This is a genomic window from Actinomadura rugatobispora (genome assembly GCF_055379765.1).
The window spans coordinates 7,099,451-7,156,284 of the sequence record NZ_AP029191.1 but is presented as its reverse complement, the minus strand read 5'-3'; the positions used below and the strand labels follow the sequence as shown (position 1 = coordinate 7,156,284).

The following is a 56,834-nucleotide window of genomic DNA, read 5'->3' as shown; positions in this document are numbered from 1 at the left end:
GATCGACGAGGACGTGCCGTTCGAGTACGCGGCGCTGCTGGGCTGCGGCATCCCCACCGGGGTGGGCGCCGCCATCAACACCGCCCAGGTGCGGCCCGGGTCGAAGGTGGCCGTCGTCGGCGCGGGCGGGGTGGGCCTGTCGGTCATCCAGGGCGCCCGCATCGCCGGCGCCTCCGCCATCCTGGCCGTCGACCCCAACGAGGCCAAGCACCCGATCGCCAAGCGGTTCGGCGCCACCCACACCGCCACCCTGGACGGCCTGGAGGAGGCCAAGGGCCTGCTCACCGGCGGCCTGGGCTTCGACTACGCCTTCGAGGTGGTCGGCAAGTCCGCCGCCATCGCCACCGCCTGGGGCGCCACCCGGCGCGGCGGCGACGTCATCGTGGTCGGCGCGGGCGCGGCCGACGACGACTTCGCGCAGAGCGCGTTCGCGCTGCTGTTCGACGGCAAGAACCTCAAGGCGTCGCTGTACGGCGGCTGCGACCTCAAACGGGACGTGCCGCGCTTCGTCGACCTGTGGCGGGCCGGCCGGCTCGACATCGACGGCCTCATCTCGCGGCGCATCCGCTTCGAGGACCTCAACGACGCGGTGCGGGCGCTGCGGAAGGGCGACGTGATCAGGCAGGTCGTGCTCTTCGACTGAACCGCCCGGTCCCTCCCGGTCCGCCGCTTCACCGTCCGGGTCGGCGGCGGGCCGGCGGTATGTCATCCTTCTTCCTGAGTTCCTGAGCCGTACGCGAGTCGATCATGGAGCAGGGTTGGCGTACCCGTACCTAGGCGAGCCGGGACCGTCCAGGAGTACCCGGCCGGTCCGCGCGCTCGCCGCCGGAGCCCTACTGGCCGTCCCGGCGCTGTGCGCGCCGCTGCTGGCCCCGCTGCCCGCCCACGCGGCGGCGCCGCCGGCGGCCGTGGCCGAGCGCCGCATCCGCGACGTCCAGGGCGGCGGGCACGTGTCGCCGCTCAACGGCACGGTCGTCACCCGGGTCCCCGGCGTGGTGACGGCGGTGTCGGGCAACGGGTTCTGGATGCAGGACCCGCGCCCCGACCGCGACGATGCCACCTCCGAGGGCGTCTTCGTCTTCACCCGCACCCGGCCCCCGGCGGCGCCGGGCGACGCCGTCCGCGTGGACGGACGGGTCAGCGAGTTCCGGCCCGGCGGTTCCCGGTCGCCCTTCCTGGGCCGCACGGAGATCGACGCGACCCGTACCGTGACCGAGGCGCGCGGCGTCCCGCTGCCCGCCCCGGCCGTGCTCGGGCCCAAGGGGCGCAGGCCGCCGTCCACCGTCGTGGACGGCGAGCCCGGCGCCGCCCCCGGCCGCGACGTCGAGTCGGGCGGGCGCTTCGACCCGGCGCGGGACGCGCTGGACTTCTACGAGTCGCTCGAAGGCATGCGCGCCGCGGTCGAGGACGCCGTCGCCGCCGGCCCGTCCCGGCACGGCGAGATCCCGGTGCTGCCGGCGGGCGGCGCGGGCGCCGGTCCGCGCACGGCGCGCGGCGGGGTGCTGGAGACCGCCGCCGACGCCAACCCGGAGCGGATCGTCCTCGACGACGCGCTCGCCGCCCTCCCCGGGATGAACGTGGGCGACCGGCTCCCCGGCCCCACCACCGGCGTCGTCGACTACGGCCACGGCTCGTTCAGGCTGCTGCCCACCGCCACCCCGCAGCGCCGGGACGGCGGCCTGACCCGGGAGACCACCCGTCCCGCCCGCGCCGGCGAACTGGCCGTCGCCACCGCCGACCTCGGCGGGCTGAGCCCGGACGCGCCCTCCGAGCGCTTCGCCGCGCTGGCCGCCGACGTGGTGGAGGGGCTGCGCTCCCCCGACCTGGTGGCGATCACCGGGCTGCGCGACAACAGCGGGGCGGCCGACGACGGCACCGTCGCCGCCGACCAGACCGTCGCCGAGCTGATCACCGCGATCAGCGCGGCGGGCGGACCCGGCTACGACTGGCGCTCCATCCCGCCGCGCGACAACGCCGACGGCGGCGACGCGGGCGCCAACGACCACATCGGCTTCCTGTTCCGGACCGACCGGGGGCTGGGCTTCGTCGACCGTCCCGGCACCGCGGCGGCGGGCGGCGCGGGAAGCGCGCAGGACGGCGAGGCGCCCCGTCCCGCCGACCTGTCCGGCACCCCGGTCAAGGCCCTGCCCGACGGCTCGGGCGGCGTGCGGCTGAGCCTGAGCCCGGGACGGATCGCCCCCGGCGACGCCGCCTGGAGCCGTACCCGCAAGCCGGTCGCGGGCGAGCTGACCTGGCAGGGCCGGCGGATCATCGTCGTGGCCAACCAGTGGTTCCCGCGCACCGGCGACGACCAGCCGCTGTTCGGCCGCCACCAGCCGCCGCTGCGTCCCACCGAGTGGCGGCGGGACGCGCAGGCCCGCGTGGTGGCGGGCTTCGTCCGGTCGGTGCGGGCGGTGGACGGGGACGCCGCCGTCATCGTCGCCGGCGACCTCAACGAGCAGGAGTTCGCCACCCCCGTCAGAACGCTGGCCCAGCAGGCCCGGCTGCGCGACCTCCCGGCGGCCCTGCCGGCCCGGGAGCGCTACACCACGGTCACGGGCGGCAACGCGCGGGCCCTCGACCACATCATGCTCAGCCCGTCGCTCGCCGCGCGCGGCCACGAGTACGACATCGTGCACCGCAACGCCGAGTTCGCGGAGCGGGCCGGCGACCGCGACCCGTCCGTGGTCCGCATCGACATGTCCGGGAAGTAGCCGCCGCGCGTGAAGCTGCGGTGGCCGGCGCGCGCTGCCCTAAAGTGCCGCCGGCCACCGAAGCGACACTTCGATTATCGCCTTGCGTGCCGCCTCCGCTACATCCACCGACAGGCACTTGTCACCCATCCGATCCCTTCGGGAACGGCCCGAAGGTCCGAAGAAGTTTCATCTCCGCACGCCGGGGCACCCACGGGAGGTCACGAGCCCCCCACGTGAGGAGACGACCCCCATGGCGGTCAGGTACAGATCCGGCGTCAGCGTCATCGGGCTGATCTACATCATCGTCGGCGTGTTCATCGCCTGGGACCGCGGATACATCGACTCGGAACTGGTGCGGCAGGTCGCCAGCGCACTGCTCGCGATCTTCCTGTGGTTCCTCGTCCTGCTCGGCGTCGATCTCAACATCCGTACCTGAGCACCCGTACATGACACCTGCAACGCGGACAAAGTGGCCAGGGCGTGAGCGCTACCTCGCGCCGCGGCCACAGCCCCGCGCCCGGCCATGGACCCGCCCCCGATCCGGCGCTACCTTCCGGGCATGGCCAAAGACGGATGCAGTTGTGGACACGGCGGCAGTTGCTCGTGCCCCAAGGGGTGCGGCTGCGGCTGCAACGGCTGAACGACACGAACGGGCCGCCCGGGATCGTCCCCGGGCGGCCCGCTCACACCTTCGGGTCAGGGCGCGGGCGTGCGCCAGAACATCGGCGTCTCGCCCCTGTGGTCGGCGCTGATCCCCGTCCCCACGACCTCCCCGCCCAGCACGGCCAGCGAGGTCAGCCGCTGGTCGCCGCGCCCGTCCAGACCGGCGCCGAACGCCGGCACGCGCCGCCAGTCCCCGGCGCCGCCGGGCGAGCTCCACAGCACGACGTCCTGGCGCCCCGGCAGGCCCGACGAGCCCGCCAGCAGGAAACCCTTGGACGTCGCCGCCACGGCCGTCAGCGTCGTCGTCTCCCCGGCCCCCTGCGGCACGCTCGTCCGCCACGTGCGGCCGCCGTCGGGCGAGTGCGCCACGAACGCGGCCGCGCGCCCGGGAGCGCCCGCGGCCCCCGCGGTACGGCCCCAGCCGAGCGCCACCAGCGCGTCCCCGCGCGCGACCACCTGGAAGAAGGCACCCGAGGCGATCCCCGCCGGAAGCGCGGGCGAGGCCACCGCGGCCCACTTCCGGCCGTCCGCCGAGGTCCAGATCGCGGGCAGGTCGCCGGTCGGCGCGGGCCCCGCCCCGCCCCGCCCCGCCGGGGCGGCGGCCCGGCGCCCGCCGACCGCCGCGAACCCCGTGGACGTCGCCGCCACGTCCCGCATCCAGGTCGGGCCGTCGAGATCGCCCCTGCCCGCGTTGCCGCCGCGCGTCCAGGCTCGCAGATCCCCCGAACGCCAGGCCGCGGCCGAGCCGCCGACCATGCCCACCACGACGTAGCCGCCCTGGCCGGACGCCACGCCCGAAACCGTCTTCCCGCCCGGGAAGCCGACCTTGCGCCAGGTCGCGCCGTCCCGCGAGGCCACCACCAGCGGGGTCGAGGCACCCCCGCGCGGGGCGTCGGTGCGGCCGACCGCGAGCCAGCCGTGCGCGCCGTTCGCGACATCGGTCAGCCGCTGCCGCGCCTGCCCCGGACCGCCCGCGCGCCCGGCCCCGAAGTCCGGGCCCTGCGCACGGGACCACGCGGCCCCGTCCGTGCTGCTCCAGGCCGCCGCGTCACCGCCGGTGCTGCCCACGACCACCAGCTTGCCCGACTGATCGGGCGCGCAGGCGGCCAGCGTGCGCTCCGGCCGCACCGCGCCCGGCACCCCGGCCAGGTTGACCGCGGTCGCGGGGCCGGGCGCGGCGGCCAGCGCCATGAAGCCGTCCTCGCCGCGGCGGCCCGTGACGACGGCGCCGCCGCCGTCGGCGACCGCCAGCCCGCTGATCGCCGAACCGGGCCCGGGCGCGCCCACCTCGCCGCCGGGCCGCCAGGCCCGCCCATCGGCGCTGCGCAGCACCGTCCCGGTGTTGCCCCTGCCCCGCACAAGCGCGGCGAGCCCCGCGGACGTGCCCGACAGCCGCTCCACGTTCCTGTACTCGGGGACGGTGAGCTGCGCGGCGGGCACCCACGTCGCCCCGTCCGCCGAACCGAAGACCACGCCGTACCGGCTCGTCTTGCGCTTCTTCTTCGACCCCGTCGTGCTCTTCCCCTCGCGGGCCAGGTAGAAGCCGCCCGGACCCGCCGTCAGGCCCTTGGCGGGCCCGTACGCCCCCTGCCCCTGGGGCAGGTTCACCGCCGTCCAGGTGCGGCCGCCGTCGGCGGACCGCCACATGGCCTCGCCCCGCACGGTCTGCGTGACCTTCTGGGTGCCCTTCTTCTTGCCCTTGCGCTCGACCGTCCTGGTCACCTTCCGGCTGAACGAGCCGTGCGCCACCACCGTGTCACCGGACGCCGCCAGCCCGCCGATCCCGGCCATGTCGGGCAGGTTGAGCCGGTCCGCGCGCTGCCAGGCCCGGCCGTCGGCCGAGGTCCACACCACGGCCCGCACGTCCGCCCCGCCGGGCGAGGTCACCCCGGCCGCCACGAACCCGCCGGAGGTGCGGACCACCGCGTTCACCCGGTCGTTGGGGCCGAACGCGGAGGCCGCGGCGCCCTCCTGCGTCCAGGAGCGCCCGTCGACGCTCGTCCACACCGCGACCCGGCCGTCCGCCGACTGCCCGATCGCCGTCCAGGCCCCGGCACCCCCGGCCAGCATCCGGGGCCGCACCCCGGGCGCGGGCACCGCGCCGTCGGGCGTGCGCACCTCGGCCAGCCGCCAGGTCTTCCCGGCGTCCTGGGAGAGGAGGAACTCGGCGCGCTCCCGCTGCGGCGTGCCGTCCCCGGCCGTCTCCGTCCCGGCGGCGACGACCGTGCCGCCGAACGCGGCCACGGTCACCAGGTCCTGCACGAGCCCGTCGGCCTTGGCGGCCGGGTCGGCCACGAACCAGCCCTCGGCGGACGTCGACGCGGCGACCGCCGACCGCGGGCCGCTCACACCGGAGTCGCCCGACAGGGCGTACGCGGCGACACCGACGACCACGACCGCACCGACCCCGATCGCCACGGCCGCGTGCGAGGGCCGCCGCAACCCGACCTCGCGCCGGGGGGACGGCACGGCAGCGGCCTTACCCGTGCCGCTCGTCCCGGCACCCTTGGACGCCCCGGAGCCGCCGGAAACCTCGGCCTTCTCCTCGGCCGCAGCGGCGCTGACCACACCGGCCGCACGCGCCGTCTTAGAGGCCGACCGCTTCTGCCGCTTGGCGGCAGCCTTCTCAGCCTTTCCGGCAGACCGCTCACCCTTAGCCGACGTCTCCGCGCCACCGGACTTCTCTACCTTGGCGGCCTTCCCCACGCCCGCAGCCTTAGCCACACCGGTGGCCTTCCCCGCGCCGGTGGCCTTCCCCGCGCCGGTGGGCTTTCCCGCGCCGGTGGCCTTCCCCGCGCTGGTGGGCTTGCCCGCGCCCGTGGGCTTGCCCGCGTTGGCGCCCTTCCCCGCGTCGGCGCCCTTCCCCGCGTTGGCGCCCTTGCCCGCGTTGGTGGGCTCATCCGCGCCGGTGGGCTTGCCCCCGCTAGCGGCCTTGCCCGCGCCGGTGGCCTTCCCCACGCCCGTGGGCTTGCCCGCGCCCGTGGGCATGCCCGCGTTGGCGCCCTTGCCCGCGTTGGTGGGCTCATCCGCGCCGGTGGGCTTGCCCCCGCTAGCGGCCTTGCCCGCGCCGGTGGCCTTCCCCACGCCCGTGGGCTTGCCCGCGCCCGTGGGCTTGCCCGCGTTGGCGCCCTTCCCCGCGTCGGCGGCCTTGCCCGCGTTGGTGGGCTCATCCGCGCCGGTGGGCTTGCCCCCGCTGGCGGCCTTGCCCGCGCCGGTGGCCTTCCCCGCGTTGGCGGCCTTGCCCACGCTGGTGGGCCCTTCCGCGCCGGTGGGCTTGGCCGCGTTGGTGGGCTTCTCCGCCTTGGCGGCCCTTCCCGCCCGCGTGGCCTTCCCTGGACGCGCGGGCTTCTCGGCCTTGGCCGGCCTCTGCGGCCTGCTCGGCTTCTCGGGCTTGGTGGGGGCGGGGGTCTGTGCGGCCTCCGCCTGCTCCGGTCGCGGCCGCTGCGGGGCCTTGGGGGACGGGCCGGTACCGTTCCACGGGACGTCCGCGTTCCGCCACGCGTCCTGGGCGCGCTGCCAGGGGGACGGTCCCTTCTCCCCCTTCTTGCGCTGTGCGCGGCCTTCCCGGGGCTCGGCGGGCTCGCCGAGGGCCTCGGCCGCCCGGAACGCCAGCCGCCGCCGGATCTGCCGGGAACCGCGCGGGCCGGAGAGTTCGTCCCCGGTGGGCGGTTCCGTCCCCGCCAAGAGCCGGGCACCGTCCTGCTCCGGGGTCCTTGCCGTCACGCCCGCTCCTTCGCACCGTGGCCATCGCCGCACCGGCCATCACGCACCATCGCCGTGCGCGATGGCACACCATCAAACCGCGCCGAAACCGCCTCTGTGCGGACATCCGCGGGATCAGCACCGAAAGGGGTGCGGGAGCGTTTATATCGCCTCAGGGACGGCGAAGATGATCTATTGCCTCGATCGCGCCCTTATAGGCCAGACCCTGCACGTGCACGACCGGTGCCGCCGGGTCCGGCTCGTCCCGGACCTCGGTGGAGACGCCCAGGCCACCGGCCTCGACCCGGACCCCGGGCGGGACGATGATGCGCACGTCGGACTTGTACGCCAGCACCCGCAGCGTGATGACCGGACCGGCCGGCTCGGCCTCGCTCAGGTCGAGCAGGCACTCGCCCTTGTAGGCGGCGACGGTGTAGCGCTCGGGCAGCCGCCACCGCCCGGTGCGGCTGATCCGGCTCTTGTAGGCCATCTGGAACCGGCCGCGGGAACGGCGCCGGGTGTCCGCCTCCGGCCGCCATTCCGGGACGCTCCGCGCCGCGGGCAGGTCGGCGGCCAGCCGGTCGAGCTCGTCGTGGGTGCGGGAGGCCAGCACCAGGTCGATGCGCTCGTCCAGCTCCCGTTCGTCCAGCCGCCCCTCGGCGTAGGCGGTGTGCAGGCGGACGAGCACCTCGTCCCGGTCCTGGTCGGAGGCACGCGGGGCGGGCTCGGTCCGCTCGGCGTTCGTCACGGCGGCTCCTCCTTGGAGGCGGGGGTCGTCCCCCGAGCCTGGAGTCTCCGGGAGGTGGAGGGTCAAGCCCGAAGGTCGAGATGTATCTTAACTCGCCTTTGCTCTCATTTCGAGAGAGCGGGACGCACCTGCGCCGCTTCGCGCGGAGCGTTCCACTACATTCGGCTCAGGCGAAGATCATCGGGGGGAGGGACGCCATGGGCGCACCGGCCGGCCATGCCCACGGCCCGTACACGCTCTACGATCTCGACGCCCTGCCCGAGGACGGGCTGCGCCACGAGCTGGCCGACGGCTGGCTGACCGAGCTGCCCGGTGACCTGTGGCACGACCACGCCGCCGAGCGGCTGACCGAGATCCTGCGGACGGCCGCGCACGCAACGGGCGCGGACGTGCACGTCGCGGGATCGCCCCGGGAGGTCAGCACGCCCGCCGGGATCCGCAGGCCGGACGTGTTCGCGGTCGGGCGGGACGTGGCGCGCACCGCCCTGGAGCGGCAGTCCCGCACCTACTACGGCCCGGACCTGCTACTGGTCGCGGAGGTCGTGACGCCGCGCACCGGCAGCGAGCAGGTCGACCGGGTGCGCAAGGTCGCCGAGTACGCCGCCGCCGGCATCCCGCACTACTGGATCGTCGACCTGGAGCCGCGCCCGGCCGTGACGATGCTGGAACTCGCCTCGCCCGACCCGCGCTACCGCACGGCCGGCAGGACGCGGGCGGGCGAGGAGATCGCGGTCAGCGCGCCGTTCCCGATCCGGTTCGATCCGGCGCGGCTGTCGGAGATGGACTGAGCCCGCCGCGGCGCCGAGCGTAGTAGGCGAGAGTGACGGCGATCAGCAGCGGCCCCCAGGCCAGCATGGGCGCATAGGAGAGCGCCATGATCCATCCGGCGAGGCCCTGCGGGGATTCCGGGTTGCCCATGAAGTCGGGCCCGTCCCAGGCGCGCAGGACGTCCACGCACAACCACATGACCGTCACCGCCCCGAGGAGGGCGGCGGTCACCGCCCCGGCCACCGGGACGTTCCGGCCGCCGACGAGCGGCAGCCACCGCGGGAACACCTCCCCCCACGGCCGCACCAGGCCGAGGGTCAGCAGCGCGGCGCCTTCGGCGATCAGGCTCAGCACGATCACGTACGGGGTGAGCACCCAGTCGGGCCCCTCGTACACGCGGGCGAGCTCCCCGCTGAACCCCATCGGCACGCCCAGGCCCAGCAGGATGCGCCACAGCCCGGCCGGCAGCACCGCCAGGGGCACGGCGTGCGCCGCCCACAGGGCCCAGCGCGGGACGGGCCGCGCGGTCGTCGGGGTCTCGGGCGATTCTGGAAGACGCTCTATGACGTTCACGCGGCCATGCTCGCCAAGGCCGCCCCACCGGGGCTTCCCGCCCGCGGGCGACGTCCTCCCCCGCCAGGGGGAGAAGCTGCGCCGTGCGCGGCACCTGGGCGCGAACGCGGCGAGATCCGGACGGGCGGCCAGGCCGCCGTTCGATGATCTCGGCCCCCGAATCGTTCGTGACGCCCTCGTGCGCCGCGCTCCCGGCGCGGGCTCCCCATGTACGCCCTGTGCGTCGTGGCCGTCTCACCGGCCGGCGGGGACTGCCCGCGGGCCGCTTCGAGGCGGACCGCCCAGGCCGGCGGGTGGCCGCATCCCCCGATCCGGCCGACCCGCCGCACAAGACGGCACGGTCCGAACAGCGGCACCGGCACCGCGGAGAACCCCGCGAACCCCGCGGTCACCGCACCGCGCCCTACGGACCGTGCGCAAGACAGCATGCACGGTCCCGATCAACAGCCGATCAACGTTCGATCAACGCGACACCCCGCGCCGCCCCCGCCCCCGCGCGGCCCGGCCCACTAGGCTCCTGCCGTGCTGCTGCTGACGACACTGGACGCCTGGCGGGCCCAGGACGGACCCCGGTTCGCGCTGGACGAGGCGGGCGCGGTCTGGGCGCCCGACGCGCAGGCGGGCGAGGTGCCCGACGACACCGACGCGCTCGCCGTCGCCGACGACGCCTTCCCCGAAGGGCAGGTCATCGCGGTCGCGTTCGACCCCGCCCCCGTCCCCCCGCGCGGCGTCGTCGACCGCACGCACGCGGCCGGCGTCAGGTACGCGCGGCGCGGGCCGCAGGGCGGGCATGTGGCGTTCCTCTCCCGCCCGGCCACCGCCGAAACGCTCGACCTGCTGCCGCATCCGGAAGGCGGCTGGTTCCGCGAGACGTGGCGCTCCCCCGTCGCCTTCCGGCCCGGCGGCTACCCCGGCGAACGGGCCGCGGCCACCGGCATCTACTTCCTGCTGCCGCCCGGCGAGGAGTCGATGTGGCACGCGGTCCGCTCCGACGAGGTCTGGCTGTGGCATCGCGGCGGGCCGCTGGCCCTGCTGCTCGGCGGCGACGGAGAGCGTCCCGGCGGCGACCCGTCCACCATCATGCTCGGCGACGACCTCGCCGGGGGCCACGCGCCCCAGGCGCTCGTCCCGGCGGGCACCTGGCAGGCCGCACGTCCCGCCGCCGGGCAGGAGGTCCTGGTCAGCTGCGTCGTGTCCCCGGGCTTCGACTTCGCCGACTTCCGGGCGCTGTGAGGCGGCGCCCCCGCACCCCGGACGGGTGCGGGGGCGGCCGCCGTCAGCTGGAGAACGCCGCGTCGAAGGCGCTGTCCGGCGGCTCGATCTCGACGAGGGCCCGGACGAACTCCAGCGACTGGGGCGCGCCCTGGAGCCGGTTCATGCCCGCGTCCTCCCACTCGATCGAGATGGGGCCGTCGTAGCCGATGGCATTCAGCGCGCGGAAGCAGTCCTCCCACGGCACGTCGCCGCGCCCGGTGGAGATGAAGTCCCAGCCGCGCCGCAGGTCGGCCCAGGGCAGGTGGGACGACAGCCGGCCGCGGCGGCCGTCGCCGGTCCGCACCTTGGTGTCCTTGCAGTCCACGTGGTAGATGCGGTCGCGGAAGTCGAACAGGAAGCCGACCGGGTCCAGCTCCTGCCAGACGAAGTGCGAGGGGTCCCAGTTGAGGCCGAACGCCGGGCGGTGGCCGATCGCCTCCAGGGTCCGCACGGTCGTCCAGTAGTCGTAGGCGATCTCGCTGGGGTGCACCTCGTGCGCGAACCGCACGCCGACCTCGTCGAACACGTCCAGGATCGGGTTCCAGCGGTCGGCGAAGTCGGCGTAGCCGCGTTCGATCATCGCGGGCGGGACGGGCGGGAACATCGCCACGGTGTGCCAGATCGACGAGCCGGTGAAGCCCACCACGGTCTCCACGCCCAGCTCGGCGGCGGCCCGCGCGGTGTCCTTGATCTCCTCGGCGGCGCGGCGGCGCACCCCCTCGGGCTCCCCGTCGCCCCAGATGCGGGCGGGCAGGATCGCCTCGTGCCGCTCGTCGATCGGGTGGTCGCAGACCGCCTGCCCGACCAGGTGGTTGGAGATCGCCCACACCTGGAGGTCGTACTTGGCCAGGGTGTCGCGCTTGCGCTGGACGTAGCCGGGCTCCGACAGCGCCCTGTCGACCTCGAAGTGGTCGCCCCAGCAGGCGATCTCCAGCCCGTCGTAGCCCCAGTCCGCGGCGAGCCGGCACACCTCCTCGAAGGGCAGGTCCGCCCACTGGCCGGTGAACAGGGTGATCGGTCGTGCCATCACGCGCTCCCTTCCGGGTCGGTCTTCACGGGCGTCCAGCCGCCGTCGCCGCCCGCGCTGCCCTCGACGGCCTCCAGCACCCGCTGCACCTGCAGGCCGTCGGCGAACGAGGGGCTCGGGTCGGTGCCGTCGGCGATCGCCTTCAGCAGGTCGGCGAGCTGGTGGGTGAAGGTGTGCTCGTAGCCGAGGAGGTGGCCGGGCGGCCACCACGCCCCGGCGTAGGGGTGCTCGGGCTCGGTGACCAGGATCCGGCGGAACCCGGCCGTGCCGGCGTCCTCGGTGTGGTCGTGGAACCACAGCTCGTTGAGCGCCTCCAGGTCGAAGGCGAGGCTGCCGGCCGAGCCGTTCAGCTCCAGCCGCAGCGAGTTCTTGCGGCCGGCGGCGAACCGGGTCGCCTCGAACGAGGCCAGCGCCCCGCCCGAGGTGCGGCCGATGAACAGCGCGGCGTCGTCCACCGTGACCGGGCCGGTGCCGTCGCCGCCGACGACGGGCCGCTCCCGGACGAACGTCTCGGTCAGCGCCGACACCCCGGTGAGCGTCTGCCCGGCGACGAACTGGGCGGCGTCGATGATGTGCGCGCCGATGTCGCCGAGCGCCCCCGACCCCGCGCGGTCCTTCTGCAGCCGCCACACCAGCGGCGACCGCGGGTCGGTCAGCCAGTCCTGCAGGTACTGGGCCCGGACGTGCCGCAGCGTGCCGAGCCGGCCGTCGGCGACCATGCGGCGGGCCAGGGTGAGCGCGGGGACGCGCCGGTAGTTGAAGCCCACCATGGAGCGCACCCCGCGGGCCCGGGCGCGCTCGGCCGCCGCGACCATCGCCTCGGCCTCCTCCACCGTGTTGGCCAGCGGCTTCTCGCACAGCACGTGCTTGCCCGCGTCGAGGGCGGCGACCGCGATCTCGGCATGGCTGTCGCCCGGCGTGCAGATGTCGATCAGCTGGACGTCGTCGCGGCGCAGCAGTTCCTTCCAGTCGGTCTCGACCGACGCCCAGCCCAGCTCGCGCGCCGCCGCCCCGGCCCGGTCCTCCGAGCGACCGGCCAGCGCGGCCATGACCGGTGTCAGCGGCGGGTCGAAGAACGGCCCGACGCTCCGCCACGCCTGGGAGTGGGCGCGTCCCATGAAGGCGTGCCCCACCAGCCCGACGCCGACCGTCGCCCTCTCACTCGTCATGTGCATCCCCTTTCGTGCGCCGTCGCCGGCGCGTTCGAGCAGCGGTCCCCGCGCCCGGCGCGCGCCGGGCACCGCGGCCGGGCCGCCCCCGGAAGGCGGCGGCCCGGTCCCGCGGCCGTGCTCAGGACTCGAAGCCGAGCGGCATGTACTTGTCGACGTTCTGCCGGGTGATGGTCTCCGAGGCCAGCGTGATCGACTGCGGGACCTGCTGCTCCACGAGGTCGGCCATCCCCTTGCCCTGCGCGATCAACCGGGCCACCCGGATCGCCGAGCCGGCCATGGTGGGGCTGTAGGTGACGGTGGCCTCCAGCACCCCGCCGGTCTTGATCTCCCGCATCGCGTTGGCCGAGCCCGCGCCGCCGACCATGAAGAACTCCTTGCGGCCGGCCTGCTTGATCGCGGCCAGCACGCCCACGCCCTGGTCGTCGTCGTGGTTCCACAGCGCGTCGATCTTCTTGTGCGCCTGCAGGAGGTTGGCGGCGACCTGGTTGCCGGTCTCCACCGTGAACTTGGCGTCCTGCTTGGCGGTGACGTTGAACCCGAAGGTCTTCAGCGCGTCGGCGAAGCCCTTGCTGCGGTCCTGGGTGAGGGGCAGCGTCGCGATCCCCTGGATCTCGACGATCACCGGGTTGGTGACGCCCTTCTCCTTGAGCCTGCGGCCGGTGTAGTGCCCGGCGGCCACGCCCATGCCGTAGTTGTCGCCGCCGATCCACGTCCGGTACGACAGCTTGTCGGGGAACACCCGGTCCAGGTTGATGACCGGGATGCCGGCGTCCATCGCCTTGCGGGCCACCTGGTTGAGCTGCTCGCCGTCGTTGGGCAGCAGCACCAGCGCGTTCACCTTGGCGGAGATCAGCGACTCCACGGCGGAGATCTGCTGGTTGATGTCGTTGGTCGGCTCGACCGGCTTCCACGTGACGTCGGAGTAGCGCTTGGCCTGGGCCTCGGCGTTCTTGGTGATGGCCGCGATCCAGCCGTGGTCGGCGGCGGGCGCGGAGAAGCCGATGGTGACCTTCTGGCCGGGCTTGTCGTTGTCGCCGGCGTTGTTGCCGACCTGGGCGGCCGGCGCGGTCTCCTGCTCGGGGTCGTTGCTGGTGCAGGCGGCGGCCAGGCCGCCGGCCGCGACGGCGGCGCCGCCGAGCAGCAGGTTGCGGCGGCTGGGTCGGGCGTTGTCCATGGCGTGCTCCTGGTTGGGGGGTGGGGCGGGAGCCTGGCGGTCGGTGCGGACAGGGTGGGCGGGCGGCGGGGTCAGGTGGGGCCGCGCAGGCCCCGGCGCTGCAGCAGCACGGCGATCACGATGATCACGCCCTTGGCGATCAGCTGGTCGCTGGTCTGCAGGCCGTTGAGGATGAACAGGTTGGTGATGAGCGTGAACACCAGCACGCCCAGGATCGAGCCGACCAGCGTGCCGCGGCCGCCGGTGAGCAGCGTGCCGCCGATGATGACCGCGGCGATGGCGTCCAGCTCGTACAGGTCGCCGTGGGTGCTGGAGCCGGTCGTGGTGCGGGCCATGATGATGATCGCGGCGATGCCGCAGCACAGCCCGGACAGCGCGTACAGGGCCAGGGTCTGGCGCCGCACGTTGATGCCGGCCAGCCGGGCCGCCTCGGGGTTGCCGCCGACCGCGAACGTGCGCCGCCCGAACGTGGTCCGGTTGAGCAGCACCCAGCCCGCGGCGGCCACCGCGGCGAAGATGAACACCACCAGCGGCAGCCCCAGCAGCTTGGTCGTGGACAGCGCCTCGATCGCGTCGTTCTCGGGACGGATCAGCTGGGTCTTGCGGTCCGACATGCGCTGCGCCAGCCCCCGCGCGGCCACCAGCATCGCCAGCGTCGCGATGAACGGCACCAGCCGCCCGTAGGAGATGAGCAGCCCGTTCACCAGCCCGGCGCCGGTGCCGACCAGGATCGCGCACACCGCCATCACGACCGGCCCGTACGACTGGGTCGCCAGCGTCGTCGCCCACACCGAGGCCAGCGCCATCAGCGCGCCCACCGACAGGTCGATCCCGCCGCCGATGATCACGAAGGTCATGCCGACGGTGATGACGCCGATGGTGGACGCCAGCGCCAGGATCCCGACCAGGTTGCCCGACGTCGCGAAGTTGTCGGGCTGGGTGACCAGGCCGACCAGCCCCAGCAGCACCAGCGCGGCGACCAGGCCCAGATGGCGGATCTCGCCGGGCCCGCCCACCGCCCCGTTGCCGTTCCCGTCGCCGTTCGGCCGCTGCCACGGCAGCCGCCCCCAGGGCGGCCGCGACCCGGAGTCGCCGCCCTTGACGGCTCCCTCCCGCGCGGAGGGCCCGCCGTCCAGCCCCTCCTTGGGTCCCACTCCGGCTTCCGTCACAGGGCCTCCTTCGTCGGCCCCGTGACCAGGGTGCTGTGCCTATCGGTTCCCTCGCTCCGCTCGGTCACGTGGCCCTCCCCTCCATGATCATGTTGAGTACCCGGGATTCGTCGAGGTCGCGGCCGGGTGCCTGGTGGATGATCCGGCCCTCGCGGACGACCAGGACGCGGTCGGCCAGCCCGAGCACCTCGGGGACCTCGCTGGACACCAGCAGCACCGCCACGCCCCGGTCGGCCAGCTCGCGGATCACCGCGTACAGCTCCGCGCGGGCGCCCACGTCGACGCCGCGGGTGGGCTCGTCCAGGACGAGCAGGCGCAGGCCCCCCGAGGTCTCGCCGCCGGCGTCCAGCAGCCAGCGGGCCAGGACGACCTTCTGCTGGTTGCCGCCCGACAGCGTCGCCACCGGGCGGCGCGGGTCGGGCGGGCGGATGTCGAGCGCCTCGATCTGCCGCCGCACGTCCGCGTTCTCGCGGCGGCGGTCGAGCCAGCCCAGTTTCGAGTAGCGGCCCAGCCCGGCCAGCGAGACGTTCCCGGCGACCGACTCGTGCAGCAGCAGCGCCTGGCTCTTGCGCTCCTCCGGGGCCATGCCCATCCCGCGCCGCACCGCCGCGCCGGTGTCGCCCGGACGCACCGGGCGGCCGTCCAGCAGGACCCGCCCGGCGGTGGGCCTGCGGCTGCCGTAGACGGTCTCCAGGATCTCCGAGCGGCCCGAGCCGACCAGGCCCGCCAGCCCGACGATCTCCCCCGCCCGGACGGTGAAGGAGACGTCCTCGAACCAGCCCGCCAGTGACAGGCCCTCGACCTTGAGGACCTCGTCGCCGTCCTCGCGGGAGGACCGGCCGGGGAAGGCGTACTCCACGTCGCGGCCCGTCATCAGGGACACGATCCGGGACGTCGGGGTGGTGCGGGCCGGCAGGTTGGTGGCGACGGTGCGGCCGTCCTTGAGGACGGTGACGCGGTCGCCGATCTCCCGGATCTCCTCCAGCCGGTGCGAGATGTACACCACCGCCACCCCGGCCGCGGTCAGCTCCCGGATGATGCGGAACAGGTTGGAGACCTCGTCGTGCGCCAGCGCGGCGGACGGCTCGTCCATGACGATCAGCCGGGCCTCGTGCGACAGCGCCCGCGCCATGCTCACCACCTGGCGGCCCGCGGCGGGCAGCCGGCCGGTCTCGCGGCGCGGCGGGATCTCGCCGTGCCCGAGCCGGGCCAGCAGCGCGCGGGCCTCGCGCTCGCCGTCGGCGCGGCGGGTGAAGCCGAACCGGGCCCGCTCGTGGCCGAGGAAGATGTTGTCGGCCACCGACAGGCCGTCCACCAGGTCCAGCTCCTGGTAGATGGTGGCGATCCCGGCGCGCATGGCCGCGGTCGGGTCGGCCGGGGCGAACGGCTCGCCGCCCAGTGAGATCTCGCCGCCGTCGGGACGGTGCGCCCCGGCCAGCACCTTGATCAGGGTGGACTTGCCGGCGCCGTTCTGGCCGAGCAGGCAGTGCACCTCGCCGGCGCGGACGTCCAGGTCGACGCCGTCCAGGGCGCGGACGCCGGGGAACCGCTTGACGATGCCGCGCATCCGCAGCAGCGGGCCGGCGGCGTCCTCGGCGTCCTCCTCGGGGACGGTGTCGTGCGCGGCCGCGGCCGGGGGGGCCGTCGTCGCTGTCCTTCGCAGGGCCCACGGGGGTCTCCTCTGCCGGGGGGTGGGGTCAGGCTGTGGCGAAGACGTGGTCGCTGATGAGACGGGCGCCGCCGATCACGCCGGCGGCGCCGGCGAGCTCGGACAGCACGATCGGGAGGTTGCCGGTCGCCAGCGGCAGCGACCTGCGGTAGACGACGCTGCGGATCTCGGCCAGCAGGGTGTGCCCGAGCCCCGCCACGCCGCCCGCGATGATGACGAGCCCGGGGTTGAAGAAGCTGACCAGCCCGGCGAGCACCTGCCCGACGTGCCGCCCGCCCTCGCGGATCAGCCGGACCGCGACCGGGTCGCCGGCGGCCGCCGCGGCCGCCACGTCCAGCGCGGTGATCTCCCCGGTGGCGGCGAGGATCTCGGCGAGCCGCGCCGAGCGGCCCAGGCGGGCCTCGGCGGCGGCGTCCCGGGCCAGCGCGGCGCCGCCGAAGTAGGCCTCCAGGCAGCCGGTGTTGCCGCAGGCGCACACCGGGCCGTCGTCGGCGACCCGGATGTGGCCGATGTCGCCGGCGCTGCCGGAGACGCCGCGGTAGATGGCGCCGTCCACGACGATGCCGCAGCCGATACCGGTGCCGATCTTGACGAGCAGGAAGTCGTTCACCGAGCGGGCGGGGCCGGCGTGCAGCTCGCCCAGCGCCATGATGTTGACGTCGTTGTCGACCAGCACCGGGCAGCCGAGCTCCTGGCCGATCGCCTCGCGGACGGGGAAGCGGTCCCAGCCGGGCATGATCGGCGGCGCCACCGGCATGCCGTCGCGGAAGCTGACCGGGCCGGGCACCCCGATGCCGGTGCCGTGCACCTCCTGCGGGATCAGCCCCTCGTCGCGCAGCTTGCCGAGCAGGTCCAGGGCGCGGTCCAGGACGACGGTCGCGCCCGCCCGGACCTCGCACGGCTCGCTGACGTGCCCGAGCACCTCCAGCTCGCCGTTGGTCACGGCCACGTCGATCGAGGTGGCCCCGATGTCGAAGGCCACGAACCGCAGCGCGGGCGAGAGCCGCACGATGCCCGAGCGGCGCCCGCCGCGGGAGGCCGCCAGCCCGGCGGCCTCGACCAGGCCCAGCGCGACCAGCCGGTCGAGCTCCACGGCCAGCTTGGACCGGGAGAGGTGCACGACGTCCCCGAGCTCGGCGCGCGAACGCGGGCCCTCGTCGCGCAGCAGCCGCAGCAGTCGTGCCTGGTGCACGTTCTGCGGTCGAGCCGTCATGCGCATCACGCCGTCCCTTCGGATAGTCCCGGCGCCCCGCCGGGAGGTCGCCGAGCGCCGGGCCTGGCGAGAAGGTAACCGTCTTTCGTTCCGTTGAGAAGACCTTTTAATCAGATCGTTCCTAACTTTCTCCTGAGAGAGGACAAAGCCGGAGCGAAAGAGACCCCCGCCGGCCTGCGGCGGCCGGCGGGGGTCTCGGAGCTTCTCGGGGGCGGGGAGGTCGGGGGCTGCGGGGTCGGGGGCGCGGGGTCGGGGGCGCGGGGTCGTCGCGCGGATCGTCGCGCGGAGTCGGTCAGGCGGAGTCGGTCAGTAGGTGAGGGCGCCCGGGTCGCGGCGGCTGCTCATCGAGCGCATGATGTGCTCCACCAGCGCGATGAGCACCTGCTTGGCCGACTCGCGCTCCCGCACGTCACAGTTGATCACCGGGATGTCGGGGGACAGGTCCAGGGCGTCCCGGACCTGGTCGGGCGAGTGCACCGCCGAGTCCTCGAACCGGTTCACGCCGATGATGAACGGCACGCCGCGGCGCTCGAAGTAGTCCACCGAGGCGAAGCAGTCGGCCAGCCGGCGGGTGTCGACCAGCACCACCGCCCCCAGGGCGCCCTTGGCCAGCTCGTCCCACATGAACCAGAACCGGTCCTGGCCGGGGGTGCCGAACACGAACAGCACCAGGCCGTTGGGCAGCGTGATGCGGCCGAAGTCCATGGCCACCGTCGTGGTCGTCTTGTTGGCCACGGCGGAGGTGTCGTCGATCCCGATGCTCTTCTCGGTCAGCGCCTCCTCGGTGCGCAGCGGACGGATCTCGCTGACCGCGCTCACCAGGGTGGACTTGCCGACGCCGAAACCTCCGGCAACGAGGATCTTGACGGTCAGCGCGGATTCCCCGGCGGCCACGGCCGGGTCAGAGCGCACGGATTCCATCGATCACTTCCTTGAGTACGCGCTCGCTGGGGAACTGCGCCACCGGCGCCGGACGCCGGACGCGGACCAGCGAGTGGTCGAGCAGATCGCCCAGCAGCACGCGGACGACGCCCAGGGCGAGTTCCAGTTCCGACGCTATCTCGACCACCGACAGCGGGGTGCGGCAAAGCTCCAAGATCATCTCATGTTCGGGGTCGGGGGCCCAGCCGCCCGTCCCGTGCCCGGCGCCGTCCAGGCCGCCGGCCTCCGCCGTCCCCTCCTCGGTCACGATCAGCGCGACCAGGTCGAGGACCTCGGCGTCGTAGTCGGTGCGTCCGCCGGTGAGGGCGTACGGGCGCACCACCGGCCCGGCCGCGTCGTCGAACCAGGCCGCCCCTTCCCCGGCGTGCGGGACCCGGGACACCTCAGGCGCCGCCCAGGTCGGCCGCGACGATCCGCGGATTGGCCGACAGGTGCTGCCCCACCCGGGTCACCAGCATCGCCATCTCGTAGGCGATCACGCCGAGGTCGGCGTCGGCGTCGGCCAGCACCGCCAGGCAGGCGCCCTTGCCCGCCGCGGTGACGAACAGGAACGCCGACTCCATCTCCACGATGGTCTGCCGGACGGGGCCGCCGCCGAACGTCTCGCCGGCGCCGCGGGCCAGGCTCTGGAAGGTGGCCGCCACCGCCGAGAGGTGGTCGGACTGCTCCTTGCCCAGTCCCTTGGACGCGGCGATCCGCAGACCGTCGCTGGACAGCACGGCCGCGTTCTGCACCTGCGCCACCCGCTGGACCAGGCTGTCGAGCAGCCAGTTCAGCTCGCCGGCCGCCGCGCCGGGATCCGCGCCTGCCTGCTGGGCTTCGGTCATGGGGTGTCGTCCTCCTCGGCTCGGGACTGCCCGGCTTGCGCCGCCTGTCCTGAATCAATACGTCCGCGCTCCCAGCCGCGTTGCATGGAGGACATGATCGATCGCATCTCCTCCGGCGTGCGCGGCCGGTCGTCCCCCGGATCCGGCCCACCCGGATCCGGGACGCCCGGACCGTCCGGAACGTCGTCAACCTGATCATGCCGGGTCGCGCCGGCCGCCGTGGGCGGATCCGTCGCGATCGGCTCCGCCGGGGGTGGGGCGGCGGGGGGAACGGGAGCCGCGAGCGGCACGGGACGCTCCGGCGGGCCCGCGGGAACCGGCGGGACCGCCGGCCCCTGCGGAAGCGTCGGAATCCGCGGGATCTGCTTGGGAACGGGCGGGACGGCCTCGCCGCGCCGCTCGGCCGCCAGGTCGGCGTCCACGCGCTCCTTGAGCTGGGGCGCCAGGTGCGTCTGCCGCCTGCGCCGCGGGAGCTCTCCCTCGGCCAGGGGCGCCTGCTCCTGGGCCGGCTCGTCCCGGGACTGCCGCACCGGCTCCGCGGGCGGTGCGGGCGGTGCGGGCGGCGCCGCGGGAGCGGGCGGCGCGGGCGGAACGGGAGCCGGAGGCGCCACGGGCGGAACAGGCGGGACGGACGGCGCGGGCGGGAGCGGCGGCGCCGAGGCCAGCGGACGGCCCGCATCCGCCGGAGGCGGGTTGGACACCAGCCGCACCGGACCGGTGTCGCCGGACGGCCGCGCGCCCCCGCCGCCGCCCGCCGAGATCCCGGCGTGCTCGGGCATGGCCGCCATCGGGCCGGTGCCGCGCCGCCCGGCGGGCTCGGGCTCGGGGACGTCGGTGATGAGCGCGGCCGGGATGAGCGCGATCGCGGTCGTCCCCCCGTACGGGGACTGCCGCAGGCTGACGGTGATGCCGTGCCGGCGGGCCAGCCGGGCGACCACGAACAGGCCCAGCCGGGCGCTGTCGGACGGGTCGAACTCCGGCGGCTCGGCCAGCCGCTCGTTGGCGATCGTCAGGTCGTGCTCGGTCATCCCCAGGCCGCGGTCCTCGACCTCGACGACCAGGCCGTTGGCCACGCTGTGGCCGCTGACCCGCACCGGCGACTGGGGCGGCGAGTACGTGGTGGCGTTCTCCACGATCTCGGCGAGCATGTGGATGACGTCGGCGACCGCGGTGCCCTGCAGGGCGACCCGGGGCAGCGGCTGCACCCGGACCCGCGGGTAGTCCTCGACCTCGGCGACCGCGCCGCGGACCACGTCCACCACCGGCACCGGGCGGCGCCAGCCGCGCCCGGCGGACTTGCCCGCCAGGATGACCAGGCCCTCGGCGTGCCGGCGCATGCGGGTGGCCAGGTGGTCCAGCCGGAACAGGTCCGACAGCTCGGCCGGGTCCTCGGTGCGGCGCTCCATGGTGTCCAGCAGGCTGAGCTGGCGGTGCAGCAGGGCCTGGTTGCGGCGGGCCAGGTTGACGAACACCTCGCTGAGCCCGTTGCGGACCTCCAGCTCGCGGGCGGCGGCGACCAGCACCGCGTCCCGGGCGCGCTGGAACGACTCGGAGATCTCGCGGATCTCGTTGATCCGGTAGTCGATGTCGGGGACGTCGTCGTCGATCCCGTCGATCGGCTCCCCGTCGCGCGCCCGCTCGGCCAGCATCGGCAGGGTGCGGCGGGTGAAGTCGCCCACGCCCCTGGCCAGCGTCCGGGTCTCCCCCAGGAGCCGGCGCGAGACCCGGATCGCGATGACGATCGAGACCACGATGGCGACCAGGCCGGTCCCGCCCGCCAGCGCCAGCCGCCGCACCACGCCGAAGGCGATGTCCTCGGCCCGGTGGGTGATGTCCTCGAGGGAGGCGTTCTCGAACTCGAACAGGCGCCCGGCGACGGTGTCCACGGTGGCCCGCCAGGAGGCGGCGTCCACCGGCGCGAGGGCGGCCTCGTTCCCGGCCCCGCCGGCGTCGCCGCCCGCGGTGTCCCCGCCCGCGCCGTTCCCGGAGCCGCCGCGGCCCTGGCCGCCCTGGCCGGTGCCGTTGCGCCCGCCGGGCTGTCCCTGCCCGGCGCGGTGCTCGGCCGGCTCCGCGCCGCGCACGATCTGGTCCTCCAGCCGGCGCATGTGCGTGAACTCCGGCGTGGCGAGCAGGTTGCGCAGCCGGTCGCGCTGCGCGGCCCGCAGCCCGGCCGAGTTGTCGGCGTACAGGTGCCGCTGCGCGCCCACCAGCTGGGCGAACTGGGCGCGCTCGGCGACGGTGAGGTGCCCGGCGACCGCCGCGCCGGTCAGCAGCGCGTCCTCGCGGGCCAGGAACTCCCGCGCCCGGGCCATCGCGATCAGCGTCGTGCCCTGCGCGGCGATCCGCGCGTCGGCGGGCGCCACCGAGGCGTAGATGGCGAACGCCGCGTCCACCAGCCCGGAGTACTCCTCCAGCACCCGCGACCGGTCCGTGGTGCGGCCGTCCACCCCGCCGCGCATCTGCTCCAGCCCGTTCAGCCGGGTCACGAACACGTCGATCCGCTCCACCACGGGCCGGTCGATCGCGTTGCGCAGCCGGCGGTCGGCGGCGTGCCGCCGCACCTCGGCCCGGACCCGGTCGGTGGCGCGGCGCTGGTCCGCCAGCGCGGACGGCGTCGCCGCGCGGGACCCGGCGAGGCGGCCCAGGGACAGCCTGCGCTCCTTCTGCAGGGCGTCGATCAGCCGCTGTGTGGGCAGCAGCGACTTCTCCTGGAACTGGTTGCTCTGCTGGAGCTGCCGGGCGTCGCCGTAGGTGGTGCCGATGGCGAACGCCCACAGGGCGGCCAGGGAGATCAGCGGGACCAGGATCAGCAGGACGATCCAGGTCCGGATCGAGGAGAAGCGCCGGGCCATCACCGCTGATGACCCCTGCGCCCGTCGGGAGCGGAGAGCTGCCAGAGGCGCGACATGCGGGGGAAAACCTCTCGATATGTAGGTTTAAGGGGGGACTGCCGGAGCCTACTACGCCGGGCGGCGCCGGCCCATGTCAACCGGCGGGGGCGGCGGCGCCCTCCTCGGCGTCCGACCAGCTCAGCACGTGCTCGACCAGCCGGATCAGCACGTCCTGGCCGAGTCGCGGCTGCGCACGTCGCACAGCACGACCGGGACGCCGGGATCGAGGTCCAGCGCGATCGCGATGTCCTCGGGACGGTGCGACTCGACGCCGTCGAAGCAGTTGACCGCCACCACGAACGGCGTGCCGCGCTGCTCGAAGTAGTCGATGGACGGGAAGCAGTCGCGCAGCCGCCGGGTGTCGGCCAGCACCACCGCGCCGAGCGCGCCGTAGGCGAGCTCGTCCCACATGAACCAGAACCGCTCCTGCCCGGGCGTGCCGAACAGGTAGAGCACCAGCCGCTCGGTCAGCGTGACGCGGCCGAAGTCCATGGCCACGGTGGTGGTGCCCTTGCGCTCCACGCCCGCGACGTCGTCCACGCCGGCGCCGCGGCCGGTCAGCGGCTCCTCGGTGTGCAGCGGGCGGATCTCGCTGATGGAGCCCACCATCGTGGTCTTCCCGACGCCGAAGCCGCCGGCCACGAGGATCTTGGTGGTGACCAGCGGCCCGGGCGTCACCGGCGCACCGCCCGCGGCGGGCCGGCGGCCGGGCCGGCGCCCGCCCGCCGCTGGTGCGCCGCCGCGCCGTCCATGCCGGGTCAGGCCCCGTCGAAGCCCGTACCGGCGAAGCGCGGGCTGGCCTGCAGGTGCTGACCCACCCGCTTGACCAGGACGGCCATCTCGTAGGCGATCAGGCCGGCGTCGGCGTCGGCGGCCGCCAGCACCGCCAGGCAGGTGCCGTTGCCCGCCGCGGTCACGAACAGCAGCATGGAGTCCATCTCGATGATGGTCTGCCGGACGTTGCCGCCGCCGAAGTGCCGGCCGGCGCCGCGGGCCAGGCTCTGCACCCCGGCCGCCAGCGCCGACAGGTGCTCGGCGTCCTCACGTCCCAGTTCCTGGGAGGCCGCGACGGCCAGGCCGTCACGAGAGAGGATCACCGCCTGGCGGACCGTCGGGACGCGCCCGGCGAAGTCGTTGAGCAGCCAGTTCAGTTCACCGGTCGCGGTGTTGTGCATCATCGCGCTTCCTCATCCCCCTGATCCGACGCTCGGGCGCGTCGCCATCCTCGCTGTATCGACGCCATCATCGAACGGGCCTCCTCGGGCGACCGGACGATGACGCCGGCCGGACCCTGTTCCGCCGCCGGTGGTGGCGGCGTTCCGTGCTTCCTTCGCAGTTGCGGGGCCAGGCTCTCCTGGCGTCGCCGCCGGGGCAAGCCGGCGTGGGTGTCCGCCGGCTCGGACGGCTGCCCGCCGCCGTTCGCCGCGCCCGCACCGCCGGTGGCGGTGCGCGCGCCGGCTCCCGGCACGGGAGGGCGTCCGCCCTCCCGGGGCTCGACGCCGCCTTCCGCGGCCGCGGGGGCGGCCGGGTCGGCGACGTCGTCGAACCAAGGATTGCCCGCCGACGCGGAGTTCGCAGCAGAAACGCCGGTTTCGGGGGCATCTTGGTCGTTCTGGGGCATCGTCCGGCCCGCGATGCGGAGCAGCGGAACGGGTTCCGGAGCGGGCTCGACGTCCGGGAAGGACTCGGACTCCGGCACGGGCACGGACGACGCTGGTTCCTCAAGTTCTTCGGGTCCTTCAGGTTCTTCGGGTTCTTCGGGCACCCGGGGCGCCTCGGACGGGGCGGGGCGCGCGGCCAGGAGCGCGCGTCCGGGACGGGTCACGCGCTCGGCGGGGACCATGAGCTCGTGCGGCAGCACCACGATCGCGGTGGTGCCGCCGTACGGGGAGGGCCGCAGCGAGACCCGGGCCCCGTGCCGGGCGGCGAGCCGCGCGACCACCAGGAGTCCCAGGCGGTCGGTGTCGGCCAGGTCGAACTCCGGCGGGGCGGCGAGCCGGGCGTTGAGCTCGTCCAGCTCGGCGGGCCGCATGCCCAGCCCGCGGTCCTCGACCTCGATCGCGAACCCGCTGCCCACCCGCTCGGCCAGCAGCCGGATGGCGGTGCTGGGCGGGGAGAACGTGGCCGCGTTCTCCAGCAGCTCGGCCAGCAGGTGGACCACGTCGGGCACCGCGCCGCCCACCAGCCCCTCCCGGGACTGCGTGAGGACCGACACCCGGTCGCGCTCCTCGATCTCGGCGACGGCCTCGGCGAGCACGTCCGCCATCGGGACGGCCTCGCGGCGTCCCCGGCCGGGGCTGGCGCCGGACAGGATGATCAGGCTCTCGGCGTGCCGCCGCATCCGGGTGGCCAGATGCCCGAGGCGGTCGACCCGGCCGGGCTCGGCCGCGTCCCCGCCCTGCGGGCGGCCCTGGTCCCGCATCTCCTCCAGCATGGCCAGCTGGCGGTGCAGCAGCGACTGGTTGCGGCGGGCGATGTTGAGGAAGACGCGGTTCACGACCTCGTGCAGCTCGGCGCGGCCTTCCGCGGCCTCCCCGGCGGTCCGCCGGAGCCCGGTGAGCGCGTCCGCGACCTGGCGGATCTCGGTGGTACGGCTCGCCGGCGGAGACGCCGTGGACGCAGGCTCCTGCGCGTCCTCCGGCGGCTCGCCCGGTCCGGCGGCGGCGGCGCGGAGCGCGGCCAGCTCGCCGACCAGGCCGCGGCCGGACCGGAAGGCCACGACGATCGACGCCAGCACCGCGACCAGCCCGAGCCCGCCCGCCAGCGACAGCCGCAGCGTCAGCTCCCGGCCGCGGGCGTCCTGCTCGGCGGCCAGCATGCGGGACGCCTGCTGGTTCGCGGCGCCGAGCGTGCCGAGCAGCGGCGGGACGGTGGCGCTCCACTGGCGGGCGTCCACCTCCGCCTCCTCGGCCGCGGCCCCGGCGACGGCCTCCTCCAGGGCGCGGAAGCCGGTGTAGGCGGGCGAGGAGAACAGCGGGGCCAGCACGCGGCCGTGCACCCCGGCGGGCAGGTGCGCCCGCTGGTCGGCCCACAGCAGCCGCTGCGCGGCGACCGTCTCGACGAAGCGGCGGTGCTCGGCGGCGGTCAGCCGGCCGTCCCCGGCGGCGGCGCCGGCGACCAGCGCGCTCTCCCGCATCACCAGGTCCATGGCGCGGGTGCCGGCGACCAGGCCCGCGCTCCAGTGGTAGAGGGCGCCGTCGGCGGTGGGGGCGCGCCGTTCGGTGAAGGCGTGCATCGCCTCGACGGGGGCGCTGTAGGTGTCGATCGCGGCGACCGGCTCCATGCCGCGGCCGTCGGCGGTGCGCCGGGAGGCGGGCAGCCGGTCCAGTTCGCGCAGCGCCTCGCGCAGCGCGCCCGCCGCGCGGTCGTCCGGGCCGCCCGCCGCGTCCAGCTCCTCACGGGCCCGGACGCGGAACGCGCGGGCCGCGGTGTCGGTACGGCCGCGGGCGGCGTCCAGCTCGGTCCGCGGGGCGTCGCCGGGGCCGCCGAGGAAGGCGGCGGTGGCCTGCCGTTCGGTGCCGAGGGCGAGGACGACATCCTGGACGGCGGTGCGCATCCGGGTCGTGGAACGCTCCGCCGCGCGGTGGTCGAGGGACTCGCCGAGGGTGAGCACCGCGGTGAACGACCACAGCGCGACCAGGGACAGCACGGGCACCAGGAGCAGCAGGACGATCCTTGATCGGATCGAACGCGTTCGAGGATTCATGTCCCACTCGTGGCTCGCCTGGGTTGCCCCCGGACTGTCAGACCGTTCCCCCGGACTGCGGATGCCGACCGATCATAGAGGCTGCTGCTCCCGTACCCGCAAGTTCTCTATATTTCGGTACAAATAACCCCCTGTTGGGTGTCGGTCACCCCCGCGGCAGAGGCGAACAAAGGGCGGCGGAATCACCCATGTGCCCGTTACGGCGTTACGATTCCCGCCGTGAGTCCCGAAAGCCAGGCATCCGAGGCACTGCCGTCACGGCGCCGCCGAACCCCGCGCGGCGGCCGGCACCGCGGCGACGAATCCTTCAAGCTGCCACCCGGCTCCCCCACCCTCGTCCTCGCCGTCCCCGGATCCGTCCGGAGCGCCGGCGGGGTCCCCGAGGAGCTCGCCAGGCTCATCGAGATCGAGCACACCGGCCAGCCCACCCTGGTCGGTTACCTGGACGGGGACGACCGGCACCTGGGCGCCGTGCTGGCGGCGCTCGACCAGCAGCGACCCGACGAACCCGGCGCGGTGGTCGTGCCCCTGGTCACGGGGCCCGACCCCGCGGCCGAGGGCGCGATGCGCAAGATCGTGGCGGACGCCCCGCTGCACGCCGTCCCGGCCGAGCCGCTGGGCCCGCACCCGCTGATCGCCGAGGCGCTGCACGACCGGCTGGCCGACGCCGGGCTGGCCCGCGCCGACCGGATCCGGATGATGACCATGGTCACCGCCGCGGGCGGGGTCATCGTCGTCGTCCCGGGCGACGCGCTCGCGGTGCGGCAGGCCGAGGTCACCAGCGTGCTGCTGGCCTCCCGGCTGGCCTCGCCGGTGTTCACCGCGCGGATCGACGACGGCGCGGGCATCCAGGCGGCCGCCGCGCAGCTGCGCGCGTCGGGCGTGGCACGGCTGGCGGTGGCGCCGCACGTCATCGGGCTGGAGCCGGGCGGCGAGCACATCGCCGCGGCCGCCGCGGCGGCGCAGGCCGAGCACTCCGCCCCGCTGGGCGCGCACCCGGCGCTGGCCAGGGTGGCCGCGCTGCGGTACGTCGAGGCGCTCTCCAGCGCCCTGTCGGGCTGACTCCGGAGCCCCCGCCGGGCCGGCTCCGGGGCCCCGCCGGGCGGGCCCCGCGCCTTCGGGCCGCTCACGGCGCCGGAGCGCCGACACCAGGGCGCCGGGCACCTTGGCCTCCGCGACGCATGCCCGCGATCCCGTGCGGGCGCCCTGAGGGCCCTGAGCGCCGTGCCGCGCGCCGCGGCCGGGCGCGCCCCCGGGCGGCCGGGCCCGTTCCCCTGGGCGGGACGGCCCGTTCCGGGCGGCGACACGCCCGGACGAACATCGATGTCGCGACCGGTACGGGATCGCAACCGGACCGCTACAAGATCGATATGGGCCGGATCCGACCGCCGCGGCCGGCCGGCCCGCGCGGACCGGCCGGCCGTTCCGGAGAACCGGTCAGCGGTTCTTGAACTCGGGGGGACGCTTCTCCAGCGTCGCGGCCATCCCCTCGGCGAGATCCTCGGTGAAGAACGCCATGGTCTGGATCCCGGTCTCCAGCGCCAGCTGCCGGCGCAGGCCCGGGGCGTCCAGGGTGAGGTTGAGCAGCTCCTTGGTGCGCCGCAGCCCGTAGGGCGACTTGGCGAGCAGCTCGCCGGCCAGCGCCAGCGCGCCGTCCAGGTCGCCGCCCTCCGCCGCGACCTCGGTGACCAGGCCGAGCTCGCGGGCCCGTTCCACGTCCAGCCGCTGCGCCCGGTAGAAGATCTCCGCCGCGCGGGCGGTGCCGACCAGCCGCGGCAGCAGCCACGACAGCCCGCAGTCGCCCGCCGACAGCCCCAGGTTCGTGAACGGCACCACGAACCGGGTCGTCGGGTCGGCCACCCGCAGATCGCACGCCAGCGCCCAGGAGACGCCCATCCCGGCGACGGGGCCGTGCAGCGCGGCGATGACCGGCTGCGGGATCTCCCGCAGCCGGGCGGTGACCTCGCCGCCCCGCGTGATGCCGTGGTGGATCCGCTGGAGCCGGCCCTCGCCGCCGGCCGTGTCGTCGCCGTCGCCGGCGCCGCCGCCCATCAGGTCCATGCCCGAGCAGAACCCGCGCCCCTCGCCGGTGAGGACCACGACGTGGGTCGCCGAGTCGCGCATCAGCTCGTTCAGGACGTCCAGCAGTTCCTCGGTGAGGGCGGCGGTGACGGCGTTCAGTCGCTCCGGGCGGGACAGGGTGATCACCAGCACCCCGTCCCGCCGGTCGATCCGGAGATCAGCCATCGGAGCGGGTCAGGAGCTCAGCTGCTGGATGAGGGGCCCCATCTGCTCGCCGACGTTCTTGTAGACGGTGTACGGCTCGGCGGCGTTGATGGCCTCCCAGTTGTCCCGGATCGCCTCCACCGAGAGGGCGTCGTTGGTGCCCCAGCCCGCGCCCTCGGCCACCAGGATCCGCGCGACCCGGCCGCCGCCGACGGTGTAGACCTCGCCGGAGACCTCGATGCTCTCGTGCGCCAGGTAGGCGACCAGCGGGGTGACCTTGTCGACGCCCAGCTTCTCGGAGAAGTCGGCGGGCAGCAGGTCCTCGGTCATCCGGGTCCAGGCGACGGGGGCGATCGCGTTGGCCTTGACGTTGTACTTCTTGCCCTCGTGCGCGAGCGTCTTGGTGAACCCGACCAGGCCCATCTTGGCCGTGGCGTAGTTGGCCTGGCCGAAGTTGCCGAACAGGCCCGCCGGGGACGAGGTGTTGACGATCCGGCCGTAGCCCTGGTCGCGCAGGTGCGACCAGGCGGCGCTCGACACCAGGAACGAGCCGCGCAGGTGCACCGCGATGACCGAGTCGAACTCCTCGGGCGCCATGTTCTTGAACGACTTGTCGCGCAGGATGCCGGCGTTGTTGATCACGATGTCGAGCTTGCCGAAGGTGTCCAGCGCGGTCTGGATGATCGCCTGCGCGCCCTCGGCCGTGGCCACGTTGTCGGGGTTGGCGACGGCCTCGCCGCCGTTCTTCTTGATCTCCTCGACCACGTCCTGGGCCGGGCCCGCCGAGGAGCCGACGCCCGCGCGGTCGCCGCCCAGGTCGTTCACCACGACCTTGGCACCGCGCGCGGCCAGCTCCAGCGCGTGCTGCCGGCCCAGGCCGTGCCCGGCCCCGGTGACGACGGCGACGCGACCGTCGTAGCGCAGTTCCGACATCCTGTCTCCTCACATCGCAGCGGCTGCGTTCCCCCGGATGACCACCCGGATGACCCCTAGGTAACCATCAGAGGGTTACCCAGTGGTACCACCCGACCGAATCGCGCTCGGACTCGGCCCCCGGCCTGCTCCGCCGGGCACGGTTCTCCCCGAAGCCCGGCGAGATGGGAGGAAGTTCTAACAACTACGTCTTTCACTGCAAGGTTCGGCGTAAGCTCCACAGCCAACCGGCCGCCCGGCCCGATCCACCACCCTTCCGCAGCGCTGAGCACGGAGGATCGACGATGCCCGGACCAGACCTGCCCACCGCGACCGCCGCCGCTCCCCGTTCGACGGCGGCGGGCGCCCCCGGCCCCCGGTCCCGCGGCGGGCCGCGCCCGTACCGCGTCGTGCAGTGGGCCACCGGCGCGCTGGGCCGCGCCGTCATCCGCGGCATCCTGGAACGCCCCGGCTTCGAGCTGGCCGGGACGCTGGTGTACGACCCCGCCAAGGCCGGCGCCGACGCCGGGGTCCTGGCGGGCCGCTCCCCCACCGGCGTCACCGCCACCGCGGAGCCGTGCGACATCCTCGACCTGGACGCCGACTGCGTCGTCTACGCGCCCGGTCCCGCCGGCGACCCCTTCGCCGACGCCGGGACCGTCTGCGCGCTGCTGGCCTCCGGCAAGAACGTCATCGCCACGCACGGCTACGTCTACCCCCGCGCACACGGCGAGCACCTGGCCGAACGGCTGGAGGACGCCTGCGCCCGCGGCGGCACGTCCGTCCACGGGACAGGCGTCAACCCCGGCTTCATGTCCGATCTCATGCCGCTGACGCTGTCGCGGCTGTCCCGAGGGATCACCCACGTGTACACGCGGGAGTGCTCGGACTTCTCCGGGCACCCGTCCAGCCGGATGGTCCGCCGCATGCTCGGCCTCGGCAGGACCGAGGAGGCGTTCGTGCGCGGACTCCGCCCCACCCGCGCGGTCATGCAGACGCTGGCCGCCGAGAGCATGCACCTGGTCGCCGCCGGGCTGGACCTGGAGCTGGACGAGATCGACACCGACGTGGACTACCGGCTCGCCCCGGACGGCTTCACCATCGCCTCCGGCACGATCGAGCGCGGCACCGTGGCCGCCGCCCGCTGGACGTTCAGCGCGATGGCCGGCGGGCGCCCCGCGATCACCGTCGAGCAGATCCACAAGGCCGACGCCGAGCACGTCCCCGAGTGGGGCCGTCCCGGGTACGCGGTGCGGGTGCACGGCCGCCCCTCGGTCACGCTGAGCACCGACGAGGACTGGGTGTCCAACGGCATCTCGGCCGCCGCGGCGCACGCCCTCAACGCCGTCCCGGCGGTGTGCGCGGCCGCGCCCGGCATCCGCACCTTCCTCGACCTGCCGCCGATCACGGGCCGCGTCTCGCCCCGCCACCACCCCGGCGGAAACGGTGGGAACGCCCGTTCCGGGTAGGAACGCCGGTATGACCACGGTCGAGACAGAGATGTCGGGCGGCGGTTTCGTCCGGCAGCCCAACCGCTTCACCGACACCATCACCGCCGACGGTTCCAGCGGCCACCGCGCCGAACCCGGCCGGTACCGCCTGCTGGTCTCCCTGGCCTGCCCGTGGGCGCACCGGACGCTGATCGTCCGGCGGCTGCTGGGCCTGGAGGAGACGATCTCCGTGGGCGTGGTGGACCCGATCCGGGACGAGCGCGGCTGGCGCTTCCCCGAACCCGACCCGGTGACCGGGGCGACCTTCCTGTCCGAGCTCTACCTGGCCACCGCCCCGTCCTTCGACGGCCGCTACACCGTCCCCTGCGTGTGGGACGCCGAGACCGGGCTGCTGGTCACCAACGACTTCCCGGCGATCACGATCACGATGGAGACCGAGTTCGCCGCCTGGCACGCCGCCGGCGCCCCCGACCTCTACCCCGAACGGCTCCGCCCCGAGATCGACGAGCTGGACGAGCGCGTCTACCAGACCGTCAACAACGGCGTCTACCAGGCCGGTTTCGCCACCGCCCAGGAGCCCTACGACCAGGCCGTCGAAGCGCTCTTCGCCACCCTCGACGCCCTGGAGGAACGCCTCGCCGGCAACCGCTACCTGTTCGGCGACCGGGTGACCGAGGCCGACGTGCGCCTCTACCCGACCCTGGCGCGGTTCGACGCGGTCTACTACTCCCACTTCAAGTGCAACCTGAGGCGCCTGGTCGACTACCCCAACCTGTGGGCCTACGCCCGCGACCTCTACTCCCTGCCCGCCTTCGGTGAGACGACGGACTTCGACCACATCAAGCGGCACTACTACGTGACGCAGCGCATGGTGAACCCGTCCGGCGTCGTCCCCAAGGGCCCCCTGGTCGACTGGGACGAGCCGCACGGCCGCGAGCGCCTCAGCTCATCATGAGCAGCGCCACCAGCGCACCGGCCACCAGCAGGGCCGTCCCCACATAGAAGAGGACACCCCCGGCCCTCCACGCCGCCGCCGCGGGCACGGTGGCCGGCGCGGCGGCGGGGGCCGTGGGCGGACGCGCCGGTGCCGCCGTGGCGGGGCCCGCGGAACGGCCCGGCACAGGCCAGGTCGGATCCGGGCCGTTTCCACCCGCCACGATCAGCAGCGCCTCCGCCGTCCCGGCCCCCATCCGCCGCGCCGGGTCCTTGTGGAGCAGGCCGTCGAGGACCGGGCGCAGCGGCCCGGCCCGTACCGGCGGATCCGGCTCCTCGGTCAGGACCGCGCCGAACACCGCCACCGGATCCTCCCGGTGGAACGGCGCGCGGCCCTCGACCGCCGCGTACAGGGTGGCGCCCAGCGCCCACAGGTCGGACTCGGGCCGGGCCCGCCCACCGCGCATCCGCTCCGGCGCGATGTAGGCGGGCGAACCGAGCACGCCCCCGTTCTGGGTGAGGGTCGCCTCCCCCTCGATGACCGCGATGCCGAAGTCGGTCAGCACCGCCCGGCCGGTCGCCTCGTCCAGCAGCACGTTCCCCGGCTTGACGTCGCGGTGCAGGATCCCCACCGCGTGCGCGGCGCCCAGCGCCCCCAGCAGCTCCAGCCCGATCCGGGCGGCCCGGCCCGGCGGCAGCGGCCCGTCCCGCCGGATCGCCTCCTGCAGCGAACGCCCCCGCACCAGCTCCATCACCACCCACGGGCGGGCGTCCTCGACCACCACGTCGAAGACCTTCACCACCCCGGGATGGGACAGCCGGGCCGCCGAGCGGGCCTCCCGCACCGCCCGCCTGGCCGTCGCCGACCGCTCCGCCTCGGACCGCCCGCCGGGCATGAGCATCTCCTTGACGGCGACCTCCCGGTCCAGCACCTCGTCCCGGGCCCGCCAGACCACGCCCATGCCGCCGCGCCCCAGTTCCGCGAGCAACCGGTAGCGGTGCGCCACCAGGCCGTCCCTCTGCGCGTCCTCGGCCGCGGGAGCCGATTCGTCTCTCACACACGTTGTTCGTCCGAAGACGGCGTTCGGATTGCCCGAGTGGCCGGATTAGTTCAAGACTGGCCGCGACCAGTCGTTATGCTGACGGGTCGCGCCTGAAGTCACACCCGACCCGCAGTCATTCAGGAAAGGCAAGGCCCCACCCGATGCGCAGCAACTTCTTCGGCAACATGGAACAGGGCCAGCAACTCCCCGGCCACTTCGCGCTCCAGAACTCCAAGATGCTCCGGATCCACCTGAACGGCGACGTCCTGGCCCGGCAGGGCTCCATGGTCGCCTTCCAGGGGCAGATGGAGTTCGACTACGAGGGCTCCGGCGGTATCGGCAAGTTCATCAAGAAGGCCGTGACCGGCGAGGGCGTCCCGCTGATGCGGGTCAAGGGCCAGGGCCTGCTGTTCGTGGCCAACGACGCCGACGACATCCACCTCTTCTACCTGGAGAACGAGGGCATCACCGTCAACGGCGCCAACATCCTGGCCTACGACTCCCATCTGCACTCCGACATCCAGAAGGTCCAGGGCGGCGGCATGATGGCCGGCGGCCTGTTCAACACCACCCTCCAGGGCCAGGGCTGGGTCGCGCTGACCACCCACGGCACCCCGGTCATGCTCGACCCGAGCCGCGCCCCCACCTACGCCGACGGCCAGTCCGCGGTGGCCTGGAGCACCAGCCTGCAGACCGGCATCAACAAGACCTTCAAGGCCGCCGCGCTGATCGGCCGGGGCAGCGGCGAGGCCGTGCAGATCTCCTACCAGGGCCAGGGCTTCGTCCTCATCCAGGCCAGTGAGGGCCCCTCGGTCGCCCCGCACACGCACTGACACGCCGCGCACGACCCGGGGGGCACGGCGGCGTCCCCCCGGGAGTTTCATCGGAACCTGCCGAACCCGGCCCGCGCCGGTCGGCAGGTTCGGCCGTTTCGGCCGGTCTCCGGCGGAGGTCGCCCATCATGTGCATGGGTGAGGTGCAAGTGCGAGTAGCCTTGACTCGTCTCAGAACTCACCTGCGAGCTGCGGAAGAGGGCGATCTCCGCCGTGTCGACAGAGTCAGCGCAATCAAGTGCCGACCCCAAGATGACAGACTTCGGTGCCAACGAGTGGCTGGTCGACGAGCTGTACCAGAAGTACCTCGAAGACCCCAACTCGGTTGACGAGGCCTGGTGGAACTTCTTCGCGGACTACCAGCCGGAAACCCGGCCCGCCGCGACCCCCGCCTCTCCGGCGGTCCCCCAGGCCCCGGGCGGCTCGGCCGCCAACGGCACCGCGGCTGCTCCGCCGACACCGCAGGCGCCTCCCGCGGCGCCCAAGGCCCCCCAGGCCCCGGCGCCCGCCGCCAAGCCGGCCGGCGGCAAGGCGGCCGCCAAGCCCGCCCCGCCGCCCGTCCCCGCGGGCGCCGAGGAGGTGCGGCTGCGCGGCGTGGCGGCCCGGACGGCCACCAACATGGAGGCCAGCCTGGCGGTGCCGACCGCGACCAGCGTGCGGGCCGTCGCGGCCAAGCTGCTGATCGACAACCGCATCGTCATCAACAACCACCTCAAGCGCGGCCGCGGCGGGAAGGTGTCGTTCACGCACCTGATCGGCTTCGCGATCGTGCGGGCGCTGGCGGCGATGCCGGAGATGAACGCCGCCTACACCGAGGTCGACGGCAAGCCGGTGCTGATCAAGCCCGAGCACGTCAACTTCGGCCTGGCCATCGACCTGCAGAAGGCCGACGGGCAGCGGCAGCTGGTGGTGCCGAGCATCAAGGCCGCCGACAGCCTCGACTTCCGCCAGTTCTGGGCGGCCTACGAGGAGATCGTCCGCAAGGCCCGCGGCAACAAGCTCACCCTGGACGACTTCCAGGGCACCACGATCAGCCTGACCAACCCGGGCACCATCGGCACGGTCCACTCCGTGCCGCGGCTGATGCCCGGCCAGGGCACCATCATCGGCGTCGGCGCGATGGAGTACCCGGCCGAGTTCGCCGGCGCCTCCGCCGAGACGCTGTCGCGGATGGGGATCAGCAAGGTCATGACGCTGACCTCCACCTACGACCACCGGATCATCCAGGGCGCGCAGTCCGGCGACTTCCTGCGCCGCATCAACCAGCTGCTGCTGGGCGAGGACGGCTTCTACGACGAGATCTTCGAGGCGCTGCGGATCCCGTACGAGCCGGTCCGCTGGGTGAAGGACATCTCCGCCACCCACGAGGAGGACGTCGCCAAGGTCGCCCGCGTCCACGAGCTGATCCACGCCTACCGGGTCCGCGGCCACCTGATGGCCGACACCGACCCGCTGGAGTACAAGCAGCGCCGCCACCCCGACCTCGACATCCTCCAGCACGGCCTCACCCTGTGGGACCTGGAGCGCGAGTTCGCCACCGGCGGGTTCGGCGGCAAGCCGACCATGAAGCTGCGCGACATCCTGGGCGTGCTCCGGATGGCCTACTGCCGCACCGTCGGCATCGAGTACATGCACATCCAGGACCCCGAGGAGCGCGCCTGGATCCAGGAGCGCGTCGAGGTCCCGCACGACAAGCCGTCGCGCGAGGAGCAGCTGCACGTGCTGCGCCGCCTCAACAGCGCCGAGGCGTTCGAGACGTTCCTGCAGACCAAGTTCGTCGGCCAGAAGCGGTTCTCGCTGGAGGGCGGCGAGTCGGTCATCCCGCTGCTCGACTCGGTGATCTCCGCCTCCGCCAAGGCGCACCTGGACGAGGTCGTCATCGGCATGGCCCACCGCGGCCGGCTGAACGTGCTCGCCAACATCGTCGGCAAGTCCTACGGGCAGATCTTCGGCGAGTTCGAGGGCAACCTCGACCCGCGCAGCGCCCAGGGCTCCGGCGACGTCAAGTACCACCTGGGCGCCGAGGGCGACTTCGTCGCCGAGGACGGCTCCAAGATCCACTGCGAGCTGGTCGCCAACCCGTCCCACCTGGAGACCGTCGACCCGGTCCTGGAGGGCGTGGTCCGCGCCAAGCAGGACCTCCTGGACGTCGGCGAGGCCGGGTTCAGCGTGCTGCCCATCCTGATCCACGGCGACGCCGCGTTCGCCGGGCAGGGCGTGGTCGCCGAGACCCTCAACCTCTCCCAGCTGCGCGGCTACCGCACCGGCGGCACCGTGCACGTGATCATCAACAACCAGGTCGGGTTCACCACCGCGCCCGAGTACTCGCGCTCCAGCGTCTACTCCACCGACGTGGCCCGGATGATCCAGGCACCCATCTTCCACGTCAACGGCGACGACCCCGAGGCCTGCGCCCGGGTCGCCCGGCTCGCCTTCGAGTACCGGCAGACGTTCAAGAAGGACGTCGTCATCGACATGGTCTGCTACCGGCGGCGCGGCCACAACGAGGGCGAGAACCCCTCGTTCACCCAGCCGCTGATGTACGACCTGATCGACGCCAAGCGCTCGGTCCGCAAGCTCTACACCGAGGCGCTGATCGGCCGCGGCGACATCACCGTCGAGGAGGCCGAGGCCTCGCTGCGCGACTACCAGCTGCAGCTGGAGCGGGCGTTCACCGAGACCCGCGAGGCCACCAAGAAGCCCCTGGAGCCGGGCGCGGTCGTCAAGCCGGACGTCGAGGAGCGCATCCCGATCGACCACGGCTCGGCCGGCACCGCGATCAGCGCCGAGACGGTCAAGCGCATCATCGAGTCGCAGCTCAGCCTGCCGGAGGGCTTCAACGTCCACCCGCGGCTCCAGCCGATCCTGCAGCGCCGCGTGCAGTCGGTCGAGGACGACGCGATCGACTGGGCCACCGGCGAACTGCTGGCCTTCGGCTCCCTGCTGATCGACGGCCGCCCGGTCCGGCTCGTCGGCCAGGACAGCCGCCGCGGCACCTTCGGCCAGCGGCACGCCGTCCTCGTCGACCGCAAGACCGGCGAGGAGTACACCCCGCTCAAGCAGTTCGGGCAGGGCGTGTCGAAGTTCTACGTGCACGACTCGCTGCTCAGCGAGTACGCGGCGATGGGCTTCGAGTACGGCTACTCCATGACCCGCCCCGACGCGCTCGTCGCCTGGGAGGCCCAGTTCGGCGACTTCGCCAACGGCGCCCAGTCGATCGTGGACGAGTACATCTCCTCCGGCGAGCAGAAGTGGGGCCAGCGCTCCGGCGTCGTGCTGCTGCTGCCGCACGGCTACGAGGGCCAGGGGCCGGACCACTCGTCCGCCCGCATCGAGCGCTACCTGCAGCTGTGCGCCCAGGACAACATGACGGTCGTCTACCCGACGACCCCGGCCAACTACTTCCACCTGCTGCGCTGGCAGGTGCTGTCCGGCCGCGCCAAGCCGCTCGTCGTGTTCACGCCCAAGTCCCTGCTGCGCCTCAAGGCCGCCGCCTCCCCGGTCGCCGAGATCACCGACGGCGCGTTCCAGCCGGTGATCCCCGACACCGACCCGGCGATCGACCCGTCCGGCGTCCGGCGGGTGCTCCTCACCACCGGCAAGATCTACTACGACGTGGTGAACGCCCGTAAGGAGCGCGGCGTCACCGACACCGCCATCGTGCGGGTCGAGCGGCTCTACCCGCCGCCCGTCGACGAGATCAAGGCCGAGCTGGCCAAGTACCCGTCCGGCACCGAGATCCTGTGGGTCCAGGACGAGCCCGCCAACATGGGCGCCTGGCCGTTCATGGCGCTCAAGCTCTCCCACCACATTGAGGGCCTGGCGATGAAGCGGATCTCCCGCCCCGCCTCCTCGTCCCCCGCCGTGGGCTCGGCCAAGCTCCACCAGGCCGAACAGGAAGCCCTGCTCACCCGCATCTTCGGGCAGTAGCTGTGTTCATCTGGGGGGGCCACCCCCCAGACCCCCAGGCGGGGCGGGCGCACCCGTCCGCTCGCCTGGGGGCTCGCTCCAGGGCACACCCGCCCCGGTGGGGGGCCGGCCCCCCACACCCCCCGGCAGGGGCTCCGCCCCCACACCCCCGGACAAGCGTCCGGGAACCGGAATCGATGAGAGACCACGCGACATGTACTTCACCGATCGGGGGATCGAGGAACTGGCCGACCGCCGCGGCGGAGAAGAGGTCAGCCTGGGCTGGCTGGCCGAGCGGCTGCGCGAGTTCGTCGATCTGAACCCCGACTTCGAGATCCCCGTCGAGCGCCTGGCGACCTGGCTCGCCCGCCTGGACGAGGACGAAGAGGAGTAGGAGATCAGGGGGCCGGGTTCGACCCGGCCCCCTGATCGCTTTCCACCCGCCCCCGGCCCACCCCGAAACGCGATACATCTTGACTTCCCAAAAACGCGACATATCGTGTGTACTGAAAGCAGAACCCCGCACCGAACCACTCCGCCCCACCCCCACCCGGGGGCAAGGGGGCGGAGCCCCCAGGAATCGGGGGCTAGGGGCGGAGCCCCAGCTGGGGGGTGCGGGGGGCGGAGCCCCCTGCCAAGGGCCGGGTGCCCCGTAAGGAGCGCCAGCGACTGGAGGGGTGCGCGGCCCGCCGGGGGGCGTGGGGGGTCGCCCCCCACAATGAAACGACTAGAGGGAGAAAGTGGTGCGTTGGACTGTCGACGAACCGGCCACCCTCGATTTCGACGGCGTGGTGGCGTTGAAGGCCACCCTCATCGCGGGCAGCGTCTCGGTGCTGGCCTCCGATGACCGGCCCTCGGTGCTGGTCGGGGACGTGGAGGGGCCGCCGCTGGTGGTGGGCCATGAGGCCGGGATGCTGACGATCACCCATGAGCGGTTGTGGGAGGGCGTGCTCACGTGGCTGCGCACGCACAGGGCGCGGGCCGCGATCACGGTGACGGTGCCGCGCGACTGCCCGGTCACGCTCAACCTGGTGTCCGCGGACGCGGTGATCACGGGGATGACGGCGCGCACGTCGATCCGGAGCGGTGCCGGGGATGTGACGCTGGACGGGGTGACCGGTGCCATCGACGCGAACACGGTGTCCGGGGCGATCGAGGCGCAGGGCCTGGACGGCCGGGTGTCGTTCACCTCGGTGTCGGGCGATCTGGCCCTGGCCGGCGGTGACATCGATACGCTGGCGGCCCGGACGGTCAGCGGGCGCATCGCCGCGGACGTCGATCTGGCGGGGGGCGGCCGGATCGAGGTGAACACGGTCTCGGGCGAGGTGGCGCTGCGGATCCCGGAGTCGGCCGGGGCGCAGGTGGCGCTGCACTCGGCGGCGGGGCGGATCGAGACGTCGTTCCCCGAGCTGGGCCGCGAGGAGCGGGCGGTGACCAGGAGCGTCACCGGCAAGCTCGGGGACGGTTCGGGCCGGCTGTCGGTCAACACGGTGTCGGGCGGTGTCGCCCTGCTCGGTCGGGCGGGGGACGGCGGGGCCGGCGCCTTCGATCCCGGAATGGAGAAGTGAGTTGAGCCCCGTATTCGGTCATGGCCGCCTGCGCCTGTACCTGCTGAAGCTGCTGGAGGAGAGCCCGCGGCACGGGTACGAGGTGATCCGGCTGCTGCAGGACCGGTTCCTCGGGGTGTACTCGCCCTCGCCCGGCACGATCTATCCGCGGCTGGCGCGGCTGGAGTCGGAGGGCCTGGTCAGCCATGAGGTGATCAAGGGCAAGAAGGTGTACTCCCTGACCGACAAGGGCCGGGAGGAGCTGGAGCGGCGGATGGACGAGCTGGCCGATCTGGAGGAGGAGATCTCCGCGTCGGCCCAGGAGTTCGCCCGGGAGGTCCAGCAGGACGTGCGGCAGACGGTGCGGTCGCTGCGCGAGGAGCTGACCCAGGCCGCCAAGACCATGCGCGATCAGAGCCGTACCGCGTCCAAGGAGGCCTGGCGGGAGACCACGGACCGCCAGAAGGAGGAGTGGGAGCGGCAGAAGGACCACTGGCGGGAGCAGAGCCAGGCGTGGCGGGACGAGTGGCGGCACACCTGGGAGGAGGCGTGGAAGACCGCGACGGGGTCGCGGCATGACGTGAACCGCCTCAAGGTGGAGCGGATGCTGCGCACCTTCGTGGACGACGTGCGCGCGGCGGCGAAGGACTCCCGCCTGGACGACGACGACCTGACCGCCGTCCAGGCCCTCCTCGAGGAGACCCACACCCGCCTGCGCGACGAGATCTTCCGCCAGGACTGACCGCACGCCTACACGGCGAAGACGATCTTGCCGAAGAGCTCGCCCTCGTTCATGGCGGCGAAGCCGTCGCGGGCCTCGGCCAGGGGCAGGGTGCGGTCGACGACCGGGCGGGTGCCGCTCTTGACCAGGAAGCGGGCGAGGCGTTCGAGCTGGTCGCGGGTGCCCATGGTGGAGCCGACGACCGAAAGCTGGAGGAAGAAGACCCGGTTGAGCTCGGCCGGGGGGACCTGGCCGCTGGTGGCGCCGGAGATCACGATGCGGCCGCCGGGGCGCAGCGACTTCAGGGAGTGCGACCAGGTGGCCTGGCCGACGGTCTCCATGACGGCGTCGACGCGTTCGGGGAGCCGGGCGCCGGATTCGAAGGCGGCGTCGGCGCCGAGTTCGAGGGCGCGCTTGCGCTTGGACTCGCTGCGGCTGGTGGCCCAGACCCGGTAGCCGGCGGCGGAGCCGAGGGCGATCAGCGCGGTGGCGACGCCGCCGCCGGCGCCCTGGACCAGGACGGTCGAGCCGGGCTGGAGGCCGGCCTTGTCGAACAGCATCCGGTAGGCGGTGAGCCAGGCGGTGGGCAGGCAGGCGGCCTCGGCGAACGACAGTTCGGCGGGCTTGGGCACCAGGTTGCGGCGGGGTACGGCGACGCGTTCGGCGAAGGTGCCGTCGTGGCTCTCCGACAGCAGGGACCGCTTGGGGTCGAGGGTCTCGTCGCCGCCGCCGCGCGCGGGGTCGCCGATGACGGAGTGGACGATGACCTCGTTGCCGTCCTCGTCCACTCCGGCGGCGTCGCAGCCGAGGGTGATCGGGAGCTGTTCGGCGCGCAGCCCCACGCCCTTCAGCGACCACAGGTCGTGGTGGTTGAGGGCGGTGGCCTTCACCGTGACGGTGGTCCACCCTTCGGGGACCTCCGGTTCGGGCCGCTCGCCGAGCGTCAGGCCGTTCAGCGGATTGTCTGCGTCGAATTGCGTAGCCGTGACAGCGAACATGACCGCACCCTAGTCCGCGGCCCGCCTGCCGCCCGAGACCGGGGTCGCCCGGGTCACAGGACCTTGGACAGGAAGTCCTGGGTGCGGGGGTGCCGGGGGTTGGCCAGGACCTCGCGGGGCGGGCCCTGCTCGACGATCACGCCGCCGTCCATGAAGACCAGGGAGTCGCCGACCTCGCGGGCGAATCCGATCTCGTGGGTGACGACGACCATGGTCATGCCGTCCAGGGCGAGCTGCTTCATGACCTCCAGGACCTCGCCGACCAGTTCGGGGTCGAGCGCGGAGGTGGGCTCGTCGAAGAGCATCAGCTTGGGCTGCATGGCCAGGGCACGGGCGATGGCGACGCGCTGCTGCTGGCCGCCCGACAGCTGCGCCGGGTAGCTGCGGACCTTGTCGGCCAGGCCGACCCGGTCCATCAGCTTCAGCGCCCGCTCGCGGACCTGCGTCTTGGGTTCGCGCTTGACCCGGCAGGGCGCCTCCATGACGTTCTCCAGCGCCGTCATGTGGGGGAAGAGGTTGAAGCGCTGGAAGACCATGCCGATCTCGCGGCGCTGGGCGGCGACCTCGCGGTCGCGCAGCTCGTAGAGCTTGTCGCCCTTCTGCCGGTAGCCGACCAGGTGGCCGGCCACCCACAGCCGCCCGGCGTCGATCTTCTCCAGGTGGTTGATGCAGCGCAGGAAGGTCGACTTGCCGGAGCCGGACGGGCCGATGACGCACATCACCTCGCCCGGCCGCACCTCCAGGTCGATGCCCCTGAGTACTTCCAGGCGCCCGAAGCTCTTGTGGATGTTCTCGGCCCGCACCATGAAGTCGTCCTGGACCTCGACGGTGTCGGCGCCGCCGGCGGACGGTTCGCTCATCGGTCCTCCCCCTCGTCCTTCCGGAGATCGGGGCCGCCCTCGGCGGGCCCCGTACCGGCCGGGGCGGTGCGCGCGCGGTCGCGCCGCCGCGGTCTGCCGGTCGCCGCCGCCCCGCGGGAGAAGTGGCGCTCGATGTAGTACTGCCCGACCAGCAGGAAGCTGGTCAGGACCAGGTACCAGACGCACGCGGCCACCAGCATCGGGAACACCTGGAAGGTGCGGTTGCCGACGGCCTGGAGCTGGAAGAACAGCTCGTTGCTGACCGGGACGAAGGCGACCAGCGAGGTGTCCTTCAGCATCGCGATGGTCTCGTTGCCGGTCGGCGGGATGATCACCCGCATCGCCTGCGGGAGCACCACCCGGCGCATCGTCTGGAACCGGGACATGCCCAGCGCCGACGCCGCCTCACCCTGCCCGGGGTCGACCGACATGATCCCGGCGCGGACGATCTCGGCCATGTAGGCCGCCTCGGACAGCGCCAGGGCGAGCAGGCCCGCCATGAAGCCGGTCAGCAGGGTCCGCGCGTCCAGGGTGAACAGCGTCCCCTCGAGGTTGACGCCCAGCAGGTCGCTGAACACCCCGGCGAACGGGATCCCGCCCACGTGGTACTCGGCGTACAGGATCCCCATGTTGCCGAACAGGATCGCCAGCACCAGCCGCGGCACCGCCCGGAAGAACCAGGTGTAGAGCCAGGCGACGCCGCTGAGCACCGGGTTGGGCGACAGCCGCATCACCGCCAGCACCACGCCCATGACCACGCCGATCAGCATGGCCAGCACGGTCAGCGCGATCGTGGTGTAGACGCCGCGGACGATGTTGGGCCGGAAGGCGTTGTCGACGATGAACGACCACTGGAACTTCTCGTTCGTCACCAGCATGTTGACGAACATCGCGGCGAGCACCGCGATGACCGCCACCGCCACCCAGCGCCCCGGGTGCCGGACGGGCACGGCCGTGATGGTCTCCGGCCGTGCCCGCGGCGCCGAGAGGTCCTCGGTTGTGTGGGTCATGGGATCAGGGGTTCACTGCCGAGTCGTTGAGGGCGCCCGCCTGGACGTTCCACTTCTCCAGGATCTTCTTGTACGTGCCGTCCTGCATGAGCGCCTTGGTGGCCTCCGAGACGGCCTGCCCGAGCTGGGTCTGGTCCTTCTTCAAGACGTACCCGTACGGGGCGGCGTCGTAGATGTCGCCGAGCAGCTCCAGCTGGCCGTTGGTCTGCTTCACCGCGTAGGCGATGATCGGCGAGTCGGCCAGGCCGGCGTCGTCCTTGCCGGACACGACCGCGGCGGTGGCCTGGTCCTGCCCCTGGTACTGGTCGATGGTGATCGCGGGCTTGCCCGCGTCCGTGCACGCCTTGGACTTCTTCTCCACGTCCTCGACCTGCACGGTGCCCTTCTGGACGGCCACCTTCTTGCCGCAGGCGTTGTCGGGCTGGACGCCGCCCGGGTTGCCCTTCTTGGTGGCCCACTGGGTGCCGGCGTTGAAGTAGCTCACCATCAGGACCTGCTGCTTGCGCTCGGGGTTGATGGTGAACGAGGACACCCCGGCCTCGTACTTGCCGGACTGCACGCCCGGGATGATGTCGTCGAACTTGGAGCTCACCCACTCGGTCTTGAGCCCGAGCTTGGTGGCGACCGCGTCGAACAGCTCCTTGTCCCAGCCGATGACGGTCTTGCCGTCGGTGTCGAGGAACTCGTTGGGGGCGTACGAGGAGTCCGTCCCGATGACGATCTTGCCGTCCGCCTTGATGTCGGCGGGGACCAGACCCGCCAGCCGGGCGTCGGTGCCACCCGATGGGGTGATCGTGCCGCCGGCCCCGGTGCCCTCGTTCTTCTCTCCGCAGGCCGACAGGGCGAGGGCGCCCGTCAGCACGAGCGCGCCCGCCGCGACGGCGCGGCGGCGCAGAGAACCAGTGATCACAGGTCCCCCTCCGTCTGGTTCAGGTGGATCCGTCCGGATCCGTCGGTCGGTGCATAGTTTCGCGTACACCAGCCGTGATCTGGATAAAGGGTGCGAAACAATCGGACAACAAGGATGTTCGGGTCATCGCCCCACCCCTCGATCATCTCACGCTCCGTAATGACCGAACAGCACAGAGTGTCACCGACGTGACCCCCGCCACCGGCCCCGCCCAGGGGCGGGACCGGGCGCCTGTGGCACAATCGGACAACGGGTGACCCCCGTACGTCGCGAGATGTCCACCAGGTGGACGGCAACCAGACCACACCACCGCGGCGGCATCGTTCGAAATCCACATGTCACTGACAGGGGTCGCTGTGGCCGAAGAGCCCAATTCCACCGAACCGCACTCGTACGACGACGATCCGGCCTTCCCGCTGCACCGCGGCGGCAAGCTGGAAGTCCGCTCCACCATCCCGGTGCGCGACAAGGACGATCTCTCCCTCGCCTACACCCCCGGCGTCGCGCGGGTCTGCACCGCGATCGCCGACAACCCCGAGCTGGCCTACGACTACACCTGGACCTCCAAGGTCGTCGCCGTCGTCACCGACGGTACCGCCGTCCTCGGCCTGGGCGACATCGGCCCGGCCGCCTCCATGCCGGTCATGGAGGGCAAATCGCTGCTGTTCAAGGAGTTCGCCGGGGTCGACTCGGTGCCGATCGCGCTCAACTGCACCGGCGTCGACGAGATCGTCGAGACCGTCATCCGGCTCGCGCCCAGCTTCGGCGGCATCAACCTCGAGGACATCAGCGCTCCACGCTGCTTCGAGATCGAGGACCGGCTCCGCGCGGCGCTGGACATTCCGGTCTTCCACGACGACCAGCACGGCACCGCGATCGTCGCGCTCGCCGCGCTGAAGAACGCCGCCCGGCTCACCGGCCGCCCGCTGTCGGACCTGCGCGCCGTGGTCGCCGGCGCCGGCGCCTCCGGCGTGGCCGTGACCCGGATCCTGCTCAACGCCGGCATCGGTGACATCGCCGTCTCCGACAGCAAGGGCCTGATCTACCGGGGCCGCGACGGCCTCAACCCGATCAAGGAGGCGCTGGCCGCCGACACCAACAAGGCCGGCCTGCAGGGCTCCACCGAAGAGGCGCTGCGCGGCGCCGACGTGTTCATCGGACTCTCCGGCAGCACCGTGCAGGAGTCCTCGATCGCCACCATGGCCGACGGCGCGATCGTGTTCGCGCTGTCCAACCCCACGCCCGAGGTGCACCCGGACGTGGCGCGGCGGCACGCGCAGGTGGTCGCGACCGGCCGCAGCGACTTCCCCAACCAGATCAACAACGTGCTGGCCTTCCCCGGCATCTTCAAGGGCGCGATGCAGGTGCGCGCGCACTCCATCACCGAGGGCATGAAGCTGGCCGCCGCGGACGCGCTGGCCGGCATCGTCGGCGACGACCTCACCGCCGACTACGTGATCCCCGGCCCCTTCGACGAGCGGGTCGCCCCCGCCGTCACCTCCGCCGTGGCCGAGCAGGCCCGCGCGGACGGCGTCAACCGGATCTGACCCCGATCCACACGCGGCCCGTGCCTCCCCGACCGGGAGGACACGGGCCGTAGCCGTCTCCCGGACCGCGGCGGCCGGGGCCGGTGGGAAAACTGTGCCCGGAACGCCGGACGGCAAGGAATTTGTCGGCTTGGCTCGATCTCTACTGCACAATATTTCACATTCCGCCGGACCATTTGCCCGGCCGCTCCGGCGCACGGGGTGTAATACTCGTCAGACGGGAATGACTCGTACCACTCGTCCGATCAGGTCGACTCCGTCAGGAGCTCGCTCGTGGACCTCGCCTCTTACGCCGACCTGGCCATCGAGCTCGTCAACACCCAGGACCGCTCCGGCGACACGCTGCGGGACCTCGCCGGGCTGCACGCCCTCCTGGCGCGGCGGCCCCAGCTCGCCGGCCGCGTCGGCCACCGCGACCTCGACACGATGCGCGCCCTGCGCGCCCAACTGCGGGCGGTGTTCGCCGCCGCCGGCGCGGGCGACGAGGAGGAGGCGATCGACCTCCTCAACTCGCTGCTCATCCAGCATCCCGTCCATCCCCAGCTCACCCGGCACGACGACGACTGGCACGTGCACCTCAACGAGGGCGGCTCGGTCCCCGACCGGTACGCGGCGCGCGCCGCGATGGGCCTGGCCGTCAGGGTCGGCGAACGGGGCATCGACCGGCTCGGCGTGTGCCGCGCCGAGGGCTGCGGCCGGGTGTTCTTCGACACCACCGCCGCCCGCTCCCGCCGCTACTGCTCCGACCGCTGCGCGGGCCGCACCGGCGTGGCCGCCGCCGATCCCCCGCCCCAGCCCAGGGTGACCGAGGCGGTGGGGGCCGGTCACCGCGCCGCCGACCGCCCCGCCGGGAACACCGCCACCCGCGACGGCGGCCAGTAGCGCGCCACGACCCGTCCCAGCACCAGCCGGTCCGGGACGGCGCCGAAATCCCAGCTGTCCTGCCGGCCGGCCGCGCGCTGGTTGTCGCTCTCCAGCCACCACCCCTCGCCGTCGCGGTGCCCCGCCCGCTTCACCAGCAGCAGCCCGGGCCGGTCCGGATGGCGGGCCACGACGACGTCCCCGGCCCGCACCCGCCGCCGCCCGACCCGTACCAGCAGCAGGTCACCGGGCCGCAGCGCGGGCAGCATCGACTCCCCCGTGACCGCCACGGCCTTCAGCGCCACCGGCATATCTCGCCCCCGTTCGGTGAAACCAGTCACGGGGCCCGGCCCGGCCGGGTCCTAGGCCGAAATACCGAGCGCCCTGGCGCCACGGCCCCGGGGCCACAAGAGTAATGTCGGTGACCTGAGCATGATCCGCAACGAGGGAAGGAAAACGCAGGTGCTCGTCAACCTTCTGCGCCCGAAGACCACGGTCTCCGCGCACTGCGACCTGCCGTGCGGCGTCTACGACCCGGCGCAGGCCCGCATCGAGGCCGAGTCCGTCAAGGCGATCGCCGAGAAGTACGCCGCCAACGAGGACCCCGTCTTCCGCGCACGCGCCATCGAGATCAAGGAGCAGCGCTCCCAGTTGGTCAAGGAGCACCTGTGGGTGCTCTGGACCGACTACTTCAAGCCGCCGCACTTCGAGAAGTACCCGCAGCTGCACCAGCTGTTCAATGAGGCCACCAAGCTCGCCGGCGCCGGCGGCACCAAGGGCAGCATCGACGTCAAGACCGCCGAGGACCTGCTGGCCCGCATCGCGGAGATCGACAAGATCTTCTGGGAAACCAAGCAGGCGTGAGTGAGCGGCTGGCCGGGCCCGCTGGGAGCGGGCCCGGCCGCCGGTCGAACCCCCGCTGACGCGGGGAGCAGGTCTCGCAAAAGATCTTGTCGATCTCCGCGATCGGACCACCCCCGCTGACGCGGGGAGAATCCTTCAACAGTAGCTGGCGCGGATAGCCTGTCAGGCATGATCCGGCCTGCGACTCCTGACGACGTGCCCGCGGTCCTGCGGCTGATCCGCGATCTCGCCGAGTACGAGCGGGCCCTGCACGAGGTGAAGGCGACCGAGGAGGACCTGAGCACCGCCCTCTTCGGGGCGGACCCGAAGGTGTTCGCGCACGTGGCCGAGCACGAGGGCGAGGTCATCGGATTCGCCCTGTGGTTCCTGACGTTCTCCACCTGGCTGGGCCGGCACGGCATCTACCTGGAGGACCTCTACGTCGACCCGGCCGTACGGGGCCACGGCCACGGCAAGGCCCTCCTGGTGGAACTGGCCCGGATCGCCGACGAGCGCGGCTACGGGCGCGTGGAGTGGGCCGTCCTCAACTGGAACACGCCCTCCATAGCCTTCTACGAGGCCCTGGGCGCCCGCCCGCAGGACGAATGGACCACCTACCGCCTGACCGGCGACGCCCTGACCAAACTCGCCAAGAGCTGACCCAGGGCCCTGGGGGGCAAGGGGGCGAAGCCCCCAGGAATCGGGGGGCTAGGGGAGGCGAAGCCCCCCAGCGGGGGGTGCGGGGGGCGGAGCCCTCTGCCAAGGGCCGGGTGCCCCCGTAAGGAGCGCCAGCGACTGGAGGGGGCGCGCGGCCCGGCCTGGGGCCTGGGGGTGGCCCCCAGATAGACACAGCCAGAGTTCCTCGCGTGCCTAATTCTCCGACTGGGGCTCCTAGGCGGTAGTTTCGAAGGCAGCGGGACCATCCTGCGAGGGAGTGACGTGACCGAGGAGACCGCGGCCATGCCGGCCAGTACCAAGTTGTCCGTGCGCGATGTGGTGACGGTGAAGCTGCCCGCCGCCGGCGCCTACCTGTCGGTTCTGCGAACCGCGACCGCGGGGCTGGCCGCCCGCCTCGACTTCACGCTGGACGAGATCGAGGACCTGCGCATCGCCGTGGACGAGGCGTGCGCGATGCTGCTCGCCCAGGCGGTTCCGGGAACCGATCTGACGTGCGAGTTCGAGTTGACGGGAGAGGCGATGCGCATCGCGGTGTCGGTGCTGACCGTGGACGGCACGGTGCCCAGCCGCGACACCTTCGCCTGGACGGTGCTGTCCTCTCTGGCCGGCGAGGTCGACTCGCAGGTCGGTGCGGACGACCGGGTCACCGTGACGCTGCAGAAGCGCCGCGGTAGCGCGGGGGCCCCGTGACGGAGAAGACGACCGTGGCGGGCGAGACCGGGAACGAGCGCACCGAGGGCGCCGTCCCGGACCGGGCCCGTGCCCGCGCCCTGTTCGAGCGCCTGGCGGAGCTGCCCGAGGGCGACCCGGAGCGCCAGCGCATCCGCGACCAGCTGGTGGAGCTGCATCTGCCGCTGGTCGAGTATCTGGCCCGGCGGTTCCGCAACCGGGGCGAGTGGCTGGACGATCTGATCCAGGTCGCCACGATCGGGCTGATCAAGTCGATCGACCGGTTCGATCTGAGCCGCGGGGTGGAGTTCTCGACCTACGCCACGCCCACGATCGTGGGCGAGATCAAGCGGCATTTCCGCGACAAGGGCTGGGCGGTGCGGGTGCCGCGCCGGCTGCAGGAGCTGAAGCTGTCGCTGACGAAGGCGATCAGCGATCTGGCGCAGCGCGAGGGCCGGGCTCCGACGGTGAGCGAGCTGGCGGCGCACCTGCAGATGAGCGAGGAGGAGGTGCTGGAGGGCCTGGAGTCCGCCAACGCCTACTCGACGGTGTCGCTGGACGCTCCGGACTCCGGTGACGAGGACGCGCCCGCGGTGGCCGACTCGCTCGGCATGGTGGACGAGTCGCTGGAGGGCGTGGAGTACCGGGAGTCCCTCAAGCCGCTACTGGAGAAGCTGCCGGCGCGGGAGAAGAAGATCCTGCTGCTGCGGTTCTTCGGCAACATGACGCAGTCGCAGATCGCGGCGGAGCTGGGGATCTCGCAGATGCACGTGTCGCGGCTGCTGGCGCGGACGCTGGCGCAGCTGCGCGAGGGGCTGACCGCCGACGAGTGAGGGCCCGGCCCCCGGTTCGTTTCCGGGGCCAGGCCTGTCTCGAGGGGGCCTCAGTATCGCGCGGGCGCGTTACCTGGACGGTGGTGCGACGCCGGAGGCGAGCGCCGTGGGCCGGGACTTTGAGACGCGGCCTAGGCTTTCTTGTCGCTCCTGGGCGGCGCGGTGTCCTGTCCGGGCTCGTTCTCGCCCGGCGCGGCGGGTTCGTCGTCGTCTTCGGCGAGCTGGACGAGCCAGGCGGTGCTGGGCGGGCTGAGCACCGTGATCAGGGCGAGGATCGCGACCAGGCCGAGCGGGACGGCGACGGCGTACTGCTGGCTCTGCCACAGCGCCCAGACGATCGGCAGCGCGAACAGCTGCGTGAGGACGGTCGGGGCGCGGCTCCAGGGTTCGGCGCGGAGCAGGCCGCGGGCGCAGGCGAGCATGCCGAGTCCGCCGCCGAGGGCGAGGACGGTCACTCCGATGGCGCTGGCCGGGTCGACCGGCTCGCCGATGATCGTCTCCCAGCCGACGAAGAGGCCGCCCGCGACGGCGGCGGCGCCCTCCGCGGCTTCGAGGGCGGCGGCGGCGGTGACGGTCATGGGGCGCTTGGACACGTTCGAAACCCTACTCGCCCCGCGGGCGCGCCCCGTCCCGGCCCGGCCTCGGCGGCAGCCGGTGACGACCCCGGGGACAGGAGGGTCTGGCGGTGCCGGAGCGGTGGTCCGGGCGGGGTGCGCGGCGGGTGGTGGATACGCTGACGCCGTGCGCGCCATGCTCATCGCCAACCCCAAGGCGACCTCCACCTCCCGGCGGGCCCGTGATCTCCTGGTGCGGGCGGTCTCCGGCGATCTCGAACTGGATCTCGTCGAGACCACGCATCGCGGTCACGCGACCGAACTGGCGAGCCGGGCGGTGGTGGAGGACCACGATGTCGTGATCGCGGTGGGCGGTGACGGCACGGTGAACGAGGCCGTCAACGGCCTGCTGGTCAAGGGCCCCTCCCCGGACGTGCCGGCGCTGGCGGTGCTGCCGTGCGGGAGCGCGAACGTGTTCGCGCGGGCGGTGGGCCTGCCCAACGATCCGGTGGACGCGACGCGCGCGGTGCTGGAGGCGCTGCGGGCGGGCCGTCACCGGACGGTGGGGCTGGGGTCGGCGAGCCACGCGGGCGGGGAGAAGCGGTACTTCACCTTCAACGCGGGGGTCGGGTTCGACGCGGAGGTGGTGCGGGAGGTGGAGCGGCGCCGGCTGCGGGGGGCCCGGGCCGATCCGTCGCTGTACGTGCGGACGGCGGTGCGGCATTTCTTCGCGGGAACCGACCGGAGGCGTCCGGCGCTCACCCTGGAAGTGCCGGGGCGGCCGCCGATATCCGGTCTCTTTCTCACGCTCATCAGCAATACGTCGCCATGGACTTTCCTTGGTCCCCTTCCGGTGAATCCGAGTCCGCGGGCGAACTTCCGGGGCGGGCTGGACGCGTTCGGGATGCGTTCGATGGAGGTGGCGCCGGTGCTGGGGGCGCTGGCCGGGTTCTTGACGGCGCGGTCCAGGCCGGTCCGGGGGCGGGGGGTGCTGAACGTGCACGACACGGCGGAGATCACGGTGCGGGCCGACCGTCCGATGGCGTTCCAGCTGGACGGGGACTACCTGGGGGAGCAGGAGGCCATCACGTTCCGATCGGTGCCGGGGGCGGTGCGCATCGTCATATGAGCCCGAACGGGCGCCCGTTTAACGGGAAAGCAACATCGGTGACCCACTGATGTGACACATACGACACTCATACTTTGAGAAACGTTTCTCAAAGGTCTTGCGTCCGGCGGCGGCGCTTTGACACGCTCAAAGCGCGCCCGCCGACAGGAAGCCCAGTGCCGTCAGCCTCCTGATCGAAGCGCCGCACAGTTTCACCCCGAAGCCCCCTACCCGAGCGGCTCGGGGTGGCCGCGACATGTGAACCCGTTCACAAGTGGAGTCGTCTTCCTCCACGCTGACGAAGGAGTGGACCGCATGGACTGGCGCCACCGCGCAGCCTGCCGTGACGTGGACCCCGAGCTGTTCTTCCCGATCGGCAACACCGGGCCCGCGCTCCTGCAGATCGAAGAGGCCAAGCAGGTATGCCGCCGGTGCGACGTCACCGAGTCCTGCCTCGCCTGGGCCCTGGAGTCCGGTCAGGACTCGGGCGTCTGGGGAGGCATGGGCGAGGACGAGCGCCGCGCCCTCAAGCGCCGCACCGCCCGCGCCCGGGCGCGCGCGAACCTGAACGCCACCGCCTAGCGGTAGCCGCACGACCTGCACGAACGCGAAAGAACCAGCACGACCCGACCGTCCCACCAGCGGCCGGTCCTCCTTCGAAGGCGCAGGAGGCGCAAGGTCTCCGCCGCCCGGCGCGGCTTCCGAACCCACAGGTCGGAAAGCATCGGCGCCCCGGCGGGACCCTGACGCGGCAGTGAGAGCGCCGTGGCCCCGCTCGGCCACGGGCGCCCCGCCGCGCGCCCTGCCCCGGCACACCGGCTACCTGCGGGGCGGGCCCGGACGGCGATGGTCGTCGTCGTTGAGCGGCACGTCCACCACGACCTCGGTGCCCCCGGTCGGGCGCCGCCGGAATTCGAGGCGTCCGCCGAGTTCCCCGACGATCAGCGTCCGGACGATCTGCAGGCCCAGGCTGTCGGTGCCCTCCACGTCGAAGTCCTCGGGGAGCCCGACCCCGTCGTCGGACACCACGGTGACCAGCCGCCGCTCCTTCTCGTCGCCGCCGGCGCCCAGTTCCCGGTCGCGGCCGGTGCCGGGCTCGCGGTGCTCCTCGTAGCGGTGCGCCACGACCTCCAGCGTCCCGAAGCGGTTGGCCAGGCCGTGCTCCAGCGCGTTCTGCAGCAGTTCGGTGAGCGCCATCGCCAGCGGGGTGGCGACCTCGGCGGGCAGCACCCCGAAGCTGCCGGTCCGCTTGGGCGTCACCCGGGTCTCCGGCGTCGACACCTCCCCCGCCATCATGATCACGCGGTCGGCGATGTCGTCGAAGTCGATCAGCTCGTCGGGGGTGAGCGACAGGGTCTCGTGCACGATGGCGATCGACCCGACCCGGCGCACCGCCTCGTCCAGCGCCGCCCGCCCCTCGGGGATCTGCAGCCGCCGCGCCTGGAGCCGCAGCAGCGCCGCCACCGTCTGCAGGTTGTTCTTCACCCGGTGGTGGATCTCCCGGATGGTGGCGTCCTTGGTCATCAGCTCCCGGTCCCGCCACCGCAGCTCGGTGACGTCCCGGCACAGCACGACCGCGCCGATCCGGGTGCCGCCGACCACCAGCGGGATGGTGCGCAGCTGCATGACCGAGCCGCGGCTCTCCACCTCGACCTCGCGCGGGGCACGGCCGCTGAGCACCACGGTCAGCGCCTCCTCCAGCGGCTCGCCGGTGTCGCACAGCCGGGTGGTGACCTCGCCGAGCGACTCCCCGACCAGGTCGGCGGGGAAGCCCAGGCGGCGGTACGCCGACTGCGCGTTCGGGCTGGCGTAGGTGACGCGGCCCGCCCGGTCCAGGCGGATCAGCCCGTCCCCGACCCGCGGGGAGCGGACCAGGTTGGGCTCCTCGCCGGGCACCGGGAACCGGCCCTCGGCGATCATCTGGGCGAGGTCGCTGGCGCTCTGCAGGTAGGTCAGCTCCAGCCGGCTCGGGGTGCGGGCCGAGCTGAGGTTGGTGCTGCGCTGGATGACGCCGAGCAGCTTCACGCCGCGCCGCACCGGGATCGACTCCTCCCGCACCGGAATGCCGCTCCCCCACTCCGGGTCGCCCTCCCGGACGATCCGCCGCTCCCGCCACGCCACGTCGATCAGCCCGCGGCGCCCCGTCGGCACCACCTTCCCCACCAGGTCCTCCGGGTAGGCGGTGGGGCCGGTCGTGGGACGCATCTGGGCGATCGCCACCCATCCGTGCACGCCCCCGGGGATCCCCGGATCGCGCCGCCGCGGCCCGGCCTCGGCGGGGAGCGCGTCCGGCGACCGCAGCGGCACCCACAGCAGCAGGTCGGCGAACGACAGGTCCGCCAGCAGCTGCCAGTCCGACACCAGGGCGTGCAGCCACTCCAGGTCGGCGTCGGTGAGGTCGGTGTGGTCGCGCACGAGGTCCGTCAATGTGGGCACAGTCCATTATGCGGGCGACGCCCCCCGCCCCCGTCCGCCGATCCATGACCTGGCAGGATTCCCGCATGACCCTTGGACGGGACCCCCGCTCCCCCGCCGGCCCGCTGGCCCGGCTGCGGGCGGCGGCCGAGAGCCGCGAGCGGGCCGGGCTGCGGCGGCGGCTGCGGCCCCGCACCGGCGACCACGACGGACTCATCGACCTGGCCTCCAACGACTACCTCGGCCTGTCCCGCGATCCCCGGCTGATCGAGGGCGCCGCGGCGGCGGCACGCGAGTACGGCACCGGCTCGACCGGTTCCCGGCTCGTCACCGGCACCACCGCGCTGCACGCCGAGCTGGACCGGCGGCTGGCCGCGTTCACCGGCAGCGCCGCCGGGCTGGTGTTCTCCTCCGGTTTCCTGGCCAACCTGGGCGCGGTCACGGCCCTGGCCGGATCCGGCGACCTGGTGGTGTCCGACCAGGTGAACCACGCCTCGATCGTGGACGCCTGCCGGCTGTCGCGCGCCCGCGTCGCGATCGTCCCGCACCGCGACGTCGCGGCGGTGGAGCGGGCGCTGGCCGAGCGTGACGAGGAGCACGCCCTCGTCGTCACCGACGCCGTCTTCTCCGTGGACGGCGACCTGGCGCCGCTGGCCGAGCTGCACCGCGTCGTCCGGGCGCACGGCGCGCTGCTGATGATCGACGAGGCGCACGCGCTCGGCGTGGTCGGCGACGGCGGCCGCGGCGCCGCGCACGCGGCCGGTCTGGCCGGGGAGCCCGACGTGGTGCTGACCCTCACGCTGTCGAAGTCGCTGGGCGCCCAGGGCGGCGCCGTCCTGGGCGCGCCCGAGGTCGCCGACGCGCTGGTCGACACCGGCCGGTCGATGATCTTCGACACCGGGCTGAACCCGCCCGCGCTGGGCGCCGCGCTGGCCGCGCTGGACGTGCTGGAGGCCGAGCCCGGGCTGCCCGCCCTCGCCCGCGACCGGGCCCGCCGCATGTCCGGGATCGCGGCCGGACTCGGCCTGGAGACCACCGAGGACCCGGCCGCCGCGGTCGTCCCGGTCGTGCTGGGCGAGCCCGAGGCGGCGGTGCGGGCCGCGGAGATCTGCGCGGAGCACGGCGCCCGGGTCGGCTGCTTCCGCCCGCCGTCGGTGCCCAAGGGACGCGCCTGCCTGCGGCTCACCGCACGCGCCACCGTGGGCGAGGCGGACCTCACAACCCTCAGGGAGGCCCTGAGCGCCGTCGTCCGCTCTACCGGTCGTAGTCTTCACACGTAACATCGGGGACAACCGATGATGAACGTGAGGAGAGACCGTGACGGAGGTCAGGGGCGGGCCCCGGCACGGGGGCGGGTACGAGCGCGCACCATTGAGTGACATCGGCAAGCACCACTCGGCCCAGGCACCGCGCATCCCGAAGTACTACAAACTCAAGGAACTGCTGGTCGAGCTGATCCAGTCGCTCCCCCCGGGGTCTCCGCTGCCCCCGGAACGCGCCCTCGCGGAGAAGTACGAGACCTCCCGCACCACCGTCCGGCAGGCGCTGGCCGAACTGGTCGTCGAGGGCCGCCTCCAGCGCATCCAGGGCAAGGGCACCTTCGTCGCCAAGCCCAAGGTCGCCCAGGAGCTGCAGCTGGTCAGCTACACCGAGGACATGCGCCACCACGGCCTGCGCCCCGAGACCCGCATCCTGGAGATCGGGTACGTCTCCGCCGACGAGCGCATGGCCACCCTGCTCGGCATCCGCCCCGGGGGAAGGGTCCTGCGCATCCACCGGCTCCGGCTGGCCGACGGCGAGGCGATGTCGATCGACACCTCGCACCTGCCCGCCCGCCGCTTCCCCGGCCTGCGCCGCGAGCTGCCCCGCCACCACTCCCTGTACGAGACGCTCGCCACCGCCTACGACGTCCACCTCACCGAGGCCGAGGAGACGATCGAGACCGTCCTGGCGACCCCCCACGACGCCCAGCTCCTCGCCGTCGACGTCGGCCTGCCCCTCCTGCTCCTGTCCAGGCACGCCTTCGACACCACCGGCCAGCCCGTCGAATGGGCCCAGTCCCTCTACCGCGGCGACCGCTACAAGTTCATCACCCGCCTCCGCCGCGAGCGATGAGGGTGAGGGTGAGGAGGGGCGTCCCTCCTCACCGGCCCGCTAGAGGGTCTTGGACAGGGCCTTGATCGGCATTTGGAGTTCGGTGAGCAGGTCCAGGTCCTTTTCGGCCGGGCGGCCCAGGGTGGTGAGGTAGTTGCCGACGATGATGGCGTTGATGCCGCCGAGCATGCCGTCGCGGGTGCCGAGGTCGCCGAGGGTGAGCTCGCGGCCGCCGGCGTAGCGCAGGATGGTGCGGGGCAGGGCGAGGCGGAAGGCGGCGATGGTCTTCAGGGCTTCGGCGCCCTCGACCAGGGGGTGCTCGGCGAACGGGGTGCCGGGACGGGGGGCCAGGAAGTTCAGCGGGACCTCGTCGGGTTCCAGCTCGGCGAGCTGGCCGGCGAACTCGGCGCGCTGTTCGAGGGTCTCGCCCATGCCGATGATGCCGCCGCAGCACACCTCCATGCCGGCCTCCTTGACCATGCGGAGGGTCTCCCAGCGCTCCTCCCAGGTGTGGGTGGTGACGACGCTGGGGAAGTGGGTGCGGGCGGTTTCGAGGTTGTGGTTGTAGCGGTGCACGCCCATGGCGGCCAGTTCGTCCACCTGGTCCTGGGTGAGCATGCCCAGCGAGCAGGCGATGTTGATCTCGACGGCGTCGTTGATGGCCTTGACGCCCTCGCGGACCTGGGACATCAGGCGCTCGTCCGGGCCGCGCACGGCGGCGACGATGCAGAACTCGGTGGCGCCGGTCTTGGCGGTCTCCTTGGCGGCCTCGACGAGTTCGGGGATGTTCAGCCACACGGCGCGGACCGGTGAGGTGAACTGGCCGGACTGGGAGCAGAAGTGGCAGTCCTCGGGGCAGCCGCCGGTCTTGAGGGAGACGATGCCCTCCACCTCGACCTCGGGGCCGCACCAGCGCATCCGGACCTCGTGGGCGAGGGCGAGCAGCTCCTCGAGGCGGTCGTCGGGCAGGGTCAGGCACTCCAGGACCTGCGCGCCGGTCAGGCCGCGGCCTTCGTCGAGCACCTGGCGGCGGGCCACTTCGAGGATGTCGCTCACGGATTCTCCTTCATGCCGTTGGCGTCGCGGAAGACGGCGGGGTCGAACGAGCCGCCGAGGGGCGGGGCCAGCGCGCTGTGCGCGGCCAGCAGGAACTCGGCGGGGTCGAGGGCGCCCGCGCCGGCCGGCAGCGCGCCGGCGAGGGGGCGGGCGGCGATGGTCTCCAGGTCGCGGATGTTGCTGCGCATCGCCAGGTCGGGTTCGTCCGGCCACTCCCCCAGGACGACCCCGGCGAGCTGGACGCCGCGGTGCGCCATCGCCTCCAGGGTGAGCGCGGTGTGGTTGAGGGTGCCGAGGTCGGGACGGGCCACGACGACGACGGCGGCGCCGAGCCAGCGGGCCAGGTCGGCGATCGTGGCGCCCTCCTCGTCGTAGCGGACGAGGAGCCCGCCGGCGCCCTCGATGAGGACGAGCCGCCGGGTCTGGCCCAGCTCCTGGACGCCCTTGGCGACGTCGGCGAGCCGGACCGGGGGGAGGCCGGAGTGCCGGGCGGCCGCGGCGGGCGACAGCGGGTCGGGGTAGCGGGCGAACTCGTGGAGGTCGTCGATGCCGGCGAGCCGCCGCACCTGGTCGAGGTCGCCGGGTTCGTCCGGCGCCACCCCGGTCTGGCCGGGTTTGACGACGGCGAC

General features: G+C 73.3%; 50 protein-coding genes and 1 pseudogene (2 of these 51 running past the window's edge). 23 read left to right on the top strand and 28 right to left on the bottom strand.

Annotation, left to right across the window (positions count from 1 at the left end):
• The 3 genes from ACZ466_RS32035 to ACZ466_RS32025 form a co-directional block, all read left to right on the top strand.
• On the top strand, nucleotides 1-643 hold the 3' portion of the coding sequence (locus ACZ466_RS32035) for a Zn-dependent alcohol dehydrogenase (protein ID WP_378282520.1). Its footprint begins 446 nt before the window's first position; 643 of the gene's 1,089 nt are visible here — the last part of the coding sequence; its start codon lies beyond the left edge, outside the window; it ends in the stop codon at nucleotides 641-643.
• Between the two features lie 115 nt (nucleotides 644-758).
• Entirely contained in the window at nucleotides 759-2,714 is a 1,956-nt protein-coding gene (locus tag ACZ466_RS32030) for an endonuclease/exonuclease/phosphatase (protein WP_378282521.1), read from the top strand.
• Nucleotides 2,715-2,946: 232 nt separating this feature from the next.
• Nucleotides 2,947-3,132, top strand: a complete 186-nt coding sequence (locus ACZ466_RS32025) for a hypothetical protein (RefSeq protein ID WP_378282522.1) — start codon at nucleotides 2,947-2,949, stop codon at nucleotides 3,130-3,132.
• Between the two features lie 260 nt (nucleotides 3,133-3,392).
• Here the strand turns inward: ACZ466_RS32025 and ACZ466_RS32020 are convergent, their stop codons facing one another.
• Nucleotides 3,393-7,082 (bottom strand): collagen-like domain-containing protein, encoded by a 3,690-nt coding sequence (locus ACZ466_RS32020; RefSeq protein ID WP_464041771.1) that lies wholly within the window; start codon nucleotides 7,080-7,082, stop codon nucleotides 3,393-3,395.
• Between the two features lie 151 nt (nucleotides 7,083-7,233).
• Nucleotides 7,234-7,809: a DUF1707 SHOCT-like domain-containing protein gene (locus tag ACZ466_RS32015; RefSeq protein WP_378288025.1), complete on the bottom strand. Its 576-nt coding sequence runs from the start codon at nucleotides 7,807-7,809 to the stop codon at nucleotides 7,234-7,236.
• 197 nt (nucleotides 7,810-8,006) lie between these two features.
• Between ACZ466_RS32015 and ACZ466_RS32010 the strand changes: the two genes are divergently transcribed.
• A complete protein-coding gene (locus ACZ466_RS32010) occupies nucleotides 8,007-8,597 on the top strand; it encodes a Uma2 family endonuclease (RefSeq protein ID WP_378288024.1) in 591 nt (196 codons plus the stop codon).
• Here ACZ466_RS32010 and ACZ466_RS32005 read toward each other — a convergent pair.
• Nucleotides 8,542-9,150, bottom strand: coding sequence for a hypothetical protein (locus tag ACZ466_RS32005; RefSeq protein ID WP_378288023.1), 609 nt, complete (start codon nucleotides 9,148-9,150; stop codon nucleotides 8,542-8,544). The genes ACZ466_RS32010 and ACZ466_RS32005 overlap by 56 nt on opposite strands.
• Before the next feature lie 522 nt (nucleotides 9,151-9,672).
• Between ACZ466_RS32005 and ACZ466_RS32000 the strand changes: the two genes are divergently transcribed.
• Nucleotides 9,673-10,383, top strand: a complete 711-nt coding sequence (locus ACZ466_RS32000) for a cupin domain-containing protein (RefSeq protein WP_378288022.1) — start codon at nucleotides 9,673-9,675, stop codon at nucleotides 10,381-10,383.
• A 43-nt stretch (nucleotides 10,384-10,426) separates the two neighbouring features.
• Here the strand turns inward: ACZ466_RS32000 and ACZ466_RS31995 are convergent, their stop codons facing one another.
• From ACZ466_RS31995 to ACZ466_RS31935, 13 genes and pseudogenes are all read right to left on the bottom strand, one after another.
• Nucleotides 10,427-11,431: a sugar phosphate isomerase/epimerase family protein gene (locus tag ACZ466_RS31995; RefSeq protein WP_378288021.1), complete on the bottom strand. Its 1,005-nt coding sequence runs from the start codon at nucleotides 11,429-11,431 to the stop codon at nucleotides 10,427-10,429.
• Entirely contained in the window at nucleotides 11,431-12,600 is a 1,170-nt protein-coding gene (locus tag ACZ466_RS31990) for a Gfo/Idh/MocA family protein (RefSeq protein WP_378288020.1), read from the bottom strand. Before ACZ466_RS31990 ends, ACZ466_RS31995 begins: the two co-directional genes overlap by 1 nt.
• A 121-nt stretch (nucleotides 12,601-12,721) precedes the next feature.
• Nucleotides 12,722-13,777 (bottom strand): ABC transporter substrate-binding protein, encoded by a 1,056-nt coding sequence (locus ACZ466_RS31985; protein WP_378288019.1) that lies wholly within the window; start codon nucleotides 13,775-13,777, stop codon nucleotides 12,722-12,724.
• Nucleotides 13,778-13,848: 71 nt separating this feature from the next.
• A complete protein-coding gene (locus ACZ466_RS31980; RefSeq protein WP_378288018.1) occupies nucleotides 13,849-14,946 on the bottom strand; it encodes an ABC transporter permease in 1,098 nt (365 codons plus the stop codon).
• 64 nt (nucleotides 14,947-15,010) lie between these two features.
• Nucleotides 15,011-16,513, bottom strand: a complete 1,503-nt coding sequence (locus ACZ466_RS31975) for a sugar ABC transporter ATP-binding protein (RefSeq protein WP_464041770.1) — start codon at nucleotides 16,511-16,513, stop codon at nucleotides 15,011-15,013.
• Between the two features lie 130 nt (nucleotides 16,514-16,643).
• Nucleotides 16,644-17,828, bottom strand: coding sequence for an ROK family transcriptional regulator (locus ACZ466_RS31970; RefSeq protein ID WP_378288016.1), 1,185 nt, complete (start codon nucleotides 17,826-17,828; stop codon nucleotides 16,644-16,646).
• 306 nt (nucleotides 17,829-18,134) lie between these two features.
• Complete coding sequence (locus tag ACZ466_RS31965) at nucleotides 18,135-18,749, bottom strand: GTP-binding protein (RefSeq protein WP_378288015.1); 615 nt, start codon at nucleotides 18,747-18,749, stop codon at nucleotides 18,135-18,137.
• A complete protein-coding gene (locus tag ACZ466_RS31960) occupies nucleotides 18,730-19,152 on the bottom strand; it encodes a DUF742 domain-containing protein (protein WP_378288014.1) in 423 nt (140 codons plus the stop codon). Before ACZ466_RS31960 ends, ACZ466_RS31965 begins: the two co-directional genes overlap by 20 nt.
• Before the next feature lies 1 nt (nucleotide 19,153).
• A complete protein-coding gene (locus tag ACZ466_RS31955) occupies nucleotides 19,154-19,597 on the bottom strand; it encodes a roadblock/LC7 domain-containing protein (protein ID WP_378288013.1) in 444 nt (147 codons plus the stop codon).
• Nucleotides 19,594-22,449, bottom strand: a complete 2,856-nt coding sequence (locus tag ACZ466_RS31950) for a sensor histidine kinase (protein ID WP_464044031.1) — start codon at nucleotides 22,447-22,449, stop codon at nucleotides 19,594-19,596. Before ACZ466_RS31950 ends, ACZ466_RS31955 begins: the two co-directional genes overlap by 4 nt.
• A gap of 133 nt (nucleotides 22,450-22,582) precedes the next feature.
• Nucleotides 22,583-23,166 (bottom strand): annotated as a pseudogene (locus ACZ466_RS31945) (GTP-binding protein).
• A gap of 80 nt (nucleotides 23,167-23,246) precedes the next feature.
• Complete coding sequence (locus ACZ466_RS31940) at nucleotides 23,247-23,663, bottom strand: roadblock/LC7 domain-containing protein (protein ID WP_464044030.1); 417 nt, start codon at nucleotides 23,661-23,663, stop codon at nucleotides 23,247-23,249.
• Nucleotides 23,663-26,194, bottom strand: coding sequence for a sensor histidine kinase (locus tag ACZ466_RS31935; RefSeq protein ID WP_378288012.1), 2,532 nt, complete (start codon nucleotides 26,192-26,194; stop codon nucleotides 23,663-23,665). The genes ACZ466_RS31940 and ACZ466_RS31935 overlap by 1 nt, the downstream gene beginning before the upstream one ends.
• A 219-nt stretch (nucleotides 26,195-26,413) precedes the next feature.
• On the opposite strand from ACZ466_RS31935, the gene ACZ466_RS31930 reads away from it, so the two are divergent.
• Entirely contained in the window at nucleotides 26,414-27,256 is an 843-nt protein-coding gene (locus tag ACZ466_RS31930) for a sirohydrochlorin chelatase (RefSeq protein WP_378288011.1), read from the top strand.
• Between the two features lie 375 nt (nucleotides 27,257-27,631).
• Here ACZ466_RS31930 and ACZ466_RS31925 read toward each other — a convergent pair whose 3' ends face one another.
• Both ACZ466_RS31925 and ACZ466_RS31920 read right to left on the bottom strand, forming a co-directional pair.
• Complete coding sequence (locus tag ACZ466_RS31925; RefSeq protein ID WP_378288010.1) at nucleotides 27,632-28,441, bottom strand: enoyl-CoA hydratase/isomerase family protein; 810 nt, start codon at nucleotides 28,439-28,441, stop codon at nucleotides 27,632-27,634.
• A gap of 9 nt (nucleotides 28,442-28,450) precedes the next feature.
• Nucleotides 28,451-29,353: an SDR family oxidoreductase gene (locus ACZ466_RS31920; protein WP_378288009.1), complete on the bottom strand. Its 903-nt coding sequence runs from the start codon at nucleotides 29,351-29,353 to the stop codon at nucleotides 28,451-28,453.
• Nucleotides 29,354-29,637: 284 nt separating this feature from the next.
• Between ACZ466_RS31920 and ACZ466_RS31915 the strand changes: the two genes are divergently transcribed.
• Both ACZ466_RS31915 and ACZ466_RS31910 read left to right on the top strand, forming a co-directional pair.
• A complete protein-coding gene (locus tag ACZ466_RS31915) occupies nucleotides 29,638-30,801 on the top strand; it encodes an NAD(P)H-dependent amine dehydrogenase family protein (RefSeq protein ID WP_378288008.1) in 1,164 nt (387 codons plus the stop codon).
• A 10-nt stretch (nucleotides 30,802-30,811) separates the two neighbouring features.
• Nucleotides 30,812-31,738 (top strand): glutathione S-transferase family protein, encoded by a 927-nt coding sequence (locus ACZ466_RS31910; RefSeq protein ID WP_378288007.1) that lies wholly within the window; start codon nucleotides 30,812-30,814, stop codon nucleotides 31,736-31,738.
• Here ACZ466_RS31910 and ACZ466_RS31905 read toward each other — a convergent pair.
• The gene (locus ACZ466_RS31905) at nucleotides 31,725-32,774 is read right to left on the bottom strand and encodes a serine/threonine-protein kinase (protein WP_378288006.1); all 1,050 of its coding nucleotides are present in this window, start codon (nucleotides 32,772-32,774) and stop codon (nucleotides 31,725-31,727) included. The two genes, ACZ466_RS31910 and ACZ466_RS31905, sit on opposite strands and share 14 nt — an antisense overlap.
• 146 nt (nucleotides 32,775-32,920) lie before the next feature.
• On the opposite strand from ACZ466_RS31905, the gene ACZ466_RS31900 reads away from it, so the two are divergent.
• The 5 genes from ACZ466_RS31900 to ACZ466_RS31880 all read left to right on the top strand — a co-directional run bounded on the left by ACZ466_RS31900 (nucleotide 32,921) and on the right by ACZ466_RS31880 (nucleotide 39,790).
• Complete coding sequence (locus tag ACZ466_RS31900; RefSeq protein WP_378288005.1) at nucleotides 32,921-33,592, top strand: AIM24 family protein; 672 nt, start codon at nucleotides 32,921-32,923, stop codon at nucleotides 33,590-33,592.
• A 213-nt stretch (nucleotides 33,593-33,805) separates the two neighbouring features.
• Nucleotides 33,806-37,522 carry a multifunctional oxoglutarate decarboxylase/oxoglutarate dehydrogenase thiamine pyrophosphate-binding subunit/dihydrolipoyllysine-residue succinyltransferase subunit gene (locus ACZ466_RS31895; protein WP_378288004.1) on the top strand — a complete coding sequence of 1,239 codons (3,717 nt, stop codon included), beginning with the start codon at nucleotides 33,806-33,808 and terminating at the stop codon, nucleotides 37,520-37,522.
• A 193-nt stretch (nucleotides 37,523-37,715) separates the two neighbouring features.
• Entirely contained in the window at nucleotides 37,716-37,895 is a 180-nt protein-coding gene (locus ACZ466_RS31890; RefSeq protein WP_378288003.1) for a DUF6104 family protein, read from the top strand.
• 349 nt (nucleotides 37,896-38,244) lie between these two features.
• Entirely contained in the window at nucleotides 38,245-39,069 is an 825-nt protein-coding gene (locus ACZ466_RS31885) for a DUF4097 family beta strand repeat-containing protein (protein ID WP_378288002.1), read from the top strand.
• A 1-nt stretch (nucleotide 39,070) separates the two neighbouring features.
• Nucleotides 39,071-39,790 (top strand): PadR family transcriptional regulator, encoded by a 720-nt coding sequence (locus tag ACZ466_RS31880; RefSeq protein WP_378288001.1) that lies wholly within the window; start codon nucleotides 39,071-39,073, stop codon nucleotides 39,788-39,790.
• 8 nt (nucleotides 39,791-39,798) lie between these two features.
• Here ACZ466_RS31880 and ACZ466_RS31875 read toward each other — a convergent pair whose 3' ends face one another.
• The 4 genes from ACZ466_RS31875 to ACZ466_RS31860 are packed head-to-tail and all read right to left on the bottom strand — an operon-like array spanning nucleotide 39,799 to nucleotide 43,547.
• The gene (locus tag ACZ466_RS31875) at nucleotides 39,799-40,767 is read right to left on the bottom strand and encodes a zinc-binding dehydrogenase (protein ID WP_378288000.1); all 969 of its coding nucleotides are present in this window, start codon (nucleotides 40,765-40,767) and stop codon (nucleotides 39,799-39,801) included.
• Nucleotides 40,768-40,820: 53 nt separating this feature from the next.
• Nucleotides 40,821-41,627, bottom strand: coding sequence for an amino acid ABC transporter ATP-binding protein (locus tag ACZ466_RS31870; protein WP_378287999.1), 807 nt, complete (start codon nucleotides 41,625-41,627; stop codon nucleotides 40,821-40,823).
• On the bottom strand, nucleotides 41,624-42,637 hold the full coding sequence (locus ACZ466_RS31865) for an amino acid ABC transporter permease (protein ID WP_378287998.1): 1,014 nt from the start codon (nucleotides 42,635-42,637) through the stop codon (nucleotides 41,624-41,626). Before ACZ466_RS31865 ends, ACZ466_RS31870 begins: the two co-directional genes overlap by 4 nt.
• 4 nt (nucleotides 42,638-42,641) lie before the next feature.
• Nucleotides 42,642-43,547 (bottom strand): ABC transporter substrate-binding protein, encoded by a 906-nt coding sequence (locus tag ACZ466_RS31860; RefSeq protein ID WP_378287997.1) that lies wholly within the window; start codon nucleotides 43,545-43,547, stop codon nucleotides 42,642-42,644.
• A gap of 335 nt (nucleotides 43,548-43,882) precedes the next feature.
• On the opposite strand from ACZ466_RS31860, the gene ACZ466_RS31855 reads away from it, so the two are divergent.
• Together ACZ466_RS31855 and ACZ466_RS31850 are read left to right on the top strand one after the other, a co-directional pair.
• On the top strand, nucleotides 43,883-45,094 hold the full coding sequence (locus tag ACZ466_RS31855; RefSeq protein ID WP_378287996.1) for an NAD(P)-dependent malic enzyme: 1,212 nt from the start codon (nucleotides 43,883-43,885) through the stop codon (nucleotides 45,092-45,094).
• Nucleotides 45,095-45,367: 273 nt separating this feature from the next.
• The gene (locus tag ACZ466_RS31850) at nucleotides 45,368-45,976 is read left to right on the top strand and encodes a CGNR zinc finger domain-containing protein (protein WP_378287995.1); all 609 of its coding nucleotides are present in this window, start codon (nucleotides 45,368-45,370) and stop codon (nucleotides 45,974-45,976) included.
• On the opposite strand, the gene sodX is transcribed toward ACZ466_RS31850, so the two are convergent.
• A complete protein-coding gene (gene sodX / locus ACZ466_RS31845; protein ID WP_378287994.1) occupies nucleotides 45,919-46,266 on the bottom strand; it encodes a nickel-type superoxide dismutase maturation protease in 348 nt (115 codons plus the stop codon). The two genes, ACZ466_RS31850 and sodX, sit on opposite strands and share 58 nt — an antisense overlap.
• Nucleotides 46,267-46,417: 151 nt before the next feature.
• On the opposite strand from sodX, the gene sodN reads away from it, so the two are divergent.
• From sodN to ACZ466_RS31825, 4 genes are all read left to right on the top strand, one after another.
• On the top strand, nucleotides 46,418-46,819 hold the full coding sequence (sodN, locus tag ACZ466_RS31840) for a superoxide dismutase, Ni (protein WP_378287993.1): 402 nt from the start codon (nucleotides 46,418-46,420) through the stop codon (nucleotides 46,817-46,819).
• Between the two features lie 168 nt (nucleotides 46,820-46,987).
• On the top strand, nucleotides 46,988-47,458 hold the full coding sequence (locus ACZ466_RS31835; RefSeq protein WP_378287992.1) for a GNAT family N-acetyltransferase: 471 nt from the start codon (nucleotides 46,988-46,990) through the stop codon (nucleotides 47,456-47,458).
• A 279-nt stretch (nucleotides 47,459-47,737) separates the two neighbouring features.
• Nucleotides 47,738-48,166: an ATP-binding protein gene (locus ACZ466_RS31830; RefSeq protein ID WP_378287991.1), complete on the top strand. Its 429-nt coding sequence runs from the start codon at nucleotides 47,738-47,740 to the stop codon at nucleotides 48,164-48,166.
• On the top strand, nucleotides 48,163-48,978 hold the full coding sequence (locus ACZ466_RS31825; RefSeq protein ID WP_378287990.1) for an RNA polymerase sigma factor SigF: 816 nt from the start codon (nucleotides 48,163-48,165) through the stop codon (nucleotides 48,976-48,978). Before ACZ466_RS31830 ends, ACZ466_RS31825 begins: the two co-directional genes overlap by 4 nt.
• Before the next feature lie 131 nt (nucleotides 48,979-49,109).
• Here ACZ466_RS31825 and ACZ466_RS31820 read toward each other — a convergent pair whose 3' ends face one another.
• Nucleotides 49,110-49,571, bottom strand: coding sequence for a hypothetical protein (locus tag ACZ466_RS31820; protein WP_378287989.1), 462 nt, complete (start codon nucleotides 49,569-49,571; stop codon nucleotides 49,110-49,112).
• Nucleotides 49,572-49,719: 148 nt separating this feature from the next.
• On the opposite strand from ACZ466_RS31820, the gene ACZ466_RS31815 reads away from it, so the two are divergent.
• Together ACZ466_RS31815 and ACZ466_RS31810 are read left to right on the top strand one after the other, a co-directional pair.
• Complete coding sequence (locus tag ACZ466_RS31815) at nucleotides 49,720-50,661, top strand: diacylglycerol/lipid kinase family protein (protein ID WP_378287988.1); 942 nt, start codon at nucleotides 49,720-49,722, stop codon at nucleotides 50,659-50,661.
• Between the two features lie 294 nt (nucleotides 50,662-50,955).
• Complete coding sequence (locus ACZ466_RS31810; protein WP_378287987.1) at nucleotides 50,956-51,222, top strand: WhiB family transcriptional regulator; 267 nt, start codon at nucleotides 50,956-50,958, stop codon at nucleotides 51,220-51,222.
• A 237-nt stretch (nucleotides 51,223-51,459) separates the two neighbouring features.
• Here the strand turns inward: ACZ466_RS31810 and ACZ466_RS31805 are convergent, their stop codons facing one another.
• On the bottom strand, nucleotides 51,460-53,076 hold the full coding sequence (locus ACZ466_RS31805) for a sensor histidine kinase (protein WP_378287986.1): 1,617 nt from the start codon (nucleotides 53,074-53,076) through the stop codon (nucleotides 51,460-51,462).
• 65 nt (nucleotides 53,077-53,141) lie between these two features.
• Here ACZ466_RS31805 and ACZ466_RS31800 point away from each other — a divergent pair, with 65 nt between their 5' ends.
• A complete protein-coding gene (locus tag ACZ466_RS31800) occupies nucleotides 53,142-54,335 on the top strand; it encodes an 8-amino-7-oxononanoate synthase (protein WP_378287985.1) in 1,194 nt (397 codons plus the stop codon).
• 37 nt (nucleotides 54,336-54,372) lie between these two features.
• A complete protein-coding gene (locus ACZ466_RS31795) occupies nucleotides 54,373-55,170 on the top strand; it encodes a GntR family transcriptional regulator (protein ID WP_378287984.1) in 798 nt (265 codons plus the stop codon).
• A gap of 39 nt (nucleotides 55,171-55,209) precedes the next feature.
• Here ACZ466_RS31795 and bioB read toward each other — a convergent pair whose 3' ends face one another.
• Together bioB and bioD are read right to left on the bottom strand one after the other, a co-directional pair.
• Nucleotides 55,210-56,205, bottom strand: coding sequence for a biotin synthase BioB (bioB, locus tag ACZ466_RS31790; RefSeq protein WP_378287983.1), 996 nt, complete (start codon nucleotides 56,203-56,205; stop codon nucleotides 55,210-55,212).
• Nucleotides 56,202-56,834 carry the 3' portion of a dethiobiotin synthase gene (gene bioD / locus ACZ466_RS31785; protein WP_378287982.1) on the bottom strand. 96 nt of this gene lie beyond the right edge of the window, so 633 of the gene's 729 nt are visible here — the last part of the coding sequence; its start codon lies off the right edge, out of view; it ends in the stop codon at nucleotides 56,202-56,204. The genes bioB and bioD overlap by 4 nt, the downstream gene beginning before the upstream one ends.

Excerpts from the sequence above, each read along its gene's own strand:
- ACZ466_RS31800 (WP_378287985.1), top strand. The coding sequence starts at position 53,142 with ATGACCCTTGGACGGGACCCCCGCTCCCCCGCCGGCCCGCTGGCCCGG.
- ACZ466_RS31810 (WP_378287987.1), top strand. The coding sequence starts at position 50,956 with ATGGACTGGCGCCACCGCGCAGCCTGCCGTGACGTGGACCCCGAGCTG.
- ACZ466_RS32010 (WP_378288024.1), top strand. The coding sequence starts at position 8,007 with ATGGGCGCACCGGCCGGCCATGCCCACGGCCCGTACACGCTCTACGAT.
- ACZ466_RS31915 (WP_378288008.1), top strand. The coding sequence starts at position 29,638 with ATGCCCGGACCAGACCTGCCCACCGCGACCGCCGCCGCTCCCCGTTCG.
- ACZ466_RS31855 (WP_378287996.1), top strand. The coding sequence starts at position 43,883 with ATGTCACTGACAGGGGTCGCTGTGGCCGAAGAGCCCAATTCCACCGAA.
- ACZ466_RS31990 (WP_378288020.1), bottom strand. The coding sequence starts at position 12,600 with ATGACGAGTGAGAGGGCGACGGTCGGCGTCGGGCTGGTGGGGCACGCC.
- ACZ466_RS31890 (WP_378288003.1), top strand. The coding sequence starts at position 37,716 with ATGTACTTCACCGATCGGGGGATCGAGGAACTGGCCGACCGCCGCGGC.
- ACZ466_RS31910 (WP_378288007.1), top strand. The coding sequence starts at position 30,812 with ATGACCACGGTCGAGACAGAGATGTCGGGCGGCGGTTTCGTCCGGCAG.
- ACZ466_RS31870 (WP_378287999.1), bottom strand. The coding sequence starts at position 41,627 with ATGAGCGAACCGTCCGCCGGCGGCGCCGACACCGTCGAGGTCCAGGAC.
- ACZ466_RS31935 (WP_378288012.1), bottom strand. The coding sequence starts at position 26,194 with ATGAATCCTCGAACGCGTTCGATCCGATCAAGGATCGTCCTGCTGCTC.
- ACZ466_RS31940 (WP_464044030.1), bottom strand. The coding sequence starts at position 23,663 with ATGCACAACACCGCGACCGGTGAACTGAACTGGCTGCTCAACGACTTC.
- ACZ466_RS31985 (WP_378288019.1), bottom strand. The coding sequence starts at position 13,777 with ATGGACAACGCCCGACCCAGCCGCCGCAACCTGCTGCTCGGCGGCGCC.
- ACZ466_RS31975 (WP_464041770.1), bottom strand. The coding sequence starts at position 16,513 with ATGCGCGGCATCGTCAAGCGGTTCCCCGGCGTCCGCGCCCTGGACGGC.
- ACZ466_RS31925 (WP_378288010.1), bottom strand. The coding sequence starts at position 28,441 with ATGGCTGATCTCCGGATCGACCGGCGGGACGGGGTGCTGGTGATCACC.
- ACZ466_RS31865 (WP_378287998.1), bottom strand. The coding sequence starts at position 42,637 with ATGACCCACACAACCGAGGACCTCTCGGCGCCGCGGGCACGGCCGGAG.
- ACZ466_RS31920 (WP_378288009.1), bottom strand. The coding sequence starts at position 29,353 with ATGTCGGAACTGCGCTACGACGGTCGCGTCGCCGTCGTCACCGGGGCC.
- ACZ466_RS31900 (WP_378288005.1), top strand. The coding sequence starts at position 32,921 with ATGCGCAGCAACTTCTTCGGCAACATGGAACAGGGCCAGCAACTCCCC.
- ACZ466_RS31965 (WP_378288015.1), bottom strand. The coding sequence starts at position 18,749 with ATGGAATCCGTGCGCTCTGACCCGGCCGTGGCCGCCGGGGAATCCGCG.
- ACZ466_RS31970 (WP_378288016.1), bottom strand. The coding sequence starts at position 17,828 with ATGACGGCTCGACCGCAGAACGTGCACCAGGCACGACTGCTGCGGCTG.
- ACZ466_RS31995 (WP_378288021.1), bottom strand. The coding sequence starts at position 11,431 with ATGGCACGACCGATCACCCTGTTCACCGGCCAGTGGGCGGACCTGCCC.
- sodX (WP_378287994.1), bottom strand. The coding sequence starts at position 46,266 with ATGCCGGTGGCGCTGAAGGCCGTGGCGGTCACGGGGGAGTCGATGCTG.
- ACZ466_RS31875 (WP_378288000.1), bottom strand. The coding sequence starts at position 40,767 with ATGTTCGCTGTCACGGCTACGCAATTCGACGCAGACAATCCGCTGAAC.
- ACZ466_RS31950 (WP_464044031.1), bottom strand. The coding sequence starts at position 22,449 with ATGGCCCGGCGCTTCTCCTCGATCCGGACCTGGATCGTCCTGCTGATC.
- ACZ466_RS31955 (WP_378288013.1), bottom strand. The coding sequence starts at position 19,597 with ATGACCGAAGCCCAGCAGGCAGGCGCGGATCCCGGCGCGGCGGCCGGC.
- ACZ466_RS31835 (WP_378287992.1), top strand. The coding sequence starts at position 46,988 with ATGATCCGGCCTGCGACTCCTGACGACGTGCCCGCGGTCCTGCGGCTG.
- ACZ466_RS32025 (WP_378282522.1), top strand. The coding sequence starts at position 2,947 with ATGGCGGTCAGGTACAGATCCGGCGTCAGCGTCATCGGGCTGATCTAC.